This is a genomic window from Deltaproteobacteria bacterium, from assembly GCA_016180855.1.
Taxonomy (GTDB): Bacteria; UBA10199; UBA10199; order JACPAL01; family JACPAL01; genus JACPAL01.
The window spans coordinates 57,672-113,482 of record JACPAL010000002.1; the positions used below are offsets into that span (position 1 = coordinate 57,672).

The window sequence follows — 55,811 nt, forward strand, 5'->3', positions numbered from 1 at the left end:
CATCCTTCAGATCCTCGGCGCCTGCTTCAAGAACAAGTTCCATAAGCTGATCCTCCGAAAACTGGCTTTTATTAAAATGGAGAACCCCCAATATCTTGAAGATCCAGGAGACGCAGCCGGTTTCCCCCATGTTCCCGCCGTTTTTGTTCAGGATATTTCGGACCTCCGAGATGGTCCTGTTTCGATTGTCGGTCAGGATCTTGAGGATGAGTGCAGCACCACCGGGACCATACCCCTCATATAAATGTTCCTCGTAAGTGACTCCCTCCAGCTGTCCAGTACCTCGTTTGATCGCCCGATCGACATTTTCCTGCGGCATGTTGACGGCCTTCGCCTTGTCGATAACGGTGCGGAGACGGGGGTTTCCGTTCGGATCGCCTCCCCCCTGACGGGAAGCGGCAGAAAGCTCTCGGATGATTTTCGTAAAGAGCTTCCCCCGCTTGGCGTCTGCGGCCCCTTTTTTCCTCTTAATGGTAGCCCACTTGGAGTGCCCTGACATCTTGACTGAAACCTATCATAATGGTTTGAGAGCAATCAAGATGCATTTGGCGTGGGTGATATGCCGAGCTTTGTGTAAATGGGGGGGAGGAGAGAAAAGATGAGGTGTGTTTATTGCCGATCGAAGGCCGGTTTTCTCAAGAGGACCTGTCCGGATTGTGTTAAGTTCGTGGAGGCGGTCAATCAATTACCCGGCTCGTTCGGATTTAGAGAGCTTTTGGATGTTCTTTTCGCAACAGGCGCCTCGGATGAAAAAATCAGGCTCTTTATTGATACCGATGTTGATGGAACGGGCTCTCTCCGGGATCACCTGACTGCCCGAATGACGAACGAGGTCATGGCTGGTCTGGGACAGCCCTCTCATCTCAAGGCCGATGACATCAAAAAAGTGAAAAAGGAGATGACCGAAGGAACGGCTCCTTCGAAGGTCGATCAAGAGGTCGTGAGTTATAATCAGTTAAAGAATAAGGGCTGACTAGAATTTTCTCTTCTCAAATCTTTCAATCTGTTGGCGGAGTTTCTTGGAGAGAGGGATGCTTTCTTCCTTGCGGTAATTGAACATGACTTGAATGGTCGTGGCGGTTGCAACGAGCCGCCTGGTTTTCTTCTCCCGGATTTCGTACTCCATCCGAAAGCTCCGGTTTCGCATCTCAGCAATCCGTATCTGAACGATGAGCGTTTCATCCACATGGGCTGGCGATTTGAAGGTGCAACAGGCCTCGGCAACGATAAATCCGAAGGCGGTTTTAGGATTCATGACTCGAAGGTCAAGCGCCTTCAGTTTCTTATAGTACTCCACACGCGCTTGTTCCATGAATGTAAAAAAGCGGGCGTTGTTACAATGCCCCATCGGGTCACAGTCGGAGAAGTAGACGCTGATCTCTTTTTTAACGGGGAATTTCATCGGTATTACTGGATCAAATTGACCTTTTCGCGAAGTTCCTGGATGCATTCTTCAATCAGAGGGCGGTCGAACGCCTGAGGATCTCTCGACAGATAGTTGACAAAGTCGTTTAAGGCCGGCCGAAAACATTCGAGTTGAGCATAGAGCATCCCACGCTCTTTGAGAGACTGGGATGATTTTGGTTCAAAAAGGAGGAGCCGGTTTAAGATCGGGAGGACCTGATTAAAATCTTTTTTCAGGATATACATGATTTTTAGATTGGCAAGGATCCGCAGGAGAACTTGCCGATGGGAGGCGGGATCCAGAAACTCCTCCTGAAATATCAGTTCGGAGCCGTACGCTCTTTGCAGTTTTTCCCGGCAGTCGCCGGTCGTCAGGATCGTCCCCTTATCGAAGACATCAACAAAAAACGCCTCTGACTTGAAGTCATAACGAACCAGAAAATGCCCCGGGAAATTGACGCCGGAAAGGGGAAGACCCAGGCGGCGTCCTATGGCCATGTAAACGATAGACAGGGTAATCGGGATTCCAGAGCGATGGTCCAGGACGTCGTTCAGATAGCAGTTTGAAGGATTGTAATAATCGGCGCGATTTCCACAGAAACCTTCCACCTCAAAGAAATAATGATTGAATGCCTGGATCGCCTGCCGTCCTCCCTGGACATTATGGATGTAAGGGCGGGCCCGTTGGGCGAATTCTTCAATCCGGGCGAGATAATTTTGGGTGTTTAATTCCCTGTATTTCTCTTTGGCCACCAGAAGGGTAATCTCCTCGAGGGAGACGGACTGGAGGTCGGTGTGGATAAGGTCTTCCAGTTTTTCGATCGCCATAAGAAGGTTAATTATAGCCCAGATTGGATTAACTCTTCAATAACCGTTTGATCCGCCGGTGGGAACTCGTAGGAGGCGAATTCGCCGGGACTTATCCAACGGGCCTCACGACATTCGATCGGTCTTGGGAGTCCGGCAACCCAACGACAGAGGACAAAATAGAGATGGATATGACCGTGGGGATAGTCATACCAGAGATCTTTCAAGCGGCGAATCGGATCAATCGTGATGCCAACCTCTTCTCGACATTCCCGGATGGCGCATTGCTCAACCGATTCCCCGGGTTCAATCTTTCCGCCGGGGAATTCCCAGCAATGCCCCATGGGGGAGGTCTCAAGTCGTAGAGTGATCAAAAACTTCCCCTTGTCCTGAATAACGGCCGCAACGGCCTCGATTTTTTTCTTGTTGCCCTCTTTTTGTGCCATGGGATACCGTTTCTGACTGATGTCCTGTGAAATTGCAATCGGTGTTGGAAAATACTAATGAGGAAAACATGTCTTTCAAAAATCTGACCGTTATCAAGCATCCACTCGTTCAGCATAAACTGAGTCTCATGAGAGATAAGAGAACCCCGTCGGCCCTTTTCCGTGATTACCTGCGTGGGATCAGTCTCTTGTTGGCCTATGAAGTCCTTCGTGATCTTCCTGTCAAGTATCAGGAGATTGAAACACCACTGGCCCCGATGAAGGCCCCGATGGTTGATGGGAACAGGATCGCCCTGATCTCCATTCTGCGGGCGGGGAACGGTCTTCTTGATGGAATCCTCGAGATTATTCCTGATGCGCGTGTTGGCCATGTTGGCATTTACCGTGATCATAAAACACTGAAAGCCGTGGAGTATTATTTTAAAGTACCGACGCCTCTCGACGAGTGTGATTTGATCGTTGTTGATCCGATGCTTGCGACTGGTAATTCGGCGATTGCCGCCATGGCGCGTTTGAAACAGCTCAAACCGAAGTCGATCAAATTTGTCTGTCTCCTCGCGGCACCGGAGGGGATACAAGCGCTCCAGAAAGAGCATCCTGATGTTCCCATTTTTACAGCGGCTATTGATGAATGTCTCAATCAACAGGGCTATATTCTTCCCGGTCTTGGAGATGCGGGGGATCGCCTTTATGGGACCCGGTAAAAAACCTCTTTGACGTCTTCCTCGAAGGATAGTATCTCTAAGGGCCCTTATGGCCAAGACCGTTAAACCGGAGTGTCCTGTTTGCCCATCTCGGTTCTTAGGCGTCTTTTGTGACCTGGAGGCCGGGGCGCTTGAGGAATTTAACCAGCACAAAACCAATAATACCTACAAAAAAGGACAGATCATCTTTTACGAGGGGAACCGCGCCTTTGGTCTTTATTGCGTCTTTTCGGGGAAGGTGAAACTTTACAAGACCGGGATTGATGGTCGGCAGCAAATCATCCGGATTGCGAGCGCCGGTGATATCCTTGGCTACCGTTCTCTCTTTGTTGATGAACCTTATTCCGCGACGGCTGAGGCACTTGAAGATGCGACGATCTGTTGCATCGATAAAAACGCCTTTTTCCCGATGTTGGCAAAAAATTCCGATTTATCCCTCAACATCATCCAGAAATTGTCACGGGAGCTTCGTCATGCCGAGGATCTGGCAACCAGCATTGCCCATAAGTCGGTTCGTGAACGGATGGCGGAGTTGTTGCTTATGCTCAAAGAGGTTTATGGGAAACAGACGAAGAAAGGGATTGTGATAGGACTGGAGCTCTCTCGTGAAGAGATGGCGGAAATGATTGGAATTACTCAGGAAACAGCGATCCGCCTCCTCTCGGAATTTAAAAAAGATGGCCTCATTGAAATTCAGGAACGGGCCATTACAATTCTTGATTCAAAGTCCCTTGTCGAGACAGCCCGTCTCGAAATCTAAAACAGGCATGATTAAAATCATATTGGAATCTGCGGGACGTCATTAGTTCTGATCGATTCATGGGGTATTTCTCTTAAAGAAGGTAAGAGGTGATACTTTGTTGCCTGAGTCTCATCATTGGGAGGATCTGGTTAGAAAAGGGGAGGAGCTTGTCTTCAGGAAAGGGCAGGTCCTCTTTTATGAGGGGCATCAGCCTTACGGGGTCTATGTTGTAAAGTCCGGTGAATTCTCTTTTGCCAAGGAGGGAGTTCCTTGTCGTGGTAGCCATGTTGATAAAGTTGGTTCTCTTAAGGTTTTAGGATTGCACGACTTCTTTAATGGAAAACCGTTTTGTTGTACGTGCACCGCAACGGCCGATTGTCGGCTTATTTTTCTATCACGATCTCAATTAACCTCTCATTAATTGAGGTCGACGCTTTCGCCATAATCAGGGATATGACACTTCCAGTGAAGCTCCTCTTCAATTCTCTTCCGCAGGGTATCCGCTGCGAGCGGTTCTCCATGGACAATAAAGGTCTGACGGGGGGCCTTCGTAAAATGTCTAAGCCAGCTTAAGATTCCTTCCTGATCGGCATGGGCGGAGAGGCTGTCCAATATGCGAACCTCCGCGCGAACGGGTACCAGGAGCCCGTGAATTTTGATCTGCTTGGCGCCGCCCACTAATGCCTCCCCCCTTGTTCCTGCGGCTTGAAACCCTGCGAACAGGATTGTATTTCGGTGGTTGGGGGCAAGCGATTTCAGGTGGTGAAGAATCCGCCCGCCGGTTGCCATACCGGAGGCCGAAATAATGATGGAGGGGAAGAGAAGCGAGTTCAATTTTTTTGATTCTTCGACGGTTGTCACAAAACTGGCGGTTTGTGCGATCATCGCCGCCTCTTCCACGCTCAGACTCATCTCCTTTTGAAACAATTGGACGGTGCGTGTTGCCTCAACGGCCATCGGGCTATTCAGATAGATCGGGACATTGGGGATCGCCTTTTTTTTCCTCAGGCGTGCCAAGAGGAGAAGAACCTCCTGGACCCGGCCGACGGCAAAGGCTGGAATGATAAGAGTTCCACCCCTCTTGATCGTTTTATGGATAATCGTTTTAAGGGTCTCCTCAGGATTCTCCTTGGGGTGTGTGCGGTTTCCGTAGGTTGATTCGACAACCAGATAGTCGGTCTTTGGGATCGACTTCGGTGGACTCATCAGCAAGGAATTCGGTTTTCCCAGGTCACCCGAGAAGGTAACGAGGACTCCAGAGGCGGAGAGCTGGACCAGAGAGGCACCCAGAATATGGCCGGCCGGATGGAATACAAACGAAAGATCACGGCCAAGAGAAACCTTTTTCCCCCAAGGGACCGGCTTGAAATATTCCAGAGAACGGCGTGCATCCTCCTCGGTGTAGAGAGGGAGGGCGGGGTGGTGTTTTGAAAAACGATGTTTATTGGCAAAGAGGGCGTCTTCTTCCTGAATATGCCCCGCGTCCGGCAAAAGGATCTCACAGAGGGCTCGTGTGGCCGCCGTGGTGTAAACAGTTCCACGAAATCCGTTTTTGACAAGAAGAGGGAGATAACCGCTGTGATCAATATGCGCATGGGTCAGAAGGATTGTCTCAAGCTGGCGTGGGTTGACCGGAAAGGGAATCCAATTTTTCAGACGAAAGGCCTTGAGTCCCTGGAAGAGGCCGCAGTCGACCAGCAGGTGTTTGTTTCGCTGTGTGACGAGGAACTTAGAGCCGGTGACCGTCTGGGTGGCCCCCAGAAACTGGAGCTTCAGCATGCCGGTTCAAGTATGGCCGGGGATTCTCCGCTTGGCAAGATATAAGGTATTCTCATTAGGATGCCGCGGTCAATCATGGTTTCTCAAGCCGTATGAATAAGTATTGCCGACAAGATCTGAATTCAGGATAAGGAATAAATCTATGGCGTCTGTTCTTGAAATGGAGGGGATTGGAAAGCGATATGAGGGTCGTTGGATCCTCAGAGATCTTCGTTTGACCGTTTCCCGTGGGGAAACGGTTGCCCTGTTTGGAGGCAACGGCTCTGGCAAGACAACCCTTTTAAAGATGATCGCCCTCCTTCTTCCGCCAACAACCGGGCAATTCAATGTTTTCGGGAGCGAGCCGGCAACAAATTCCAGGGAAATCAGGACGAAAATCCGTTTTTTGGGACATGAGAAAAGGTTGTATGAGGCGCTGACGGTGCGTGAGAACGCACAGTTAGTGGCGGTTCTTCGCGGTCTCCAGGATCGCCGCCAGGTTATTTCAGTGATGGAGAGATTGGGGATCGAAAAATTTCAGAACTATCGGGTCAGTCAGCTTTCGGAAGGGATGCGGAAACGGCTCGTTCTGGCAACGCTTCTTTTGGGGAGCGCCGATTTGATTCTGCTGGATGAGCCCCATCCGACCCTCGATCAAGGGGGGAAAAAGATTTTAGATGATCTGATTCAACAATGGAAAACAGAGGGAAAGACCTTGATGATTGCAAGTCATGACCATGAACAGGTTTTAAAACATGCCGACCGCCTCGTGGTGTTGAAAGAAGGAAAGATTTTTGAGGAAGGAAAAGGATGTTGAAGAGAGGATTCTATCAGGTTCTGGCTTTGGTGAAGAAGGATCTTCTTCTGGAATTTCGGGAAGTTGATCACCTCGTTTCCCTCCTGCTTTTTGGGTTTCTCCTTCTTCTCCTTTTCAGCTTTGCTTTGAGCGTCGAGCCGGATTTCATGAGAAAAATAGCTCCCGGTCTCTTTTGGATGACGATTCTCTTCTCCTCACTGATGATGATGGAACGCTCCTTTCAGCGGGAGAATGAGGGGGGACAGTGGGAGGGGTTGCTCCTGACAGGAGCTGATCCCAAGGTTCTTTATATGAGCAAGATGCTGTCGAATCTGTTGTTCATCATTCTTATTCAGGTCATTATTTTTCCCCTGATGGTCTTTCTCTTCGATCTCTCTTTGACGCCTTCCCTATGGTCGATTTTTCTTCTGGGGAGCCTTGGAATCTCTTCCCTGGGGACAACTTACGGTGGGTTGACCGCGACACTCAAGGGGGGAGGGATCATGCTCCCGTTGCTTCTCTTTCCGATGCTGATTCCGGTCCTCCTCGCCTCTGTCAAAATAACGGAATTGACTCTGGCGCATGACATTTTTAGTCAGCGGGAGGTCTGGTTTAAATTGCTTATTCTATTTGACAGCGTTTTTCTTTTAGGATCGATTTTGTTGTCGGATGTGTTATTCGACCGGAGCTGATGATGCTGTTTAAACTATTTGGAGCGGTTGCGTTGCTGTTTTTTGCCTATGCCCAGTATTGGGCACTGGTGCGGGCGCCGGCGGATTACCAGATGGGAGATGTTTATCGAATCCTCTTTGTTCATGTTCCGGCCGCCTGGAACGCGCTTCTTCTTTTGACCTTCTCGTTCGTTGCCTCTCTAATGACCCTTCTCAAGAGGTCGGCAACCTGGGATCGTTTGGCCCATAGTTCTATTGAAGTGGGTGTCCTCCTGACAGGCCTTGCCCTTGCCTTGGGTTCGATTTGGGGACGGCCCACGTGGGGCGTTTGGTGGACCTGGGACCCGCGACTCACAACAACCGCCATCCTTTTCATCCTTTACCTGGGGGCCCTGATGCTTCGTCGCTTGATTGAAGACCGCGAGAGGCGGTCCCGTATTATGGCCAGCGTTAGCATCCTGATTTACTTAAATGTCCCGATTGTCTATTTTTCGGTCAAGTGGTGGCGGACACTTCACCAGGTCCAGTCGAATCCAAATACCATGGATCCGGCGATGGTAACCGGGCTTCGTCTTAATGCCTTGGCCCTTCTGGCCCTTTCTCTCTTCTTTCTGATTTTCAGATATCGCCTGGCCAAACGGGAGCAGATCAATCAGGAAAAGGAGGACTCAAAATGATTCAGGAGGGATGGGAATTTGTTTGGGGGGCTTACGGACTGACGTGGGGGGTCCTTTTTCTTTACGCACTTTCTCTGGTAATAAGAAGCCGGCGTCTGAAGGAAAGGGAGAGGCGGTTTTCATGAAGTTTTCAGGAAAGGGACTTTTCACCATTTTAGGGATACTCCTGATAGCGGCCGGGTTGGTTTACCTCCTTTGGGGAGGGCTTGAGGAGAATGTCGTTTACTTTGTGACGCCGACGGAACTCCTCGAAAAGGGGGAAGCGGCGGTAGGAAATCCGGTCCGTTTGGGGGGGGTCGTCCAGGGGGGGAGCCTTCAGGAGAAAGAGGGGATTGTTACCTTTAGTCTGACGGATGAGGTGAAGACGGTTCTTGTGGTCACAACAAAGACCCCTCCCCAGATGTTTCATGAAGGGATCGGTGCTGTGGTGGAGGGAGCATTAAGAAAAGATGGAATCTTCGAGGCGAATCGCCTCATGGTCAAGCATGGTAATGAGTATCGGCCTCCCAAAGAGGGAGAGATGCCGCAACAGATTTATAAGGCGATCCAGCAAGAGAAAAGGTCCTGATCTTTCTTTATGAGTCCTATTGTTATTATTGGCAACTTGTCGGTCGGTCTTGCGCTTGGGTTTTCCCTGTTTGGCATTTTTCTTTTTTATGCCGCACGTCGTCTGGAGTCGGAAAATGCCGGCTGGTGGGCCCGAGCTTCCGTTTACGCCAATTTTTTTCTGATGACTGTGGCGAATCTCGCCATGATTTATGCCCTTCTTCATGATGATTTCGGTGTCAGTTATGTGGCGCACGTCGGCAGTCGTGAGACGCCGCGTTGGGTCAGTGCGATCTCTCTCTGGAGTTCTTTGGAGGGTTCTCTTCTCCTCTGGGGATGGGTGCTTTCGGCCTTCTCAGCCGCCTGTCTTTATCGGAATCGGGAGACCCATTTGTCACTGATCTCCTGGGTCGGTTTGGTCTTGCTCATTGTCCAGATTTTTTTCTACCTACTTCTTGCACTGCCTGCCAATCCATTCTTGTCAGTTAATCCTCCCCCTCTAAACGGTCCGGGACCAAACCCGTTACTTCAGAATCACTGGCTTATGGCGGTTCATCCCCCCTGTCTTTACATCGGGTACATCGGATTTACGATTCCGTTTGCGTTTGCATTGGCATCGCTGATGGAGGCAAGACAGGACCTGCCCCAAAACTGGATTTCATTGTCACGTCGCTGGACCCTTCTTGCCTGGTCATTTCTATCGGTTGCAATCATGTTGGGTGGTTGGTGGTCCTATGCCGTTTTGGGGTGGGGCGGTTATTGGGCCTGGGATCCCGTAGAAAACGCGAGTTTCATGCCCTGGCTGACCGGCACCGCATTAGTCCACTCCGTCATGGTCCAGGAGAAACGGAAGATGCTTCCAGTCTGGAATCTTGCGCTTGCAATCCTCACCTTTCTGCTGACCTTGCTTGGGACATTCCTGACACGGAGTGGCATCCTGGACAGCGTTCATTCGTTTACGGAGTCGCATATTGGTCCCTATTTTTTGGTCTTTATCGGGATCGCTCTTGTCGGCTCTCTGGCCCTTCTTTTCTGGAGGGGAGAGAAGATTCAGGCAGAGGGTCGATTTGATAGCCTCCTGAGTCTCGAATTTCTGCTGTTGTTCAACAACCTTCTTTTCTTAAGTTTCTGTTTTATTGTTTTTCTGGGAACCTTTTACCCCCTCCTGTTAGAAGCGGTCACCGGCAAGAGAATCTCTATTGGTGAACCTTATTTTAATCAGATGTCGGCCCCGATCACCTCACTCCTCCTCCTCTTGATGGGAATCGGCCTGCTCGTCCCCTGGAAGCGAGGCGATCTGAAGACACTCTTCAGGCAGTCGGTTGTTCCTTTGATTCTTTCACTTGTTGTCGGGTTCGTCTCTTTTCTTTTTGGAGGGAGGGCGCCGTGGGTCCTGGCGATTGTTCTGCTTGCCTCGTACGCCTTTTTTGTCATGGGGGCGGAGGTTTTCCGGCTTGCCCCCAAAAGGAATTTTTTTCAGCTCCTGCTGGACAATCCTCGCCGTTACGGTGGTTTCATTGCCCACACAGGAGCCCTTTTGATCGTCGTCGCGGTATCTCTCTCCAGTACCTACGAGAAGGATCAGGAGGTCACATTGAAAAGGGGAGAGTCGGTCAAAGTCTCTTCCTATCGACTCTCCCTTGACCGTTTGACGGGTGAAGAGACGCCCCAGCGATTTGAGGTCAAAGCTCATTTGCAGATCAGTCGTGATGAGGTGATTATTGGGGAACTGACGCCGCAAATGAACTACTATCCGGGCTCTCGCGAACCGATTGGAAGTCCCGCAGTCCGCTCCAGCTGGAAGGAAGACCTTTATACCACTTTGATTCAGGTCGACCCGAAGGGAGAGAACGCCTCATTTCGTGTGATCCTTACTCCGGCCGTTATCTGGATCTGGGTTGGTGGGATCATGGTGATGTCGGGTGGGCTTCTTGCGATGCTGTTTCGTCGTCCCACGGAAAGGAGATTATGAAGAGAGGGTTGATCTTGATCATTATTGCGATCCCCTCGATCGCCGTTCTTTATTTCGGTCTGACGCGGGATCCTCGCACCTTGCCATCAGCATTGGTAAAAAAGCCGGCCCCCCTGTTTTCTCTTATCAATCTGGAAGGAAAATCTGTTTCGCTGACAGAGGCGAAGGGGCACCCCGTGGTTCTCAACTTTTGGTCGACCTGGTGCGGCCCTTGTCTTGCGGAACATCAGACGATTCGTCACGGTATTCACCTCTTCGAGCCGCAAGGAGTCATTTTTTATTCCATCCTTTACGAAGACAGTCCCGAAAACGCCCAGGCGTTCATCCGTGAATATGGCAAGGCGGCGGAGGTTCTTCTTGACCCTGGATTGAGGAGCGCCATCGATTATGGTGTCGCTGGCGTTCCGGAGACTTTCTTTATTGATCGGGAGGGGCGGATTGTGCACAAACAGACCGGTGTTTTGACGATGGAGGTGCTAGTGGGCACACTGGAAAAACTTATTCAATCGACGGTGGCGCCATGAAATGGTTTTTTCTGATTCTCCTCTTTTGGAGTTGTGCCACCTCGTTGTCAACTGATCCTGAATCGCGTGCCGACAGGCTTGGAAAGCAGATTCGATGTCCTGTTTGTCGAGGGGTTCCTATTGCCGATTCTCCCTCCTCACTCGCGGTTGAGATGATGGGGATTATTCGTGCTCAAATAGCAGAGGGGAAGACAGATCAAGAGATTTTAGGATATTTTGAGGCACGGTATGGAGAGTGGGCCCTTCTGGAACCTAAGAAGGAGGGATTCAATCTGTCTGTCTGGATTTTCCCGTTGATTTTTATCCTGGGAGGGGCGCTTTTTATCGTCTCTTATGCAAAGAGGAGGAGAGAATGATTCTATCAGGAACCGTGTTGGGCTTTATCGGTGCCGGTTTTCTTCTGTTGGCGGCCGTTGTAATTGCCTTTATTGAGAAGAAGGAAAGGGGGCAGGGAAATGCTGGCAAGTCGAAGGGGCTTTCGCATCTGGTCTTGGGGCTTGCCCTGTCGGCCTTTGTCCTGGGGACAGCGGTGACCCTTCTCTCGGGGATACGTCCCAGAGAGGAAAGTGGCCGTTTTGCGATGGGGAGCGGTGGGGAGGGTGAGTCTCCAGCAGGAAACTCCGGAACGGCGGCACTTCCTCCCGGCGTGGAGGAGACCGAAGTCAACCAGTTGAAAGAAAAAGCCTCAAAGGACTCGAATGACTTCGCCTCACGGGAGCGATTGGGGCATATTTACCTTCAGATGCAGGATTACGAGAAGGTGTTCCAGATGTCGCATGAAGCACTACAGATCCGTCCGGATAGTTTCGAGTCGAGGATTCATATGGGAATGGTCCTCTTTTCCATGGGAGAGATTGATCAATCGCTTGAGCAGCTTGAAATCGCGTTGAAGGGGGAGCCCAACAACCTGGAGGCGTTGGCCTTTAAGGGGCTTATTTTATTACAGGGGAAAAATGACCGTGAGGGGGCCAAAAAGGTTTGGGCCCGGTATCTTAAGCGGGCCAAGCCTGGGGATTTGGGGTGGGGCATGGTCCAAGCGCTTTCCCAGACCCCTTAAGGGGACTGTTGAAAAATGCCATCTGCTGCGTTCCCCTCGTCGCCGGCTCCTCGACGTACCATCAAGTACGCCTGCGTCGCGGCTTCTCGGGGTGCCTTGCAGCTGGGCATTTTTGAACAGTCCCCAAAAGCCATTTTTCAACACACCCTTAAGGGTATGACGGGGATCATGGTTCTATTTTTTTCAGTTTTGTAAAGATAGGGCTGGTTTAAGGGTAAATTAAAGAAAGGAGATTGTATGTCAAAGACCATAACGATAGCGCTCGCGGCGATTTTTGCCATGCTCCTTGCCAGTGATCTTGTGCTAGCAGGGACCTATGGGGAAAAATGTGCTGCATGCCACAAGGCGAAGGGTGTGACAGACGATGTAATCAAGGCAGTTGGTTACGACGCTTGTGTCAAGATAGCTACAGAGGGGAAGAAGGGCGAAAAAGGGATGATGCCCCCCTTGAAGGCGATGGCCGAGCCGGCCTGTAAGGATCTTTTTGGAAAATAAAAGACTTCTTTTCATTGCCTCTTGAGGAGGTTGTGAATTAAGAAGACTCACAATGAAGGGGCCAGGACTCTCCCAGTTTGTTTCGAAAAAACGGGTGGTCTTCTTTTTGGGTGGGCTTCTTCTTCTTGTCGCTTTAGCCGGTTCCAATCATGAACGGCTCACCCGATTGTTTCTTGAGATCGGGTGGGCCGTTTTTTTTGTTTTCCTGCTTCATCTGGTTTCCCATCTCTTCAAGGCGTTAGCTTGCCGGATACTTTTCAAGCCGGGGCGGATTTCGTTTCTAAAACTCGTGACCCTTTCCTTGGGACGTGACGCCTTTAACCGAATCTCCTCCTTTCTCCCGTTGAGGGGGGATATGATCTGGATTCAAAAAGTCGGTACCCCTCCTTCTTCACCTCCCTCTTCGGAGGTTCTCATTGTGTTGCGCGGACTGTCCTGGATCGTTTTGGGGCTGGCGGTTTTTATTGAACTGATCGTCGGTTTTTTCTTTTGGGACTGGGGTAAAATTGTCTCTCTGTTGCTGGCCATTTTTCTCTTTGTTTTCCTTTTTCAAATCTGTTTGAGGCGTGACGGTTTTTTTACGCCGTTTCTCTCCATCCTCCGTGTTGCCAAGGCCGGTTGTTTGTCACCGGCTGTTGCCGGGCGGTGGGAAGAGACAGATCGCTTTCTAAAGAAGTTTTATCAAAGCCGCAGGGGAGGGATCATTTTTTCCCTCTTTCCTCTGGTGATAGCTGAGCTTTGTCGATTGGGGGGGCTCTATTTGCTGGTGACCCCTCTTATTGATGAACGGGCCTTTCCTGTCGCACTCATCTTGTGCGGTTTGTCTCCCGTGATTAGATTTGTCTTCCCCCGAATCCCTGGTGCCATCGGTCCTCTGGAGGGCTTCTCGGGTCTTCTCATGAATTCGCTTGTCCCCTCAGGATTCCTGATTGGCCTGTCTGTCGTATTGGCAGAGAGAGTTGCCCCTTTTGTTGCAACCCTGGTTGGATTTGTCTTTATCGGGAATCCAATGAAGGTGAAAAAGGCCTAGCAGTTTGTTGACAAACCCCTTTTCACCAAAGGATGGTGAGAAAGGTCCAGATGCAAGGCGCCCGCGAAGCCGCAACCGGAGCGTACTTTCGTGGGGGAAGGGCCAGTAAAAAAGTAAGTGCAAAGAAATTCCCATAGCCGAGCCACTCGGCCCCGACGCCACTCCAGCCGCCAAAAAATCGGGTCACTCCGAAGAGGGCTGATAATAACGCATACTGTGTTGCCGCCTGATTTTTGTCACAGATTCGCATGAGGAAAGCCATGAAGGCAGCGGAGCCGAGTCCTCCCGAGAACGACTCAAAGAGGGAGGCCCCAAACAGGTACGGCTTGGCCAGGCTCAAATGGGCCACGGTGGCATAACCGAGATTGGAAAACGCCTGCGCGAGTCCCATCACCCAGAGACCAGGAAAGATTCCAAATCGGCTTGTAAAAATCCCGCCGAGCATCGCCCCCAGAATCGTCATTAGGGCGCCGCCGATCGTGGAGATCGCCCCGATCTCCTCCGGCGTCATTCCGCGATCAACCCAGAACGGTTTCACCATCGGCCCCATCAGGAGGTCCCCCATTTTGTAGGTCAGAATGAAAAGAAAGACGCCGAGTGAGCCATCACGGGTCAGGAAGCCGGTAAAGGTTTTTCTCCACTCCTGGGCTGTTTGACGTGTGATAGAAGCGTGTGGGGCCTTGAGACTTGCGAAGGCCAAGACGGCGAATGAGACAGAGATGAGGAGATAGATGAACTTCCACCCGAACGGCTTGACCAAAAACATCGTTCCGCCTCCACCGGCCAGCAAGGCGATTCGGTAGAGACTCGTCCTGAACCCGTTGACGATTCCCTCCTCTCCCCTGTCGACCAAGGCGATTGAATAGGCGTCAATGGCGATATCCTGAGTGGCCGAGGCGAGGGAGAAACCGAGGAGTGCTGTCCAAAAAAGAAAACCGGGATCCAACGGTTCAAAGAGTGGAATAGCAAAGGTGAGCGAAGCGAGGGCGATCAGACAGACGGTTATCCATTTTTGATAGGTTCCTGTCCGATCGACAAGTGGTGCCCAAAAAACCTTGATCGCCCAGGGGAGTGTCAGAAAAAACATAAAGCCGATTTCACGCAAGGAAACGCCATGCTGCCTGAAGTAGACGGGGAGTATGTCATAAACAACCCCCAAAGGGAGACCCTCGGCAAAGTAGAGGATTGAGATCCAGATCAGTTTCTTTTTGAGAGAGAGAGAGTGATTCATGGTTGATCGTTATCTAAAGAAGATCAGTGTTACGGCAAAGAAGATTGGGAGTAGGATGATGGCAGCATACCCCATATAGCCAAAAAAGGAGGGGGTTTTAAAACCAGCATGGTCGGCAATCGCCTTGACCATGAAGTTGGGACCGTTGCCAATATAGGAACTGGCCCCCATGAAAACGGCCCCCGTGCTGATGGCGGCAAGGATCTTTTCCGGAACTCCAACGACCTCACCAGCCAGGCCAAGCCCTTGGGCGAGTGAAAGCAAGGTGACGTAAGTGGGGGCATTATCCAAAAACGAGGAGAGGGAGCCGGTGAGCCAGAAAAACTGCCACGGCTTGGTAATGCCAAAGGAAGGGCCATGGGCCTTAAGAAGCATCAGGGCAGGGACCATCGTGACAAAAATTCCGGCAAATAAAACAGCAATCTCAATGATCGGTCCCCAGGAAAAATGGTTTTGATGCCGTGCGGTTTTCGAACCAAGAAAATAAGAAAAAAGGGTCATTAATAACATCATTACTTCGCGGTGAGGTGAGGAGAGGAAAACGCCGTAGATAACTCCTCCCAAAAAAAGGAGATTTTTCCAGCCGTGGATCTGGATCGCGACCACATGGGTTCGGTCTTTTTGTAAAGCCTTCTTTGTCTCCTTGGAATAGGCCTTTTGGTCCCACGCATAGAAGATCAGGATAATAAGGGCGTTTACAAGTGCCCAGGCTGGAAAGAGCTTCAGTGTCCAGGTGAACGGAACGCCACGCAGGTAGCCGAGGAACAAGGGGGGGTCCCCGAGCGGCGTGAGAAGTCCCCCGCAGTTACTCACAACAAAGATGAAAAAAACTGGCAGGTGGGATGTTTTTTCACGTTCCGAGTTGGTTCGCAAAAAGGGGCGAATCAAGACCATGCTGGCACCGGTTGTCCCGATCAGACTGGCCAGAATAGCTCCGACTGCCAGGAAGAGGCTGTTTACCCTGGGGGTTGCCTGGAGATCACCCGAAAGAAAGATGCCCCCCGAGATTGTGAAGAGGGCCCCGAGGAGGACGACAAACGAGAAATACTCATGGAGGGTATGGGCCAGTTCGTGAGGATTATGACCGATAAGCCACGCAATGATTGGAACGGAGAGACCCAATGCGACAATCCCTTTATTGCGATGGGATTCCCAAAAATGACCGACCGTCATCGGGAGGATCGCGATCGAGAGCAGTAGAAGAGTGAAAGGGAGCGCGGTCCAAAGAGGAATCATGGAAGGGGACTGAATTTCAGATGGGGAGCGATGTCAAGAAAAAGGTGGAGGATTAAGCAGGATAAACCGAAACCCGGCGTTTGAGGCCGGATGGTTCTAGAATAATTTGTAGATCCTATGAAGACTGAGAATCTCTTCGGGTGGAAGGTTTTCAACCTGTTTGAGGGGTGAGGTGTACGGAGAAACAAGATAAGGTTTGAATTCAGGATGTCTCTCGCAAAACAGAACAAGACTTTTAAGCTCGGTTTCGGATGCTTTTGCTGATTTGACTTCAACTGCCCATTTTTCACCCTGCGGGCCCAAAAGCACAAAATCGACCTCCGCCTCTCTCTCCTTCCAATAATAGGCATCCCATCCCGCTTCTATAAAGCGAACTCCGACCGCATTTTCAAGATAGCGTCCATATTCTTCGGGAGAGAGGTCCTGTGTGATTGGTCTCCGAAAGGCGCGTATCAGCCCGTTATCATGAATAAGGAGTTTGGGACTGCTCTTTCTCGATTTGAACGACTTTGCATAATACTTCTCAATTCCTGTTACCAGATAGGCATCGGCAAGTAATCTAAGGTAGTGTTGTATTGTCGGGAGGGTTCCTTTCCCCTGGAGTTGCCCCTGCAATTTTTGCAGACTCACAATTTGGGCCGGCAGAGCCGCGGCGACCCCGAATATCTGTCGCAGTAGCGCCGGTTGAGCGACGGGGTGGAGTTGCAGAAGGTCTCTTCCCAGAGCCGGTTCTACAATCGAGTCGCGGACGAACAGGCCCCACCGCTCTTTCTCTTCTAAAAACGGGATCGATCCCGGGTAACAACCGAACTCAACAAACTGTTTTAGGGGGAGGTCGAAGGTCTCTTTTGCTTCTTGATAATTCCAGTGTTCGGCACGGATCAGTTCAAAACGACCGGCCAGCGTCTCCTTTAATCCCTTCTCAACAAGAAGCGCCGACGAACCTGTCAAAACGACCTTCATTTTTTTTTCGGAAGTATCCCATAGTTTTTTGATGATTTCCGACCAGCCGGTGATTTTTTGAACCTCATCAATTGCTAAAATTTTCTCCGGCTTTTGGAGCGCCTCTTGCCACCATTCTTCGATCACCTCAAAGGAGAGGGGGTTGGGGTAGTCAGCGCTTGCATAGAAACCGGTGGAGCCCAATGCCGTTTTGAGGGCTGTTGTTTTGCCGACTTGTCGCGGGCCAACCACGACCTGGATGAGTGGTTGTTTTTCCTCTAATCGTGCCTTGATAGCCCAGGCGATGCGTCTGTTTTTATTTGTCATTTCAGTATGTTATCATTAAATTAAACAATTTATAAAGACCATTTTACAAGTTGTTTTATGAAAAATCCAGCAACTTCTTCTTCTCGATTCTCCTCTGAGAAAGGGGAAAACTGATATGCCGGAGACAAATAACGTCGCGATTGGACACGTCTGTTATGTTTTCACAACTGCCGAGTTGTCGAGGCACTATGATTTGGATGATGAACAAAAGGTGTGTGCAGAGAGCTTGGCAAAGTGGCAGATAGAGTATGCTCAGAAATACCTGAAGAAACCTCAGTGCCAACTAGTCATTGAAAGAGGTCCGCCGGCTTCGAAGGAAGGGTGGGTAGCCCTTGAGTACAAGGTGATTTGTTCGGGAAGACCAACGGACGAGTACCTGAAACACCTGGGTATTAAGAAGTAGGAGGATAAACCGAAACCTGCCGTTTTTCGTTCGTTACAGTGATTTGAACATTCGATTGTATTCCACAACTAATGTGGAATCGTCGAGCGCCTTTTCGAATTGGGTGAGCCAGTCAAGGAGGTACGGATGATCGAGCTTTTTCTTTTGACGTATGATAATGCCGCAAACATCTTCCCGGTCCCTGGGTCTGGTTGATATCATTTTGTAAATGATTAAATCTTCCGGAGAGCAAATGGTTAGAGAAGTCTCTTTATCAGCAAGGACCTTTTTCCCCCTTTCAATCGCCTGAATATCGAACGGGGTATCGGCCAACAAAAGATCAATTCTTGTGTTGGAGGTATCTTGAATAAAAATGAAGCCGACTTTTTTAATCGTTTCTATCGGGTTGTTGGCTAATAAACGGTAATGTGGTTTGAGTGAGAAAACTAGTTTGGAAGCGTCATCCCGGTTGAGCTGTATTTTCAAATCTATATCCGCGGTTAAGCGTGGTTCTCCCCAGACGGCGACGGCAAGCCCCCCAATGACAATCGATGGCATTCCGTCTTTATGAAGTTCTTTCTGTATCTTAGCGGTTTTTTGAAACAAATTGAGCACTTTGTTCCCTTTGCCATTGAGCTAGTTTTTGGAGGCGGTTTTGCATTTCTTTGATAGCTGTTTCATGTTGCGGCCGAAAGATTTCTCTGGTTTCTTCAATAGAAGATGCAAATGTTTCGTAGACTGATTGGAACTGTTCTAAACATTGATTCAGGTCAAGAGACAGAAGGCCCTCTCTTTTAGAGAGGCTCCATTCAGACCAATTCGGAGGCAATATTTTTTTCTGGTCCATAGGGGTCTATCCTATAGGAAGACTTAACCCAATTCCAGAAGTTCTTTAGGTTGGATAAACAGAGACCCGGCGTTTTTCGCCGTGCGGTTCAAACTTCACGACGCCGTTAATCTTGGAGAAGAGGGTCCAGTCTTTTCCAATACCAACATTGATCCCCGGGTAGATTTGGGTGCCACGCTGGCGCACGATAATAGAACCGGCCTTCACGACCTGGCCGCCGTATCGTTTGACGCCACGTCGCTGACCATTGCTGTCGCGACCATTGGAACTGCTTCCCCCTGCCTTCTTGTGTGCCATCGTTAAACCTTTATATCCGTAATCTCAACGGTCGTCAGATATTGACGATGCCCCGTCTTCTTGTCGTAACCTTTACGTCTCTTGTACTTGTAGACGACAATCTTCTCTCCCCGATCCTGTTCCAAGACCTTTCCGTTCACACTTGCCTGAGAGAGGTAGGGTCGACCGACCTCCGTTTTTTCATTGCCGCCAACGAGTAACACCTTATCAAAGCAGACTGGGGAGCCAACCTCCTGGGGGAGCTTCTCGACCCGAAGACGATCCCCTTTTGAGACCTTATACTGCTTTCCACCTGTGGCGATAATTGCGTACATAGTCGAAAAAACGGGTCTTTTAAGCACGTCCCGGGGGAGCTGTCAACCCCTGTCGGTGATATCGAATTGCTCCGTATGGTAATCCTCCCTGGCCCGGATGATCACCTTCTTGCCGGCCCTCTCCTCCCATTGTTCAAGGGTAGGGCGTTCTTCATCCAGCAGTATCTCGGCAACGGAAGGGTTGGCCAGCACAATCAGGGTGTCGCCCCGCAGATCGGCGAGTCCCCGTTGCAGTTCACGAAAAATCTCGTGGCAGATCGTTGCGCGGCTCTTGAGATACCCCCGACCCTCACAATAAAAACAGGGCTCGCAGAGGAGTCGGCCGAGGCTCTCGCGAGTTCTTTTACGTGTCATCTCGACGAGTCCCAAGTCGGTGATCTTGGTGATCGTGGTTTTGGCGCGATCGGATCGAAGATATTCGCGGAATGCCTGGAAAACCTTTTCGCGGTTGGAAGGGCGCTCCATGTCGATAAAATCAACAATAAGGATTCCGCCGATATCCCGGAGTCTGAGTTGGTAGGCGATCTCCTTGGCCGCCTCGAGGTTTGTTTTCAAGATAGTATCTTCGAGGTTGCTTCGGCCGACAAACTTGCCGGTGTTGACGTCGATTGCGGTGAGGGCCTCCGCCTGGTCGATGATGATATAGCCCCCCGATTTGAGCCAGACCTTCTTGCCCAACGCCCGGGAGATCTCCACCTCGATACCATAGGCGTCGAAGATCGGTTCGGAACCGTCGTAGAGGGTGACGATGTTATGCGAAAGCGGAGTAAAGGAGCTGATGAACTCCTCGATCTTCTTCTTCTCTTCGGCCGAGTCGATGACGATCCGGTCGATGTCCGGTGTGAAGAGATCCCGAATGGCACGGAGAACGGCAGACAATTCCTGGTGGACCAAGTTGGGGGCGGAAACCTTCTCCGCAGAGGAGAGGATATCTCCCCAGAGTTTGATCAGATAATCCATGTCCTGCTTGAGCTCTCTCTCACTCGCCCCCTCGCTCATTGTGCGCGCAATGAATCCACCCTGATCCCTTGGAACAATTCTCTCCAGAATACCCTTCAGTCGTGACCTGTCATTGTCGTCGGCAATTCTTCGGGAAACGCCGACATGTTTGACTGTTGGCATGTAGACCAAGAAACGACCCGGCAAACTGACATGGCTGGTGAGGCGTGCCCCCTTCGTCCCGATTGGATCACGCGCAATCTGGACAATAATCTCCTGCCCCTCCCGAACCAGCTCCTGGATTTGGGGAAGGGTCCTCGGGTGACGCCGATCGAAACGAGGCCTCTCGGGAGGTGGCTCCTCCTCCTCTGCCATTACCTCTTCAACAGCCAAATCAGGGGCGATGTCAGAGACGTAGAGAAAGGCGGTGCGCTTGAGACCGATCTCTGCAAAGGCGGCCTGCATGCCGGGGAGGACACGAACGATCTTTCCCTTGTAAACATTACCAACGAACCGGGCCTCTTGGGCCCGTTCTACAATGAGCTCGGTGATTGCCCCCCCCTCCAATCGCGCAATGCGGGTAAGGGTTGGGGAAATATTGATAATCAGCTCATTTTTCACGCCGTGAGGTCTAAATCTTTCTTCGGTTTCTTGGCAAGGGCATTCACCGCCTCAATGACGATTCCGTCAGGCAGGGTTTGGTTCAAGCGGGTCTTGATTTCCAACGGTTCCATCTCGGACCAAAGAGAGATTGTCATTATTTGATTGATTGTTTCCAATCCCACCGGGGCCGCATCCCCAAACGAGATCTTGGGGTAGGGATGAAATCCTTGTGAAAACTGAACGGGCAGCCCCGCACGGCTAACCGTTCGACGGATATGGTCCACAAATTCAAGGTGACTCAAAAAAGCCGCCGGGCCTCTCTTGGAGTAGGTGAGATGGTATAAAAATCCCCCCTCGCCCCCCTTTGACCTGTCCTGAACTTTGTCGCAGGAGAAAGCGGGATCAGAGAGATTTAGCGAGATAGGCGAATAATGCCGAATCTCCGTCGTCGTCTTTTTCTTAACCAACTTCCTATCGGGTTCGTACATCGGTAGTTCGTACGACCGATTCCTCACCTCTTTGTAATCACAAACCCCGCAAGTCGTGCATTTTCCGGTTGAGCAATCATCAACAAATGCCTCTCCAAGCGAGGCTTCATACTCCTCCCAGAGCCATTCCTTCTTCATCTCGATAAAGAGATGGTCCCACGGCAGGACCTCATCCCTTTCCCTCCTTCTCTCAACATAGAAAGTGGAATCGATACCGAGCTCTTTCCAGGCCTCCTGCCAAAGACCAAATTTGATCCCCTCATCCCACTCATCGAACCGGCATCCGTTCTCCCAGGCCTTGATAACCAGTTTTGAAAGCCGCCGATCCCCTCGGGAGAAAATCCCTTCCAGATAGGTTGTCTCTGGTCGATGGGGCTTGAGAGTGAGTCCTCGGCCCTTGATATTTGATCTTAAGAGTTTCAGTTTTCGATCGGTTTCAGAGAGGGAGTTTTGGGGCTCCCACTGAAAGGGTGTGAACGATTTTGGGACAAAGGCGGAGACGCCCAGATTGATTTCAGCCCTGCCACTGAAACGACGGGCCTCTTGGAGGCTCCTTCCCCCAAGACCGGCAATTTCTGTCACATCAAAATCGGTCTCTGTTGGAAGTCCGATCATGAAATAAAACTTCATGAGTCTCCAGCCGTTGGAGAAGACCGTCCGGACCGTTTGCATAAGGTTTTCCTCTGAATTTCCCTTGTTGATTATCTGTCGCATTCGGTCGGTTGCCGCTTCGGGGGCGATCGTAAAGCCGGTTTTTCGAACCCGCTTGATCTCTTCCATCATTGCCCCTGTCAGCTGTTCAACACGTGTAGCCGGGAGCGAGATGGCAACGTTGTTTTTGCCGTGTTCATTCATAAGCTCCTTGAGAAGGGGTGTGACACAATCATAATCGCCGATGGAGAGTGAGACGAGACTGACCTCCTCCTGGCCCGTTGCCTTGATCTGTTCCCGAACGATCTCTTTTATTGTCTCCGGCGAGCGTTGTCGTTCCGGCCGGTCGATGTAGCCAGCCTGACAAAAACGACAGCCACGAACACAACCACGCTGCACCTCAACGCCGACACGATCATGGATCACTTTTGTGTGTGGGAGGATCGGTTTTTTAGGGTAGTAGGCCTTGTTCAGATCAGAGACAACCCGTTTGCGGACTCCGGTGTAGCCTTCAAGAAGCGGTTTAATCTCCTGGAGGGTCCCATCCTTTTTGTAGATCGGTTCAAAAAAAGAGGGGATGTAGAGGCCCGGGATTTGAGATAAATCCTGCAATAGGGCCTTTTTTGTTGGTAGGGGTGCTGCTTGCTGCACCCTACTTGAGGGCGCCCCTACAGCTGATTGTTTCAACCGTCTCACCACATCGCAAATCTCCAGGATCGCCTCTTCGCCATCTCCGATCAGGATTGCGTCGAAAAAATCGGCAACCGGTTCGGGATTATAGGCGCCTGTGCCGCCTCCCAGGATGAGTGGAAACGATTCATCCCGATCTTTTGAGTAGAACGGGATCCCACCGAGGTTGAGGACGCTCAGGATATTGGTGTAGGTCAATTCAAACGGGATGGTGATCCCCAGAATATCGAGCTCGTTCAGCGGGATTTTTGATTCGAGCGTCGTGAGGGGTAGGCCTTTCTCTCTTAGCTGATTTTCCATATCAGGCCATGGGGCGTAGACCCTCTCACAGGCAATCTTGGACTGATCATTCAAGAGGTGGTAAAGGATCTGTGTGCCGATGTGGCTCATCCCAATCTCATACGCATCCGGATAGCAAAGCCCGACTTTTAATGTGACCTTTGAGAGATCTTTACGGACTGAATTGATCTCATCCCCCAAATAACGGGAAGGGCGACGAACCTGCGGCAGAATTTTAAAGAAGTCGTTCATGGGAACCTCTAATAACCCAAGTTTTTCGGGCACCTTGAAAAACAGCCCAGATGCAAGGCGCCCGCAAGACCGTGACCGGAGCGTACTTTCGTGGTACGTGAGGACGCGGACGAAGCGGGCAACACAGCAGATGGGTAGTTTTTAGAGGTGCCCTCATGACAATCCCCTTGTCGGGGAGGGGCAGATTAATATAGGCAGCTTAAGCGTGTCCAGAAGAGAACCCAAGATGATGAAGCTCCTTGAGAAATTTGGGGCTGTTCTGACAAACGGCCATTTTGTTTACACCTCGGGTAAACATGGGTCGGCTTACATCAATAAGGATGCCCTCTATCCCCATACCACTGTTATTTCCCGTTTATGTCGTGAGTTGGCCAAAAAATTTTCACGTTCACCAGTAGAAGTGGTTGTGGCACCGGTGGTTGGTGGGGTGATCCTCTCACAGTGGGTAGCTCATCACTTGAGCCGGATGAAAAAACGGGAGGTTCTGGGCGTTTATGCCGAAAAATCCGCGGACGGTTTCATTTTGAAAAGGGGATATGATCGTTTGGTTTCCGGCAAGAAGGTTCTGGTTGTGGAAGATATCCTCAATACGGGAGGGTCGGCAAAAAAAGTGGTAGAGACCGTTCGCTCTGCCGGTGGGGTTGTGATCGGAGTGGGGGCGCTCGTGAATCGAGGTGGTGTGATCGCCAAAGATCTTGGTGGTGTTCCAAAGGTCTTTTCGCTCGTTGAACTCCCTCTCGAAGCCTGGGAGGCAAACGAGTGTCCGTTGTGTGTCCGACAACTCCCCATCAATACCGAAGTGGGGAAGGGGAAGAGATAAGAGCTTTTAAACAAAAAATCGGATCTTGGGGTCCGGGTTCGGTCGGGTCACCTCAACGAAAGTCGATTTTTTGGATGTGAGGGTTTTCAGAAGCTTTCCTTGCCCCGCTTTTTCCATCTCGTAAATTTCAATTTTGAGATCGGATTGAGAGGAGCAATAATGAAAACAAGGGGCCTCTTGAGGTGTAAGTGAGCGGAAGGCGATTGTACCTCTTTCTTGTCCTGTTATATCTCCAACAATCCGAATCTTGCCCTTCGTTGCCTCAAAGGTCCAACGATTGACATCGAATCGGCTCTTGGCCCGCCACCAATTCCATGGAGCCGGGAGGGAATAATCTTTGTCGTCACAGCGGAGTTTAAAGAGCGTGAGAAGCCTCTTTTTCATTCCGATCCGTTGTTCAAAAGAACAGCCCTCAAAATAGCCGTTGGGATCCTCCTGAAAACCGGTACAGCCTGCCCAAAGGCTTGGGCACGACTCTATCTTACCCCAGGAGTGATATTGATTGGCCGGTAGTGAGTCGAGGTGAATGCTTCTCTCTCCCAAGGTTACCTCACCACTTACGTGGCACAAATGCTGTGGAATATTACGCTTCACGGAGATCCAGGGGAGATAGTTGGCGGCAAACGGGAAGGGATTGAGGGAGTCTTGGGCCTCGTGAATTTTGAGTTCCCAGGTCATCTTTTCTCCATGGGACTGGAGTTCGCCACGGGTTCCCGAATGAAAGAGGGCACAGGATCGCAGGGCAAGGTAAAAGATATTTCGCTCCAGATGCACCTCCTCGATCGGGATTGAAAGACGGTGAAAACGGTTCTGTTGGGGATTTTTGGAATCAAAAAACATCCCGATCAGCATCGCTTCAGCGGCTCTGATTTTCGGATTGATCAACTGAAAACGAAACCAGAACGATTGTTCATTCAATCGATCCAGGCACGTGATGTCATAGCTTTCAATAAACGGTTTTTGGTTTAAGTTCCAACGGGGAAGATTCTCACGTTCTGGTTTAAGAATTGGCATAAGGTGTGGCGGTTAGATCGTAGGGCCCTGCATTTTGGATCAAGACGTCACAAAATTGACCTGCCAGGGAGCGCCCCCCTTCCAGATAAATTCTTCCATCAATCTCAGGGGCTTCCCATTCACTTCGTCCCCAGCCGCGATTTTCGTCGGATGATTCTTCTACCAAGAGTCGTATTCTGGAGCCGATTCGCCCACGATTCTTTTTGAGACTAATCGATTGTTGGAGTTTCATTAAAATTTCACGGCGCTCCCTCATAATCTTTGGAGAGAGCTGATCTGGCAAGGTGGCGGCAGGTGTCCCTTCCTCCTCCGAAAAGGTGAAGACCCCGACTCTCTCCAGTTTCGTTTCCTTAAGGAAACGGTATAATTCGTCGAACTCGTCGTCAGTCTCGCCAGGGTAACCGACGATCAATGTCGAACGAATGGCGATGTTCGGTATCTTTTTACGAAGCCTTTCAACAAGACTCCGGATGTAGTCACCGTTAGAGCCGCGTCGCATCGATTTTAGGATCCGGTTATTGATGTGCTGAAACGGGATGTCGACGTAGCGGCAGAAATTTTCAGAAGAGGCGATTATGTTGATCAACTCATCTGAAAATCTCAAAGGGTAGGCATATAGGAGGCGGAGCCAGTGGTTGCCGGCGATTTTGGCAAGTTCTTCAAACAATTTTTCAATGGTGGTTCCGTCATGGAGGTCGCACCCATAGTCGGTGGTATCTTGTGCGATCAGATTAAACTCTTTAACTCCGATCAGTTTTAAATTTTTTATCTCAGTGACAATATCTGCGATAGAACGACTCCTCTGTTTGCCCCGCAGCTTTGGGATGATGCAAAAACTGCAGGTGTGGTTGCAGCCCTCAGCAATCTTGACATACGCTGTATGCGCGGCTGTGGCCAAAAGACGAGGAGTATCGGCTTGATGAACGTAAAGCGGTTTGTGGATGTATTCTCGATTGGGGAGATCCGACAAAATCTCTGCAATTTTGGGGTAGTCGTTCGTTCCAATAAACAGATCAACCTCGGGGAGTTCCTTTGGGAGTTCGCCTTGATACCTTTGCGAAAGGCATCCGGCAACGACTAGTTTTTTACAGTGCCCGCTCTCTTTTTCTTGGGCAAGGTTAAGAATCGCATCGATCGACTCCTTTGCGGACGCCTGCAGAAATCCGCAGGTGTTGACAACAATAACCTCTGCCTCAGAGCGATCGGTCGTAATCTGATACCCCTGCGAGGCGAGTGTCCCCAACATGATCTCTGAATCAACCAGATTCTTGGGGCAACCCAGACTTTGAAGATAAACCTTCTTAGGTGTAGCTATAGACGCCGCGTCCTGTCTTCTTGCCATACCATCCGCTCTCTACATATTTCCGAAGCAGCGGGCAAGGGCGGTATTTGCTGTCACCAAAGTCGCGATGGAGAACTTCGAGGGCCGCGAGTGTCACATCCAGCCCGACAAAATCAGCCAAGGTGAGTGGTCCCATCGGGTGGTTGGCGCCGAGTTTCATGACTTCATCAATCGTCTTGGCGTCAGCGACTCCCTCCTGAAGGAGGTAGAACGCCTCGTTGATCATCGGAAGTAGGAGCCGATTCACCGCGAAACCGGGGGCGTCTTTAACAGCGGCGGGACTCTTTCCCATTGCCTTGGCGGTTTCAAAGGCGGCCGCATAGGTTTCATCCGATGTTTGTAGCCCTCGGATAATTTCAACGAGCGCCATGAGTGGAACCGGGTTGAAGAAGTGCATTCCGACAAAACGGTCCGGTCGACCACTGGCTGTGGCGAGCTGCGTAACAGAAATGGAAGAGGTGTTTGTAGCAAAAAAGGCCTCTTTTTTCACGAGTCCGTTCATCTCTCGGAAGAGGGATCTCTTCTGATCGGTGTTTTCTGTGATCGCCTCGATCAGGAGATCGACCGTGGCAAGATCCTGATACCCTCGACAGGATTTAAGATTTTGACGGGCCGATTTCTTCTGATCTGTTGTGAGCTTCCCCTTTTCAATCAGCCTCTCCCAATTCTTCTCAATTTTTCCGATCGCGGCATTGGTTTTGGGGTCATCAATGTCACGGATCCAGACCTCGAATCCGGATTGAGCCGCCACTTGTGCAATACCATGTCCCATCGTCCCGACACCGATGATCCCGATCTTTTTGATTGTCATATAATAAACCTCCTTCATTAATCTCCTCCTCTTATGTTAAGAGGGGGAGGTCTCACCGTATGGTGAGACGGGGGGAGTTATGATGCATCCCCGAAGTTTTTTGTTCCTTTTCTTTTTGCATTAACCAACACAGCCATATTTCCCGGCGGGTGTCTGTTTTCGCTCATCAGTTGATGGGCCAAGCCGGTCTCTTCAAATGAAAAGGTTTCGGAAAGGCATGGATCGACTTTCTTTTCGATGATGAGATTGTTAATCCCCCGCGCCTGCTCATCGTTTGCGAAGTGAGACCCCTGAAGCCTTTTCTGACGCATCCAATGGTAACGAAGGTCGAGGGTGGCATTGAAGCCTGAAGTGCCGGCGCAGATGGCAACCATTCCCCCGGTATCGCAGACGAACATGGAGGTTGGTATCGTTCCCTCACCCGGGTGCTCGAAAACAATCGCCGGATTTTTCTTCTCCCCAACAATCTCCCAGATCGCCTTGCCAAATGAACGAACCCCCTCAAACCATTTTGAATAGCCTTCCTTGTCCTTCCAATGGGGCATCATTCCCCAATGATCAAAATTCTTCCGGTTGATTGCCCCCTTGGCCCCCAGTTTCACGCAATAGGCTATTTTTTCGTCGTCAGAGACGACCGCTATGGGTATCCCGCCGGCCGCCTTGACAACCTGAATCGCCATAGAGCCAAGACCACCTGAACCTCCCCAAATGAGAACGACGTCTCCCTTTTGAACCGTATTTCCGGACCATCCGTGGAGCATGCGATAGGCGGTCGCTCCTACAAGCATGTAGCAGGCGGCTGCCTCCCAGGAGAGATGTTTCGGTTTAGGAAGACATTGGTGATCCTGAACACGAGTGAATTGGGCAAAACTTCCCCAATTGGTTTCATAACCCCAGATCAATTGAGATGGGGCAAGCATCGGATCTTTTCCTGCTACGATCCAGGGGTCGTTTCTGTCCCACCACCCGCAATGGACCACGACCTCATCTCCCACTTTGACACTGTGGACATTTTTTCCAACAGCCCATACGATGCCGGAGGCATCACTGCCTCCAATATGAAAGTCCTCCTCTGCCTCTTTTTTGGAGTGGAGTCGTACGACATCAACTGGCAGACCACGAGCCGCCCAGACATTGTTGTAGTTGATTCCGGCGGCCATAACGTAAACAAGGACTTCATCTGGACCGATCGATGGCACTGGCATTGTCTCAAGCTTGAAGGCATCCTTTGGCTCTCCAAACCGACTCTGGCGGATCACCTGGGCATACATTTTTTGTGGAACAACTCCTGGCGGTGGTGTCTCTCCTAAGGCGTAGATCTCTTTGACCATTGTCCCCCCTCTAAGCCTGTCAACCTAGTCGTTTTTTTCTGATTCCGTCAAGGGGACTTAAATCGGTAGTCGTTTAATGCGTCATCATAAAGGTATGCAGCTAAGATCGCTCCAGACACAACCAAGGCCGCAGACAAAAGGGCGAAACCAAGCTTCAAGTTCTTTATGCGAGTGCCCACGTCGGTAATCCAGTCCAGGTACTCACCGTTTCTCAGAATATGTCTTGTGGCAGCATCGGGCTGCCACCGTGATCGGAAACTAGGTAAGAAACACAAGGCCTCTATCCCTCCAATCGCCCCTCCTGCAAATACCGCCAGCCTCATGCGCCGATTGTGTGCCTCCCTCTCTCTCCGAAGTCCTTGATAGACATTTGAGTGAAACACCTGAGGGGTGGTCGGTGTAGAGCAGAGTGCCCGTGCGAGTTTGTCTGGATCAGTCGGTATCTCTGCCATTTCCGGGATACCATCCCGGTCCCCCAAATTATCAATGGCTCGGCAGGCGGTCATCATCTTGGCGCAGCCAGGTATTCTTAATTGTCCCATAAATCCTCCTTGTTTGGTGACCCCTCTTAATCCAAGGGGCACTGTATGCTTTTTCGGTCCTCCTGACTTACAGTTGTGAAATCCGATGCAAAAGGCTCAAGAAATCGGTCTCTGGGGAGACCACTTTTTTAGGTTTTTCAACGCAACCACTTGCTGTGGCATGCGATAGCCTCTTTAAGAAATAAGGAGGGGGGTATGATGTCTAAATTTCAATTAGTAGGACGTCTGGTCGGATGCGTGGTGGCACCTCTGGCTCTTATTGCCTGTGCCTCCACTGGGGACAGGAGAGACGATCCGCCTCTTCCCCCGGGCGATTCCTATGTCAAGACCGCAATCCGTCGGTTTCAGTATCAGTGTCTCAACCCGGTCGGTGTTCTTCCGGGCACCTTGAGTTGCAGCGACCAGATGGAGGTTATGAGGCGAACAGTTCAGGAATCGGGGCCCGGTCGCTTTCAATGTGAAACAGGAGAAGACCAGCTTGTCTGTGAGTCTTCATGGTTAGCGTTTTATCCCGGTCTCACGGCGCATGATGTCGCCTCGCGGATGATTCGTAAGGTGGGTGGTGATTTTGGGGCGGCGGGGAACTATCTCGATTCCTCTAATAACCCTCTTAGCGGCGAGGCGGATCGATTGCTGAACAACCAGTTTCAGAAGATCCGGGAGGCGAATGAGAGAGGTGAGATTAGGACCTTTGGTATCGTCGGCCTTGTTATGGAGCAGCGTGGGGGTGTTATCGGTTATTCTCTCCAGGTCTACAGCCAGCCTTTATAACAGGGCAACACTCTCCGCGAGAATCTGGTTTAGTTCGTAATCCTTCGGGGTGAATATCTTCTTGACCCCCATTCGCTTCAGCTTCCTCTTGTCTGATTCCGGGATGATGCCTCCGACAATGACAGGAAGACGGCTCATTTTTTCTTTTTTAAGGCGCAACATGATATCAGAAACAAGCTTAAGATGAGAACCGGAGAGAATGGAGAGTCCGAGGAGATGAACTCCTTCATCTCTTGCGGCGGCGACAATCTGCTCCGGAGTGAGACGGATCCCCTGGTAGATCACCTCAAACCCCGCATCACGTGCACGAAGGGCGATCTGTTCAGCGCCGTTAGAATGACCGTCTAAGCCCGGTTTGGCAATCAAGAGACGAATTCGTCCTTTAATCTTTCGACTTTTTGCCTCGACTTGCAAACGGAGTTGGTGGAAAGCCTCTGAATCAGAGGAGTCGGATCGTTGACCACCAATCCCTGTTGGGGCGCGGTACTCGCCAAAAACCTCTCTCAAGGCAAAGGTCCATTCCCCTGTCGTAACGCCAGCACGGGCGCACTCAATTGAGGCTGGCATGATATTGTCGGTCCCCTGTGCCGACTCCATCAGGCGATTTAAGGCAGATCGGACCTTCTTTTCATCCCGGGAGGCGCGGTGCCGCTCCAGTTGTCTGATCTGTTCTCGTTCCGCCTGTATATTGACCTTTAAAAATTCTTCCCTTCGTTGTCCCATTAATGGTGATTTTTCTGATTCAGTAAAACAGTTGACACCGACGACCTTTTGTTCCCCCGTTTCAATCCTTTTTAAACGGTTGCGATTTGAAGAGACGAGGGACTGTTTCATGTAGTCGAGTCCCTTCAGGGCACCGCCCATCGCCAGTATCTTGTCCAATTCGGCGCTGGCCTCTGTCACGAACCGGGCTGTTCGCTCCTCAACGATCTGGGATCCATTGAAAAGATCGGTGTACTCCAGCAGATCGGTTTCATAGGCGAGAATCTGCTGGATCCGGAGACTCCATTGCTGGTCCCATGGGCGCGGAAGGCCTAGCGCCTCATTCCAGGCGGGGAGCTGGATCGCCCGGGCCCTTGCCTCTCTTGAGAGGGTGACCCCCAACGTTTCCAGGATGATCCGGATGATGTTGTTCTCCGGCTGTTTTTCAGTCAGTCCCAGTGAGTTTACCTGGACGCCGTAACGAAGGCGACGGTATTTCGGATCTTCGACACCATAACGTGTTCGTGTGAGTTCATCCCATAATCGGACAAAGGCTCGCATCTTGAAGATCTCTTCAATGAAACGGATGCCGGAATTCACAAAGAACGAGATGCGGCCAACCACCTCAGGGAACAAGGCCGTCGGCACTTTTTGAGACTCCCTGACCGCATCAAGAACGGCGATTGCATTGGCCAACGAGAAGGCGATCTCTTGGATCGGTGTCGCGCCAGCCTCCTGCAGATGATAGGAGCAGATGTTGATTGGATTCCACTTGGGGACTTCACGGACCGTAAAGGCAATGATATCGGTCATAAGGCGCATCGAGTGTTCTGGTGGAAAAATATGGGTCCCGCGTGAGAGATACTCCTTGATGATGTCATTTTGGGTTGTTCCCTGGAGTTCCTTTCGGTCAGTTCCCTGTTCTTCAGCCACTGCGATGGTGAGGGCCAGAAGCCAAGCGGCCGTGGCGTTGATTGTCATCGAGGTATTCATTTTTCCGAGTGGAATGTCATTAAAGAGCGTTTGCATGTCATGGATATGTCCGATCGGCACACCGACCTTCCCAACCTCTCCTTTGGCAAGGGGGTGATCGGCATCATAACCGGTCTGGGTGGGGAGATCGAAGGCAACGGATAACCCCGTTTGACCTTTCGCCAAATTCGTCTTGTAAAGCTGGTTGGAGGCCTTGGCCGAGGTGTGGCCTGAATAGGTCCTTATCAGCCAAGGAGATTCTTTGTGGGCCGGCATTTTTTTGACCTTAGTACTTCGACTCGTAATGACTATGACGTATATACAAAGCCAAAAAAATCAACAAAATTACTCGCTCAGCACTAGTCCTGAGTAAATAAATTCGTGGTGGTGTTGGTGGCGAGGATTGACATACCATCCACGGTATGAGATAAAGGCCCGGAGAGTAATTGACCGTATGAGGAGTGTCCAGAAGCATAGTGCTCGTGACCTCTTTATCGGTGCCCAACCATAAGGAGGTATCATGGGCAAGAGACTGTACGTAGGCAATCTGCCTTTCACTGTAACCAGTGACCAACTCAGGGAGCATTTCTCCCAGCACGGGACGGTCGAGACAGCGGAAGTTGTTATGGACCGTTTTTCGGGCCGTAGCAAGGGCTTCGGCTTTGTCGAAATGTCGACAGACGAAGAGGCTCAGGCAGTGATTGGCAAGCTGAATGGGCAGGACTTTAGCGGTCGGCAGTTGACCGTTAATGAGGCCCGTCCGAAGACCGAGGGTGGTGGCGGTGGTGGTGGTCGAGACCGCTTTCCCCGAGAGGGTCGTGGCGGTGGTGGTGGTCGTCCCTCACGCGATCGAAGATGGTAATTGGATCTTGTCTAAAGAAGATCTCATCAAATTCGAAGGTCGCATAACCGATGCAACAGGTGGTGGTCAGTACATCGTGGCCCTGGATAACGGGGCCACGGTGACCACCAAGCTTTGTGGCAAGATGAAGCGTTTTAAAATCAGGGTTATTGCTGGTGACCAGGTAACCGTTGGTGTCTCACCCTACGATCCGACACATGGATTGATTCTTCACAGGGCCAAGTAGAGTTCATTTCAAATCATAAGCAAGAATGACGATAATCATCTTGATCTTCCTCTCTCGCTCGTCTTAAATAAAATGTTTATGATAAACATACAAACCTTTGGTGTTATCGGAGCGGGGCAGATGGGGGCCGGGATTGCCCAGTCCGCTGCCCAGTCAGGTCTTAATGTTGTCCTTGTCGACCTGAAGGAAGAGTTTTTCAAAAGAGAATCCGGGTGAGTACCCAGATGAACAATTTTGCAGAATGTGACTTTGTTGTTGAGGCGGTGACCGAGAACGAACCGATCAAGTTCCAGATTTTTTCGGATCTTGATAAGATCTGCCGACCGGATGTGGTTCTGGCAACAAACACCTCGTCAATTTCTATTACTCGTCTTGCCGGCAAGACACGGCGCCCTTCTCAGGTAATCGGTATGCACTTCATGAATCCGGTTCCGATGATGGAGCTCGTTGAAATTATCCGTGGGCTCCAGACGTCTGATGCAACCTATCAGCAAACAAGGGGACTTGCCGAAAAAATGGGAAAGACGACTGTTCTTTCCAAAGACTCCGCTGGCTTTATTGTCAATCGGATCCTTGTTCCGATGATCAACGAAGCAATCTACGCCCTTCATCAGGGGATTGGAACCGTGGAGGATATTGACAACGCCATGAAACTCGGTACCCACCAGCCGATGGGGCCGTTAGCCTTGGCGGATCTGGTGGGTCTCGATACCGTCCTCTCCATTCTGGAGGTCTTTCACGGATCGTTTGGTGATAAGTTTAAACCTTGCCCCCTTCTCAAGCAGTACGTCGATGCCGGTTGGCTTGGGAGAAAGACGGGACGGGGATTCTACAATTATTTGTAACGGTTGCCAGCGCCTTTCTCTTACACTAAGAGGGGGTGTGAGCTATGGCTTGTACCCTTTTTGAAAAAATTTGGAATTCACATATCGTCTCTGAGGTCGACGGCACCACACTTCTTTATATTGATAGGCACCTGGTCCACGAAGTAACAAGCCCACAGGCGTTTGAGGGGTTACGCCTTTCCCATCGTAAGGTGAGAAGAGCCGATCTCACGTTTGCCACGATGGACCACAACATTCCCACAGTTGATCGTTTCAACATTCGGGATGAAATTTCCCGTGCCCAGATAGAGGCACTCACAAAAAACTGTCGGGAATTCGGTATTACCCTTTACGATTTAAAGAGTAACCTTCAGGGGATTGTTCATATTATCGGTCCGGAGCTTGGCTTGACACTTCCCGGCAGAACGATTGTTTGCGGTGACAGTCACACTTCCACTCATGGAGCCTTTGGTGCGCTTGCCTTCGGTATTGGCACGAGTGAGGTGGAGCATGTTCTGGCCACTCAATGTCTCCGCCAGAAACGCCCCAGGACGTTCTGTATTGAGTTTAGTGGTCAGCTTCCAAGAGGTGTTACGGCCAAGGACATGATTCTCAAATTGATTGGATTGATCGGAACGGCGGGGGCGACGGGGCATGTTTTGGAATATACAGGGTCTGCCATTCGGTCTCTTTCTATGGAAGGGCGCATGACCGTTTGCAATATGAGCATCGAGGCGGGTGCCAAGGCGGGAATGATTGCGCCGGATGAGATAACCTTTGAATATATTGCGAGGGGAGATCGGCCCTTCGCCCCGAGAGGCCAAGAGATGGAGGAGGCGATCCGGCTCTGGAAAGCGCTTCCGTCGGATCCTGATGCCGTCTTTGATCGTAACATCACTCTTGATGCAAAAAACATTGCTCCGCAGGTGACTTGGGGAACAAATCCGGGAATGGTTGTTGATGTCGATGGTGTCATCCCATCACCAGACAATATCCCTGGGGTTTTAAAGAGGGATGCCGAGCATGCCCTTGAATACATGGGGCTTCGACCTGGAACTAAACTGACAGAGATTCCTGTCGACATTGTCTTTATCGGCAGTTGTACGAACGGTCGAATCGAAGACCTCCGGGCTGCTGCCAATATTTTTAAAGAGCGGCATATTTCAAAAAAGGTTCGAACGTTGATTGTCCCTGGCTCTCAACAGGTCAAGAGACAGGCAGAGGCGGAAGGTTTGCACAAGATATTTTTGGAGGCCGGGGCCGAGTGGCGGGAGTCGGGCTGTAGTATGTGTCTCGGGATGAATCCTGATCAGCTCAAAGAGGGGGAGAGATCGGCTTCCACCTCAAACAGAAACTTTGAGGGGCGACAAGGAAAAGGTGGGCGAACCCATCTCGTGAGTCCCGAGATGGCCGCCGCGGCGGCGATTGAGGGACGGTTTGTGGATGTGAGGAAGTGGAAATGACCCCCCTCACCCCGTAGAAATACTTATGGTTGGTCATTTTAAATTGTACTAATTGAAAGTTAATAAACCATATCACGAAGATAGAGGCGGGTGAGGGATGCAATCATTCAAATCACATCGCGGTAAAATAGCGACGCTTGACCGCGCTAACATTGACACCGATCAGATCATCCCAAAACAGTTTTTGAAGTCGATTCGACGAACGGGTTACGGGGAAAACATTTTTTTTGACTGGCGGTATCTTGCCGACGGAAATCCAAACTCCGATTTTGAATTGAACGCCCCTCATTTTCAGGGCGCTTCCATTCTGGTTACAAGAAACAATTTCGGCTGCGGCTCTTCCCGAGAACACGCGGTCTGGGCGGTTCAGCAGTACGGCTTCAAGGTTGTCATCGCTCCGCGTAAGGGTGAGATTCCGGCTTTTGCCGATATCTTTCATAATAACAGTGTCAAGAATGGTCTCCTCAATGTAGAGCTCAAGGAGGCGGAGGTGGATGAGATTTTTCAGATGGTTGACCGCTATGAACGGCTTGAGGCGACGGCCAATCTGGAAGAGCAGCGCGTGACCCTGCATCTGCCCGAAGAGATCTCCTTTCATTTTGAAATCGATCCCGTTGTCAAACGGCACCTGATCCGTGGTTTGGATGAAATTGGCCTCTCTCTGCAGCATGAAAAGGAGATTGCTGCCTTTGAAAAAAGGCATGATCCACACCGACGAAGGTAATCTTGGAAACACCGGTACCTTTTAACCCCCAATCTCCACGTTATACGGATCGTCGATTTCCCGCTTACCGTTTTATTCAGGGGATTACACCCCATCCCCGCCGTGATCCCAAGGGGTACTCTTACGGTCAGCCAGAATCTCAAATCTCATTTTTACCTCCAGAACAATGGAGACAGAATGAAGAGTATCTCTACGGTATCGATCTCTACAATTTTAACTACTGGTGGGAGGCGCATGAGGCGTGGGAGTTGGTCTGGAAAACAACCGGCAAAACTGATGATCAAGGTCGATTGTTACAAGGATTGATTCAGATTTCGGCCGGGATGATTAAATGGTGGGCCGGCTATTCTGACGGGATGAGGAAATTATTTCGAGAAGGGGTAGAGAAGATTCAGTCCTTACCCGAGCCTCATTTCATGGGGCTCGATCTTCTTACCTTTATTAATGCCATAAGGCAGTTTCAGAAACAGTTGCGTCCGCAGAACTACCCGTTTATTCATCTCTTTTTCAATAAAATAGACAAGTGGAGTTGTAAGAAACTTTAGGGAATCATTGCCGAAAAGCGGCCCGTGCCTCCCTTTGACGCAAATCTGGAGCGGTCGTCCCATGCCGCCCGTGGCTATTCGGGCTTCCCTTCCGCCTACCCACAATCCGGGGAAGAATTTTTGGGAAGCCTGAAAACCGAATACGGCTCTTTGCAAAGCTGGTGGGGGCTTACGAAATCGGCCTTTACCTATCTTGCTCCGGTTGTTGCGATCGGTTCGGGTGGGATGTTGGCCGGGGGAAGATTATTCGAGTGGATTGCCCGGACAAGGCCCAATCTTCTTCAGAGAGGTGGAGGGGTCCTCAATCGCGGAAATTTTCAACTCACCTTTGACGAACTCACCTCCGCCTGGCTCTGGACCGGGATCTTTCGTGCCAGGAATGGGGATGAGTCTTACGGAGAGGCATCCGCCAAGGACTGCGGGGAGGGGATCATGGCCCGAACCTTCTTGAACAAGAGTTTGCAAAGGGTGACGGGTGGTCCGGTCAACCAACATTTCGTCCGTTTTGTCATGATGCCTGGTTTCATGGCGCTCGGTGGCTGGCTTGCCGAGGCAACGATTGAAAGCAAAAAGAGTTATCGGGAATTCATGACCGCCAGTTGGGGATGGGAACTCGGTTACCGGTTTGTTGGTGCCTTTTCGATGATGCATGTTCAATCGAATCTCTTGCGATTACCGAAACTGGCTGGGCTGCCTTCATTGCATGCGGATGATTGGAGTTTTGTCCGGCGTGAGACGTTAAGGCAGCAATGGCCATTGGCCCTCGGAAGCCCCCTTTTAGAAAGGGGGGGCGAGAGGGGATTCTCCCAGCAATTTGCCTATGCACCTGCCCTTACTATCCTCCCGACCCTTGAGATAATTTTTCACGGGATCAAAGAGGCCGTGCAACGACCGGCGCCTGAGGTCGATCCAAGAATGCGGGAGAGAGGATGGCAAGAGGCGTTTGTTGGTGCGACCAGGATCGAGAACGAAGGAGAGGCGGCGGAGGTTATCCATTATCTTCTCAGAGATTCCGGCCTCCCACGTGACGATCAAATGGGCAATTTCGTCCGGGGAATTTTGAGGCGGTTCCCCTGGAATAATAGTCTCAAGGGCTTGGTCGATCGCCAGTATCATTCACTCATTCAACAGTGGATTGGTGGGAGGAGAAAGATTGTCAGGGCGACGCCCGATGTTGAGGAATCGGTCACAGATCCTCGTGAGAGGGAGGCGATTCAGCGTCGGATGGACGAGTTGATGCCTAGAAGAACACCGGAACAGGCACTGGATGAGATCCTGCGGAATCCGGGTGATTACAACAAGGATGACGTCCAGATTTTTTTGGGGTGTCTGTTAAGCGCTGACTGGCAGACACTCCACAGGATTGGTTGGGGTCTCCATGGCTCCCCCTTTGATGATCTTGATCCGACACGTCGCCCTTTATTGATCGAAGAGGATCCCGATGTTCAGATGATGCGATTGGCGCTCCACCCGGTTCGTCTGAAAAGGATTATTGAATTGGTGACGCCTGAGATCGCCTTTATCTGCCTTCTACAAAGAAGCTCTTGCGAGGTCCCAGAAGAGGATCCGAGGACCCCACTGCCACAGTTGAACTTCCTCCTCACCCATCATCCCGATGCCGTGAAGAAGATCGTTACGGATCTCTACAGTTATGTCGGTCTTGACCTAGATATTGCCTATGAGGGGAAAAACTTTCGTGATTTCATGCTCCCCTCTCCCGATGATCCGCCCGACCTGATTTTAAGGAAACTGGAATTGGCGCCACTCTTCGTCGCCTCACTCGCGGAGGATTTTCATGATGCCCAGGCAGAACTATTTCTACGCGCGTTTAATGCCAGGATTGACCGCCTTGCGGTCCAACTGACATTAGCCTTCACTGATGTTGATCCGGCCCTGGATGGGGTACGTGCCGCGGTTGGGTCGGCCCTGCTCCGGTTTTCTGAAAATCTGGTCCAGGCGAGGAGGACACTCTGGAACTCCTGCGACTATGCGCGGGAGAAATTTGATCGGGAGTATGGTTCCTATTTCAAGGCGCTCGATAACCTCTCTCTTCGTCTTGCGGAACACGCTGTCCCGGCCGTTTTTCATCTGGCTGTAGTTCATCAAAATGTTTCTCATCTCATTCCAACGCTCCGATGGATTATGCAAACCAAGCCGCTGCTTTGTCGTGAAGGGGTTGCAAAGTTTTGGAAGATGTTTTCGATCTTCCCTTCGGCGACCCGCCTTGAGATTGAATCGAGGCTTGCCGAGTTTCAGACCCAAGATTCCTTTCGGGCCCTTTATATCACCTTGGCCCTCGCCTCTGTGAATGAGAAGGCGTTGGTCTTTGCCGGGGAACTCCTCCCAAGGCTCTCTCTACAGGATGACAGGGCTCTTTTTTCGCGGTGGGAAAAACTCATGATCGAGTTTGGCGCTGCCTTTGGGATCGCACGACACACGCTTGACTCCGTTGATTTAACCGATCGGTCGGCGGAGGTTCATATCCAAAGGCTCGAGGTAGAATTTAGAAACAATCTCCTGGGTCCGCTGGTCGATGTCGTTGGTCTGAACGCTGACGAGGCGGCGGCCTTCAGGGCCAGTTATGAACGTCATCCTGAGGTATGGTGGCGTGAAGATCTCATCAAACATATCGCCTTGGTCTCTCAATTTTCAGAACCACTGGGGCGTGAGGCGTTAAAGCGTCTTGTTCTGCAGTTGTCACGCGCCGAGATACGGGAGGGTCGTTTTGTGACGGATCGCTATGACTATCTGCGAAAGATTTATGGGGATGTCTTTGTAGACCAGTTTGCAGAAAATCGGAGATACGAGCTGGACGAAGTGGCTGCCTCCCGGGAGAGAAAAAGTGAGGAGGAGAGGCAAAGCAGCCTCTATCGTGAGACCCTTGCTGAATTGGAACAACTTTGGATTACGGTTGGACCGACGGTTGCGGAGACGGAGAGAGAGATCGACCATGTTTTTGAGGTAGAGACGATTGATCTTCGCCTTCCCGCCCCTCAGCAACGCGAGAAACAGAGCCAGATTCGTAATAAACTGGCACGGTTGGTTCATGACCTTCGCGACGGAAATCCGGTTGAGCAGAAGGATCTTCAGGCGATCCTCTCATTTTTTCAAAGAGATCTGGGACCATTCCACACAGAGATCGATACCACGCTCGTTGAATCGATCGGCGTTTTCAAGAGGCTCCTTCGCTATACGGAAGAGATCAATCGCTTTCCAGTCTCTGAGTCGGCCCCTGACGGTTATATAGAGGTTACAGACGATCCGGGTCTCATGTTTACACGCGGGAATTACCCCTCCAAGACCTGCCATCGGACAACTGAAAGAAAGAATTTTAATTTCAACGGTGAGATCCCCAACCCTGTCTTTCTGGGACAGTTTAAATTGCTTCGACTCATCCTGACTGAAAATGGGGAGAGGGTAGAGGGGAGGATGCTTGTTGAAATTTCTGGCCCTCCAGAGGCGCCGGTTTTGCGTGGGACGAATCTTTACTCCAACGGTTTCAGGCTGGCCGAATTGATGCAAGCGGCCGTCAGGCTTTATGGGGGGCAATTGGGTATTTCAAAAGAAAGGATTTTTCTCCCCGATGAGCAGGAGACGAAAGGGACAAAGCCGCCAATACCGATCGATCCGAGGGATCATTTTCCGGGGATGTTTGCACTATTGAGGGAGTAACCTGCAGGAGCCTGCAAAGCTCGTCAAGGTTCTGCGCCTTCATCGCCATCGATCTTAAGGTTGCGGCCCCTGAGATGTTTCGCAGGTAGCCTGAGAGATGTTTTTTGACCCCCTCGAAGTGATTCCCCTGACGGATCTCTTGGTAGTAGCGTGCATGCTCCAAGGCGACCCCGAGACGCTCTTCACGGCTCGCCTCCCTGTTCTTAAAAATCCAGGGGTTGCCAATGGCTGAGCGGCCGATCAAGACCCCATCGACCCCGGTCTGTTCGATGCGGCGAATCGCCTCCTCAAGAGAGCCTAAATCACCATTCCCCAGAATAAGGGTTCCACTCCTTTTTGCGATAGGGACCGCCTGTCTGATCGCCTCCCAGGAGGCAGAGCCCCGGTACATCTGTTTTAAGGTCCTTCCATGGATCGAGATCGCCGCCGGATGTTCAGACAAAAGGGTTTCAATCCATTGTTCAATAACGATCGTATCAAAACCGATCCGCGTCTTGACCGAATAGGGAATCAGACGACGCATCGTCTTTTCTCGGGAACCTCTTTTTTCATTCATTCGGTTGACGAGGGTGATGAGCTCTTCAGAAATTTTAAGTTCCTCGAGTGTCTGACCATGTGACCAGTCCTGAATTGCGGCCCGTGTGGCACGTATAATTTGCAGGGCCAGGGTGGGAAGAGTGATCAGTTTGGCCCCGCAATTCTGATTGGTGATCTTTTTGGCAGGGCAGCCCATATTGATGTCGATCCCGTCGAATCCGAGTTCGCAAACGACATGGGTTGCCCGATAGAAGTCATCCGGGTTCTGGCCAAAGATTTGAGCGACAACGGGCCGTTCGATCTCCGTATATTCAAGACCTCCGATGATTTTATCGGGGGCATAAAAAAGTCCCGTAGCGGTCGTAAATTCAGTGAAGGTGACATCAGGGGCACCGTAACGTGCGGTAATTGCCCGGCAGGCGGCATCGGTGACTCCATCCATCGGAGAGAGCCCGATAATCGGTTTCAACAGACGACTCCAAAATCCCAAAAAAGGCTGGTTCATCCGCCGCTTATAGGGCACTGTTATCGGAATGACAATCCGCTTTGTTCTCGCCTCAACCTCGCCTCGCCGCTCTGAACTTTTGCGCACCCTCGGGATCCCTTTTGAGACGATCTCTCCCTTGTTTAAGGAGGTACCGACAGATCATTCTGTCTCGGACGAGGCTCTTTATTTTGCGGAGGCAAAGGCCCGGTCGGTCGCCAAACTCTATCCCAAGGCATTGATCCTTGGGAGTGACACCCTCATCGAACTGGAAGGGGAAAAGATTGGAAAACCGGAGAATGACGACATGGCCAGAGAGATTCTCAAAAAACTCTCCGGTAAAACACACCGGTTGTACACAGCGGTTGTTTTATTGAACACGAACGATGATTCGATCCGTCGTCATGTGGAAGAGGTTTTGATCACGTTTCGGGAAATTTCTCTTCAGGAGATTGAGGCATATGTTGCAACGGGAGAGCCGATCGGGAAGGCGGGGGCTTATGCGATCCAGGGGGGAGGGAAAAAGTTTGCAATCGACATCAAGGGGGATTTGCAGGCGGTGGTTGGCCTTCCGTTGAGGGTGATTCAGCAGTGGTTAAAGGAATTTATGGGGCACGACACTAACGAGAAAAGGTAATGGAACTTCCGTTTTCAAAAGAGATCGGACCGTCGGTGAGGTCATCAATCGTGACGGTTGTTTCTGCCAAGAAATCATCATGCGCCCTTGTGGCCGGGGCGGGGCACTGGGAAATATCCCGCTCAACAATCACAACGGTCACTTCAGTTGCTCGATCTTCCGGCAAATGACCTCTTAAAGCGGCCGATAAATTTACAAACTCAAGTCCACCCACTTCAACCCCTTCCAGTCCCTCTTCTTCCCCTGCACAGGCGAAGGTTCCACCCGTAGAGGGATCAATGAGATGGACCTCGATTTCTGAGAGAGAGTGTTCATTGTTGGATCCCAGGACCTTTATGCGATCAACTTTTAGTCCTCCCTCCTCAATCGGTGCTAGTGTTGCGAAGAGCGGCTCGTAGGTTTCCAGGCTCCCAATCTCGAGTTGTGCCACGTTGGTATCAAGGGGCAGGCTCTCTCCCCGTTGAAGATCGGCAAGGGTCATGACCTGTGAAGTTGCCAGTACCCGGTCTTTCCAGATATCAAAGGGGCCCGGACAGGCGCCTTCATCGCGATCGACCAACAGGAGACGCAGCCAGGTCGCCTCGGTTGTTTCAGGCATCGATCTGATTTTTACAAAGGGGTAGAGGAGGTTGTCATAATCGACCTCGGGCTCATCGACCGATTCAAGTCCCTCATTCGGACCGATACAGGCGAGTGTCCTGTTGGTCCAGACATCGACGAGGTGGATCTCAATCTCTGGCCTTGAACCCTCCCCATATTCAGTGGACATGAATCGAAGCGATTTAAGTCGCAGATTTAAAATCTCAGAGAGGGTGATGGGTGTTGTTTCTATTGTTCTCTCTTGGAGTGCGAGGTAGCCCGTCTTCTGGTCTTTTAGCGAGAACGAACCGGAAGTGAATTGATCGTAGGTCAATTCCTTGGTTTCACCGAGGAGTTTACTGTTTGTCGCATTTATTTGATTTGGGCAGTGTCGCGAATCCCTTTCATAAATAGCGAATTTGAATCTGGAGACCTCCGTCAGGCGGGAGCCTTCTATCGGGATAAGGGTAGCGTCAAGTTCCGTGTAGTCAGTTCCAGGTTGCTGGACAACCTGCATACCATGTTCCTGTCCGGCACAGAGGACGGCGTGGCCGGTTGTGGAATCAATGACATAGACTTCTATTTCGGCATTCCGATACTCCACAAAGTCTTTTTCAAATCGGAGACCCTTGACGTGAAAAAGCCTAAGCTCATCCAGGGAGACGGGGATTGGTGGAACGGAACTTCCCCCTCCACAGGCAAGAAGGGCGGCAGCTAGTAGCAGAACAGGAAGGATACGCCTCATTTGGGGTTATTATCGGTTCGTCGTTGAACCCAGTTTCCATTGTTTTTCTTATGTGATATGGAGGGGTTATGCCACCTCTCCTCATTTTTCTCCTGGTTTTGTTTGGGCTTTCGATCGGCAGCTTTTTAAATGTCGTCATTGCCCGCCTCCCAAAACAGCACTCAATTGTCGTTCCCCGATCCCACTGCCCTGATTGCGGGCTCTCCCTCCATTGGTACGATAATATTCCCCTCTTAAGTTATCTCCTGCTCGGAGGGCATTGTCGCTTCTGTAAGAAGCCGATCTCCTTTCGGTATCCTCTTGTGGAGTTGATATCCGGTTTTCTTATTTTTCTTCTTTATCTGCAATTCGGAGATGTCAAAATTGTCCTTCTTTATTTTCTTTTTTTGGCCTCCCCCCTCATCGCCATCACCTTTATTGATTTGAGCCACAAGGTGATCCCGAATGTTATCTCACTCCCGGGTATTCCCGCAGGTCTTCTCGTCTCCCTTCTCATTTACGGTTTCCAGGTTGAGATTCTTTGGCGCTCTCTCATCGGGATGGCCGCGGGTGGCGGGCTCCTGTTTCTCATCGCGTGGCTTTATGAAAAGTTAAGAAGGCGTGAGGGGATCGGGATGGGGGATGTCAAATTGATTGCGATGCTTGGTGCCTTTTTGGGCTGGAAGGGTGTTTTTTTCGTCCTCATGATCAGTTCACTCTTGGGTTCATTAACAGGGCTTGTGATGATGGTCATCTCCAGGAAAAATCTTCAGTACGAAATTCCATATGGGCCTTTTCTTGCTGCCGCCGCGCTCCTCTATCTTTTTATCGGGCAGGAGATGATTCATTTCTATTTTGAGGTCACCGCGCACCTTTATAATTAGACTTAATTATATTATAATTTTATATAATTATGGTCTTATTTATTTTATCTATACTATTTTGTTTAAACGGGACTTTTCTTGTGATATAGGAATGTCTTGTTGAACGAATGACATCCCATAAAAAAAACAACGTAAGGAAGATTCGCGAAGAGCTCTTGATCAGCAAGGCTGAACTGGCCAGAAAGGCGGGAGTCTCTGCCCTGACGATCAATCGGATAGAGGCAGGCCTGGAGTGCCGCATGGATACCATGAGAAAGATCATTTTGGCCTTAGGACTCAAGTTGTCTGATAAAGACAAGGTCTTTTCTGTTTAGACGAGAACCCTCGGATTTTTTCTATGCTTCGATACCTCACGGCTGGTGAATCGCACGGCAAGGCCCTCGTTGTCATTTTGGAGGGGATTCCTGCCGGTGTGCCGGTCAAGGAAGAAGAGATTAATCGGCAGCTTGCACGGCGCCAGAGGGGATATGGTCGCGGAGTCCGGATGAAAATTGAGCAGGATCGTGTCGAGGTTCTCTCCGGCATCCGGGCTGGAAAAACGCTCGGTTCACCGATTGCCATGAAAATTGACAATAAAGATTGGGCCCATTGGTCAAAGATCATGGATGTCGCCCAGGATGATGAGGGGCAAACCAAGGTGGTTCACCATCCCCGTCCCGGTCACGCCGATTTGGCGGGTGGGATGAAATATGACCACCACGATCTTCGGAATATACTGGAGAGGGCGAGTGCGCGGGAAACAGCGGCCCGAGTGGCAGCGGGGGGCGTGGCTCGCATTTTTCTGGAAGAGTTCGGTATCAAGGTGGTCGGTCATGTGATCAATATCGGTGGTGCTGTGACGGGTGTGCAAAGGCCATCCTGGAAGGAGATTGTCAAAAAATCTGAAGAGAGTCCGGTTCGTTGTATCGATCCGGAGGCTGAAAAGAAGATGATTGCCAGAATTGACGAGGCTAAAAAAAATGGGGACTCCCTCGGAGGGGTTTTTGAGATCATTGTGGAAGGGGTGCCGGTTGGGCTTGGCAGTCACGTTCAGTGGGACCGCAGATTGGACGGACGACTGGCCCAGGCCGTTATGAGTATCCAGGCAATCAAGGGGGTAGAGATCGGGAACGGTTTTACGTCGGCCAACCTTTTTGGATCGGAGGTTCACGACGAGATTTTTTACAAAAAAGGGCAAGGGTATTATCGGAAGACAAACAATGCCGGCGGGCTCGAAGGGGGGATTTCCAACGGGATGCCGCTTGTGCTTCGTGCCGCTATGAAGCCGCTCTCCACGTTGATCCGTCCGCTCCAGTCGGTCCATATTATCACCAAGGAGATTCATCTGGCCACGGTGGAAAGGACGGATGTCACGGCGGTTCCGGCGGCGGCCGTGATCGGTGAGAACGTTGTCGCCCTGACACTCGCCGAGATTTTTTTGGAAAAATTTGGTGGAGACTCCCTCAAAGAGGTTCGGCGAAACTACGAAGGCTATCTGGAGCAGACGGAAAAATTCTAGTCTTTATGTTGGGTAAAAAGAACAGGATTATTTTAACAGGCTTCATGGGGACCGGGAAAACAGTTGTTGGCAAGATGTTGGCCGAGAAACTTTCCTATCAATTTCTGGATACCGATCAGATGGTGGAGCAGGAGGCCAAAAAGACCGTCATGGAGATTTTTGAAAGGGAAGGGGAGACCTCCTTTCGCCGGAGGGAGAAGGAGATGGTCAAGAAGGCACTTCAAAAAGAGAAGGTGGTTATTTCCACCGGTGGGGGTGCCGTGATGGATCCGGAGAATCTGGCGTTGTTCAAGGAAAATGGCCTTCTGATTGCCCTTTCGGCGACACCGGAGGTGATCTATGAAAGGGTCCGCTCCATGAAGACAAGGCCTCTCTTGAAAGATCGGGATGAACTCCAGACGATCAAGAACCTGCTTTCCAGTCGGTCTCCCTTCTACCAGAAAGCCGATCTTATCCTGGATAGTAGTGGCAATCATCTTGAGTCCGTTGTGAGCGAGATAATGAAGGCGCTTCATGAAAATTCTAAAAGCTGATTTGCGGTCGCGTCGTTATGAGGTTCATGTCGGTCGTGAAGAGGTTTTCAAAAAACTTGTTTTTCTCTTAAGGGGAACCTCTCCGGTTCTTATCACAACAGCCCCCATCGCCGCTCGCTGTCTCCGGTCACTCGAGAGAAGATTGGGATCGGGCATACCATTTAGGAAAATACTGATTTCAGACGGGGAGCGGTTCAAAAATTCAAAAACGGTTGAGTCCGTTTATCGACGACTACTTCAGATAGGGGCTGATCGAAAGACGCCCTTGTTGCTATTGGGTGGCGGTGTTGTCGGTGATCTGGGCGGATTTGTCGCCTCCACTTATTTGCGGGGGCTCCCTTATTTCCATCTCCCTACCACCCTGCTTGCCCAGGTTGATTCGAGTATTGGAGGAAAGGTCGGGATTGACCGGCCGGAGGGGAAAAATCTTATCGGTTCCTTCTACCAGCCATCGGCTGTTTTCTGTAATGTGGCCTCTCTCCTCTCCCTGCCGCGTCGTGATTTTCTCTCTGGCATGGCAGAGGTGATCAAATATGCCTTGATCCGTGACGAAAATTTTTTCAGATTCCTCATGGCCCACCGGGATGGGATTCTTGAGAGAGATTTGTCCCTCATGGAAGAGATCGTTGCTCGGTCGATTCAACACAAAATTTGGGTAACGACTCGGGATGAGAGAGAAGAAAAAGGACTCCGGGAAATCCTCAATTTTGGCCATACCTTTGGACATGCCCTGGAAAAGGAGACGGCGTACCGCTCTTTTCGTCATGGAGAGGCAATCTCTATCGGAATGGTGATCGCCACGAAGATATCGGTCCGTCTTAAGCTTTGCCATCCTGGTCTGGTCGAGGAAGTCAAAGGGGTCTTGCGATCATTCCGATTACCAACGGAGTCCCCCTCTTTCGCCCCTTCGCGATGGCTGCGGGCAATTCGGGTTGACAAAAAGAGCACAAGGGGGATGATTCATTTTGTCTTTTTGAAGGGGATCGGTCGTGTCATTGTTGAAACAATAGCACCGGAACGTCTGGTTCGGTTTGTCGGGGAGGGCTCGACATGAAGGCTTCAAAGAAAATACTGGTTATTCACGGTCCCAACCTCAATCTTTTGGGAAAGAGGGAACAGAAGATTTATGGAAAGGTGACGCTCTCCTCGATCAATGAGGCGTTGGCCCGCGAAGCGAAAAAGGAAGGCGTCGGGATTGAGTTTTTTCAGTCAAATCACGAGGGGGAGATTGTGAGCAGGATTCAGAGGGCTGATCAGGATTGTGATGCGATCGTTATCAACCCGGCTGCCTTTACCCATACCAGCGTGGCGATCCGCGATGCGATTGCGGCAATCTCGGCGCCTGTCATCGAGGTTCACCTGTCCAACATTCATGCCCGTGAGGCATTCCGAAAGGAATCGTATATTTCACCTGTCGCACGGGGCGTTGTGTTTGGTTTTGGAAAGGGGAGTTACCTGCTCGGATTGAAGGGAGCGATCTCTCTTTTAAAAAAGGGTACTTAAAACGTTATGTTGAAAGAGAAGATATTAGAAGAGGTCGAAAAGCTGTCTCAGGCCGGCAAGTACGACAAGGCGATCAAGGAGCTGCAAAAACTTGTTGAGGCCGACAAGGCGGATATCCGGCTTAAACTCAAGATGGGTGATCTTTATGTCAGGAAGAAGGAGATCCCCAAGGCGATCCAGTCTTATCAGGAGGTGGCCGATTACTACATAGGAGAGAAGTTTTATCTCAAGGCGATCGCGGTCTACAAAACGCTTCTGAAGATTTCTCCCGGTTCGCTACCGGCGAATGAGAAGCTCGGAGATCTTTATCGGGAAGTTGGCATGATCAATGAAGCGGTTCATCAATATTATATTGTAGCCGGTTCTTACGACAGTGTGGGGAAGATTAAGGAGTCTGTTGAGATCCGGAAAAAAATACTTGAAACAGACCCCTCCAATACGACCAGCCGGATCCGCCTGGCGGAATTGATGCAGGCGGGCGGTGAGATGGAAAAATCACTGGCCGAATATGAACAGGCGGCACGGCTTCTTCGTGAGCGGAAGGAACAGGAGGGGCTGATCGAGGTGTATGAAAAAATCCTTTATTTCAAGCCGGAGAACACCGCTCTTTTAATTGAGCTCTGTCGCATTTATTTTGGAAAGAGGGATTTCAAGAAGGCGTTGGCCCGCATTGATGCAGCTCCGGCCGCCTCCAAAGAGGAACGGGGTGTGGTAGAGCTCTGGTGTGAGGCACTTCTGGAGGATCGACAGATTGACAAGGCGCGGCGCAAGTTTCAGGAACTTTACCGGAAACAGCTTGAGGCGAAAGATGCTGATGGTTCTGCACGGGTCTACAGCCGGATTCTTCAGGAGTTCGGGGATGACCAGGATTATCTGAATGAATTGGCCGAAATCCAAAAAACGGTCGGGACAACGCACCAGGAAGTGAAGGCAAAATTTCGTGAAGACTACGAGAAAACGCAGCAGGTGAGCCTGGAAGATCTGAAAAATTTTCTAAAAAAGAAATAGATTCGAAGGACTAAGGAATATCAGTGACCGCCGGTTCGGTATCACTCCGTTCCCGGACAAAGACAAAGGAGGGGCGTGGGTCGCGGGAGGTGATCGAGGCGATATCTTTTAAGAGGAGTACCTGAACGGGTGCCAGTTCAGGGAATTGTTCATCCGAGGCCCCGCAATCTTTCGGCAGTGTTAAGACCCCCGTTTCCAGCGCCTCTAACAGCAGTACCTGTTGCTCCACGGTCGGTGTGTAGAAGGCAAAGGCGCCTTCCGTTGGGTCTTTTGTGGCATCGTTAAAGATATCAGCCGCCGTGAGAACCGCCTGGTCGTAGGCGGTCAGGTCGTCATCATCACGGATTGCGGTTCGATCGGCCGCCTCCTGATACTTTTTATTATTGATATTTTCCGGGTCGACAGAGGCAAACTGCCCCTCGGCCTCAATGACTGCCTCATAATAGGAGAAGGGGGGATCCGCTTGATAGCGAGTGGTGTCCGCCTTGAAAAGGGCCGGGTTCTCCGACTCGTTGATCAGTTCGATCCGGTTTCGGATGACCGCGCCCAAGGCGTCTCCCGTTCGGCTGACACTTTCAGGTTTTACCGCTTCATTCTCATCCAGTGTTGCCTCCCGCTTGATTTGTCCGCGCGCCTCACCGACGAGGATTTGGATGAGTTTTTGAGGGGGGATGGTGACCAGGACCGGCTGACGCTCCCGCGAATCGACAATGGGTGTGATGTAGCCGATGCCAGGAGAATTTGGGGTAATCCGGACGGAACGGGATTCTGTATAAGAGGAATATCCTTCGGGCAGGGCTAGAGTAAAGAGGTCGGTATCAGTCGTTGTGAAGTTGAGGAGGCGGGGGGATTCTCCCATCTGATAAATATCCCTTCCCTCACCATTGCCGCCAACGGCGAGTGCGATTTTCCCCGAGACATCCTTTGTCTGTTGGGTAACGCTCCCGGACGGAGAGGTCCCGTCCTGATCGACAGAGCAGGCGGTCGTGAGCGTCACTAGAAAAAGTAATCCTAAGATTTTCCGAAACACCCTAGCTCCCAAGGCGATATGTTATCCGAATTTTGATGTTTGTCCAATCAAGTTTATTGTAAAGGAGGCTCCTCATGTCGATTCGAACGTTGCGCGGAATGCGAGATATCCTGCCGGACGAGATCCCCCTTTGGCAGGAGGTAGAGGCGAAGGCGCGGGAGCTTTTCTCTCTCTACGGGTATGAGGAGATCCGGACCCCCCTCCTTGAGGAGTTGTCCCTTTTTTCAAGGAGTCTGGGGGACACCACCAATGTTGTCGAGAAGGAGATGTACAGCTTTCAGGATAAGGGAGAAAAAATGATTGCCCTTAGGCCCGAAGGAACGGCCTCTGTGGTGAGGGCCTATATTGAGGGCGGTCAGGTCGTCCGGGAACCGGTTGTGCGATATTACTATATCGGTCCGATGTACCGGCGTGAACGCCCCCAGCAGGGGCGGTTCCGGGAGTTTCATCAGATCGGGGTTGAGGCGTTTGGTATCGCAAGTCCGTTATTGGATGCCGAGGTGATCCATATGCTCGACCTCTATCTGAAGAGCCTCGGACTGTTAGATCTCGAAACGGAGATCAACTCGCTCGGCTGTCCGATCTGCCGTCCCAAGTATCACAAGGCATTCCACGATTTTCTGCTTCAGAACCAGGCGGTCCTTTGTGAGGATTGCAAACGAAGGATGGATAAAAATCCGCTTCGCGTGCTTGATTGTAAGGAAGAGGATTGTCGAAAGCTGACGGAGGAGGCCCCCTCGATTCAGGATCATCTTTGTGAGGTGTGCGAAAAAGATTTTGATCTTGTCCTTGAGACGCTGGGGCATCTGGGGAGTGCCTATAAGGTTAATCCCCGAATTGTGCGGGGTCTCGATTACTACATCAAAACAACCTTTGAGATGACCTCAACACAATTGGGATCCCAGTGCGCCGTGGCAGGTGGAGGGCGCTACGATGGGTTGGTCAGGCTCATGGGAGGGCCCAATATCCCCGGATTTGGTTTTGCGATCGGGCAGGAGCGCCTCATTGAACTCATGAAGACCGGGTGTACTGTGCAGGCGTCCAAAAAATCGGTCTTTATTGCCGCGCTAGGTGAGAGGGCGGTTCGCGAGGGGATCCAGCTGGCGGAAAAATTGAGGAAGGAGGGGCTTCGGGCCGATATCGATTATGAAGGAAAGAGCCTCAAGGCCCAGATGCGGTTTGCCGACAGGAGCAAGGCGCATTATGTTGTGATCCTCGGGGATGACGAATTGAAGAAGAAGGCGGTAGTAATTCGGGATATGACCTCGCAGAATCAGGAAGAGGTCGCATTGAACAAGGTGATCGATTATTTGAAAGAGCGAAAGGTCTGAAGCTTGATCAGACCGTATCACCAATCGACCAGACAGAATAACCAATCAGCAGGGCAAGACCAAGGGTTGCCAAGGGATAATGGGCAAACCTCAGTTCGGACCCTTCGTTGACGAGCTGAAGATAGTTCCTCGTCACTTGCCAAATTTGTTTCTGAGGAACGGTTTGTCCTTCGACGGTCCCGCGGGCAATCTTGGCGGCTGCCGAATGAAAGTTGATCCGATGGAGGGAGGCGGTCAGTTCATCAATCGTTCTTCTCTGAAGGTCGGCTGAGGTTTTATACCCAAAGGGGAGTGGTTTTTCATGAACGAAATGGGCATCAAAGTCGGACAAGGTTTGGTTGGCATCAGAGAGCGATTGAATGAGCTCTCCGATTCGTCTCTGTTCCCCTCCGATGCCGCCTGAGGCAGGGACCCGGTCGACCCCCCAATAGACGAGACCTTCCCCCATTCGATAAAGGCGGTTCCGTAAGGAATCGAGGTGTTGACGCCACAGATGAACAAACTGTGCCGAATTTGCCTCAAGCGTTCGTGAGAGCCTTGAACGGATCCCCCCCTCGAGTACCCTCAAATCATATGCATGGCGATGAAGATAATGATCTCTTCCAAGGGAGGGGGTCTCTCTTGATAAAAGATCGAGGTAGCCCGGCTGACTGCCAAGGGGGTCCTCAAACGAGGCGAGTCTCTCTACATGTTGAAGAAGAGCTCCTTCGATGATCGAACGTGCCGAGAGGCTTGATGTTGTCACTCTGGTGTAAAAATCGTCTGCCTTCAGAATTCGTTGTCCAAAAAATATTCTGGTACGCAACAATAAGTAAGGCCTTACGAATAACCGATTGAAGATGACATCCCCCGTTACCTATGCCGGAAGGTTTCAGGCGATTTTGGGGCGTCCCCCTAAGGACGACTACGAGGAGGGGGCTGCCCAATGCATGGCGATGATCGACCAGGCGAGGGCAGGGACGATCAAATGGGGGGATATTGAAAAGAAGGCGGTGGGTGTCGAAGAGGAGAGACTGCTTAAGGATAAACCGGAACAGTACCGGTGGGGATTTGCAAAGGGTTGTCGCTGGGCAGGGCCTTACCTCAACAATTCCAAGGCACCGGTTCCCGATACCGAGATCGAGTCAGCCTTGCGGAGGATCTCGGCGGGATATTTTCCGTATCAGTTTTTGCTCAGGAAATTTGGCATTGATCCCGTAGAGGCAGACAAATCGACCCTGGATGATCCAAAGACCTTTCTCATCAAGACCCCAAGGCCTGGGGGTCGGCGCAAGACCGGACATCTGTTCATGGTGGTTCCTGCCTCGATTGATGAGGCAGGCAGAATTCTGGTCCTTCAACCCGAAAAGATGAAGGAGAGGACCCCCCTTTGTATCCAATCCGATGTGATAGATAAGGCGATCTCACCACCCAATCTGGATGGGAGTCCCTTTTGGATCCGTCAAGGTTTTGACCTGCCGTGGCCCTTTGATGACCGCTACTTTACGGTCAAGGTGAAGGCGCTGAAATGGGGTCGCCATGGTGAGCCGTATGAGGGGATGCGGGTTGATATGAGTTATGTGAATGGTTCCGGGAATATCAATGCGTTTGAGGCAACTGCACGTGTCTGGAGGATCGATCCGGAGCGGTTTGTCCTCTACTTCCGGTCGTATGCCGACTTTGATGTTAATCTGCCCCTCGATTTTCTCCAGGATGCGCAGACGAAAAAACTGGCCGAATTTGTCGAGAAGCTCATGGCGGAGCTCAAAAAGTAGTTTTCAATGGCCCCCCCAACTTCCTATATCCAAGAGCTCAGGTCGGTTTTAAAAGGTCTGCCTGATACCGCTTTTGAGGAGGGAATGGCCGAGTGTGCGCGAAGGATCGACGAGGCACGCGCCAACCGTTTGAAGTGGGAGGAGGTAGGTGACGTCAAGAGGGCGACTTCCCTTTCATCCGCCGACCAGCGTTCGGGATTTACCCAAACCTGTTATTGGACAGGAAAGTTTCTACGAGATCCAAAAAGCGAACCAACCCCCGATCAGGTTCGTCACGCCTTTGGACAGGTGCTGGGCGGTTATGTCCCGTATGACTTCCTCTTAAGAAAATTCGGGATCGATCCGAATGAGGCAGAGCAATCGACGCTTAAGGATCCCAAAATCTACATCAGGGAGATTCTAAGGCCGGGGAGTACGCTGAATGCGGTGCATGTGATCTCAATCGTTCCGACCTCGGTTGATGAGGCGGCGCGACTCCTGGGTCTTGAGGCGGAAAAGATGAAGGATCGTTCCGACCTCATCCTGCAGTCGTCGCTTGTTGGCCATGTGAGGCCGAATGTTAACGGACAGACCTTCCAGCTCCACGTGGGGATCAAGCTCCCCCCCTGTTTTTTCGACAGGGAGTTTACGGCGAATGCAACGGCAACGAAGAGGGGAAAGAGTGGAGAGCCCGGAGAATCGTTTGAACTTCTCTTGAGGGATGTTCCCGGTAGCGGTGAGTGGCCACGCGGGATCAAGCGGTTCGAGGGACGGGTCAAGGTCTGGCGGATCGATGAGAAACGATTCCTCCTCTACATGGAGCTCTTTGCGGATCTGGATGTCTTTCTCCCCTCCTGGTTTGTGAGAGAGGCCCACCATGACAAGATGATCGGGTTTGCAAAAAATTTGATTTCAGAAATAAAACAGGCCCCCTAGGGGAAGAGGCATTTCTTCTCACGGACGTGATATTCAAACTCGTGTCGGAATTTGGCGATATAACTGGCAATCGGCATTGCCAAGGCGTCAGCCAGCACACAGATGGTCGCTCCAGACATCTTGCGACCGATATCCAGGAGAAGGTCGATATCTCTCTCTTCACCCCTCCCGGCCTCCATCCTCTTGAGTATCTGATAGGACCAACCGGTCCCCTCACGGCAGGGGGAGCATTGACCACACGACTCGTGCGAGTAAAAGTGGGCGAGATTGGTGAGTGCCCTGACCATGCAGTAGCCCTCATCAATCACAATAAAACCTCCGGATCCCAGGAGGGAGCCGGCCGCTTGCAGTGACTCATAGTCGAGGTTGACCTGTTCCACCTCCTGTGCCGTCAAAACCGGCACTGAGGAGCCGCCCGGGACAACCGCCTTCAACACCTTTCCATCCTGGAGGCCGCCGGCCTGTTCTCGGAGGAGTGTTCGTAGGGGAAGACCGAGAGGAACCTCATAGACCCCAGGTTTCTTGACCGGTCCGCAGACTGAAAACAGCTTTGTGCCGGGGCTTTTTTCCGTCCCTATTTTTTTGTAGGCCTCGGCCCCTCTTTCAATAATGTAGGGGAGGGCAGAGAGCGTCTCCACATTATTGATCACCGTTGGGCAGCCGAAAAGCCCCTGTACGGCAGGGAAGGGCGGTTTGATCCTTGGGTAGCCCCTCTTCCCTTCGAGAGATTCAAGCAGTGCGGTCTCTTCACCGCAGATATAGGCGCCGGCCCCACGGTGGAGGTAAAGATCGAGGTTGTATCCTGCCCCCAAAATATTCTTGCCGAGGTATCCCTTCTGATAGGCCTCCTGGATCGCCTCTTCAAGGCGGCGTCGGGGGAGGTCAAACTCACCACGGATGTAGAGATAAGCGGTATGGCAGCCAATGGCGTAGGAGCAGAGGATGGAGCCTTCGATCAACCGGTGTGGATCTTTTTCGAGGATGGCACGATCCTTGAAGGTGCCTGGCTCGCTCTCGTCGGCATTGATGCAGAGGTAGATCGGTTTACCGGTATTTTGAGGCACGAATCCCCACTTCATACCAGCCGGGAAACCGGCCCCCCCACGGCCACGCAGCCCCGACTTTTTTACCTCTTCGATCACCTCCGTCGGCTTCATTCCAAACGCCTTGCGGAGCGATTGATAGCCTCCTGTTTTTTCATACACCTCAACTTGGTAGGCGTTGGGGGTGGTAAAGTTTTTGGTGAGGACGAGATCCATCATGCCCTCACCCTTATCGAAGATATCGATCGTATTTTCCCTCTCCCGTTGAAGGGAGAGGGCCCTTTCCACCCGCGGGAGAGGGGAGCGCTCCCTTGAAAATAGTTACGGGTGAGGGGGTCGATCATTATTTTAGCTCCTTTAAAATTTCCTCTGCCCTCTCACACGTTAAATTCTCATAATACTTTTCGTTCACCATCATCGCCGGGCCAGTTCCGCAGGAGGCGAGACATTCAACCGTGGTCAGGGTGAATTTTTTATCATCCGTCGTCTCCCCCTCCTCAATGCCAAGCCTTTCTTTGAGGTATCCGATGAGGCTGTCGCACCCCATCAGGGCACAGGGAAGGGTTCGGCAGACCTGGAGGTGGTATTTCCCGGCCGGCTTCTTGAGGAGCATCGTGTAGAAGGTGGCGACGCCATAAATATGGGCTGGGGAGAGATCAAGCCGGCGTGCAATCAGTTCGATTGTTTCCTGAGAGATCCATCCAAACTGTTCCTGGGCAATCCAGAAGACCGGGAGCAACGCCGCCTGTTTGGTTGGATAACGTTTGAGGGTCTCCTCGATTCTTTGTTCACTGGTTTCTGAAAATTGAAGTGACATAATCCCTTTTTCACCCTCCCCAAAAAACCATTTTTCAACGATCAAGTTCGCCCACGATCAGATTCAGACTCCCCAACACCGCTACTGCATCGGCGATCATCCCTCCCTCAATCATCTTTCCAAAGGCGGAGGCCATCAAAAAGCAGGGGGGACGGACCCGGATACGGTAGGGGTGGTGACCTCCATCGCTCACAATATAAAATCCGAGTTCTCCATTCGGCGCCTCGGTGGCGGAGTAAATTTCGCCCTTGGGCACCGTGATCCCATCCATCATGAGCATGAAGTGATTCATGAGCCCCTCAATGGAGCCGTAGACCTGCTGCTTCGGTGGAAGGGCCACGCGACGATCATCGGTCATCACCGGTCCGTCGGGGATTTTTTTCAAGGCCTGTTCAACAATCTTTGCGCTTTGTCGTATCTCCTCGAAACGAACCATGAGGCGGTCATACGTGTCGCCCCGTGTGCCGATCGGGATCTCGAAGTCAAATTCATCGTAATGGTAGTACGGTTCGGCACGGCGAAGATCGAGAGGGACGCCGGAGGCCCGGAGGCAGGGTCCGGTGAATCCCCAATTGATCGCCTCCTCTTTTGAGATGATACCGATTCCTTGAGTTCGATCCATGAAGATCCGGTTACGCTCCAGGAGGCGTCCGGCCTCCCGGAGCGCCTTGTCCAGTTTTTTCAAAACCTGCCGGATTCCATCGAGAAAATCAGGGGTCACATCCCGCATAAGGCCGCCAATCCGGGTATAGTTGGTCGTCAACCGGGCTCCACAGAGCTTCTCTGTAAAATCGTAAATTTGCTCA

The 55,811-nt window shown here is 51.1% G+C and carries 60 protein-coding genes and 1 pseudogene (2 of these 61 cut by a window edge); 34 read left to right on the forward strand and 27 right to left on the reverse strand.

Annotated elements, in window-relative coordinates:
- Positions 1 to 499: the 5' portion of a YebC/PmpR family DNA-binding transcriptional regulator gene (locus tag HYT77_00345; protein ID MBI2066448.1), read on the reverse strand. Its footprint begins 260 nt before the window's first position; the window shows 499 of its 759 coding nt (coding positions 1–499); the start codon lies at positions 497 to 499; its stop codon lies off the left edge, out of view.
- Positions 500 to 598: 99 nt separating this feature from the next.
- Between HYT77_00345 and HYT77_00350 the strand changes: the two genes are divergently transcribed.
- Positions 599 to 973, forward strand: a complete 375-nt coding sequence (locus tag HYT77_00350; protein ID MBI2066449.1) for a hypothetical protein — start codon at positions 599 to 601, stop codon at positions 971 to 973.
- On the opposite strand, the gene HYT77_00355 is transcribed toward HYT77_00350, so the two are convergent.
- Genes HYT77_00355 through mutT form a run of 3 tightly spaced genes read right to left on the reverse strand, consistent with a single transcriptional unit; the run spans position 974 to position 2,657 of the window.
- A complete protein-coding gene (locus tag HYT77_00355; protein ID MBI2066450.1) occupies positions 974 to 1,402 on the reverse strand; it encodes an acyl-CoA thioesterase in 429 nt (142 codons plus the stop codon). It abuts the gene before it with no gap.
- 5 nt (positions 1,403 to 1,407) lie between these two features.
- Positions 1,408 to 2,232, reverse strand: a complete 825-nt coding sequence (locus tag HYT77_00360) for a transglutaminase family protein (GenBank protein ID MBI2066451.1) — start codon at positions 2,230 to 2,232, stop codon at positions 1,408 to 1,410.
- Positions 2,233 to 2,243: 11 nt separating this feature from the next.
- Positions 2,244 to 2,657 carry an 8-oxo-dGTP diphosphatase MutT gene (gene mutT / locus HYT77_00365; protein ID MBI2066452.1) on the reverse strand — a complete coding sequence of 138 codons (414 nt, stop codon included), beginning with the start codon at positions 2,655 to 2,657 and terminating at the stop codon, positions 2,244 to 2,246.
- A gap of 68 nt (positions 2,658 to 2,725) precedes the next feature.
- Between mutT and upp the strand changes: the two genes are divergently transcribed.
- The 3 genes from upp to HYT77_00380 all read left to right on the forward strand — a co-directional run bounded on the left by upp (position 2,726) and on the right by HYT77_00380 (position 4,524).
- Positions 2,726 to 3,361, forward strand: coding sequence for a uracil phosphoribosyltransferase (gene upp, locus HYT77_00370; GenBank protein MBI2066453.1), 636 nt, complete (start codon positions 2,726 to 2,728; stop codon positions 3,359 to 3,361).
- Between the two features lie 49 nt (positions 3,362 to 3,410).
- On the forward strand, positions 3,411 to 4,121 hold the full coding sequence (locus tag HYT77_00375) for a Crp/Fnr family transcriptional regulator (GenBank protein MBI2066454.1): 711 nt from the start codon (positions 3,411 to 3,413) through the stop codon (positions 4,119 to 4,121).
- Positions 4,122 to 4,218: 97 nt separating this feature from the next.
- Positions 4,219 to 4,524 (forward strand): cyclic nucleotide-binding domain-containing protein, encoded by a 306-nt coding sequence (locus HYT77_00380; protein ID MBI2066455.1) that lies wholly within the window; start codon positions 4,219 to 4,221, stop codon positions 4,522 to 4,524.
- Here the strand turns inward: HYT77_00380 and HYT77_00385 are convergent.
- Complete coding sequence (locus tag HYT77_00385; protein MBI2066456.1) at positions 4,521 to 5,879, reverse strand: MBL fold metallo-hydrolase; 1,359 nt, start codon at positions 5,877 to 5,879, stop codon at positions 4,521 to 4,523. The genes HYT77_00380 and HYT77_00385 overlap by 4 nt on opposite strands.
- A gap of 145 nt (positions 5,880 to 6,024) precedes the next feature.
- Here HYT77_00385 and HYT77_00390 point away from each other — a divergent pair, with 145 nt between their 5' ends.
- From HYT77_00390 to HYT77_00435, 10 genes are all read left to right on the forward strand, one after another.
- On the forward strand, positions 6,025 to 6,678 hold the full coding sequence (locus HYT77_00390) for an ABC transporter ATP-binding protein (GenBank protein ID MBI2066457.1): 654 nt from the start codon (positions 6,025 to 6,027) through the stop codon (positions 6,676 to 6,678).
- Entirely contained in the window at positions 6,672 to 7,349 is a 678-nt protein-coding gene (locus HYT77_00395) for a heme exporter protein CcmB (protein ID MBI2066458.1), read from the forward strand. Before HYT77_00390 ends, HYT77_00395 begins: the two co-directional genes overlap by 7 nt.
- A gap of 2 nt (positions 7,350 to 7,351) precedes the next feature.
- A complete protein-coding gene (gene ccsA / locus HYT77_00400; protein MBI2066459.1) occupies positions 7,352 to 8,005 on the forward strand; it encodes a cytochrome c biogenesis protein CcsA in 654 nt (217 codons plus the stop codon).
- 121 nt (positions 8,006 to 8,126) lie between these two features.
- A complete protein-coding gene (locus HYT77_00405) occupies positions 8,127 to 8,573 on the forward strand; it encodes a cytochrome c maturation protein CcmE (GenBank protein ID MBI2066460.1) in 447 nt (148 codons plus the stop codon).
- A 9-nt stretch (positions 8,574 to 8,582) separates the two neighbouring features.
- Positions 8,583 to 10,523, forward strand: a complete 1,941-nt coding sequence (locus HYT77_00410) for a heme lyase CcmF/NrfE family subunit (GenBank protein MBI2066461.1) — start codon at positions 8,583 to 8,585, stop codon at positions 10,521 to 10,523.
- The gene (locus HYT77_00415) at positions 10,520 to 11,047 is read left to right on the forward strand and encodes a redoxin domain-containing protein (protein ID MBI2066462.1); all 528 of its coding nucleotides are present in this window, start codon (positions 10,520 to 10,522) and stop codon (positions 11,045 to 11,047) included. Before HYT77_00410 ends, HYT77_00415 begins: the two co-directional genes overlap by 4 nt.
- Positions 11,044 to 11,403 carry a cytochrome c-type biogenesis protein CcmH gene (locus HYT77_00420; protein ID MBI2066463.1) on the forward strand — a complete coding sequence of 120 codons (360 nt, stop codon included), beginning with the start codon at positions 11,044 to 11,046 and terminating at the stop codon, positions 11,401 to 11,403. Before HYT77_00415 ends, HYT77_00420 begins: the two co-directional genes overlap by 4 nt.
- On the forward strand, positions 11,400 to 12,104 hold the full coding sequence (locus HYT77_00425) for a tetratricopeptide repeat protein (GenBank protein ID MBI2066464.1): 705 nt from the start codon (positions 11,400 to 11,402) through the stop codon (positions 12,102 to 12,104). The genes HYT77_00420 and HYT77_00425 overlap by 4 nt, the downstream gene beginning before the upstream one ends.
- A 237-nt stretch (positions 12,105 to 12,341) precedes the next feature.
- On the forward strand, positions 12,342 to 12,599 hold the full coding sequence (locus HYT77_00430; protein MBI2066465.1) for a hypothetical protein: 258 nt from the start codon (positions 12,342 to 12,344) through the stop codon (positions 12,597 to 12,599).
- Positions 12,600 to 12,651: 52 nt separating this feature from the next.
- Positions 12,652 to 13,629: a hypothetical protein gene (locus tag HYT77_00435; GenBank protein ID MBI2066466.1), complete on the forward strand. Its 978-nt coding sequence runs from the start codon at positions 12,652 to 12,654 to the stop codon at positions 13,627 to 13,629.
- A 22-nt stretch (positions 13,630 to 13,651) separates the two neighbouring features.
- On the opposite strand, the gene HYT77_00440 is transcribed toward HYT77_00435, so the two are convergent.
- From HYT77_00440 to HYT77_00450, 3 genes are all read right to left on the reverse strand, one after another.
- Entirely contained in the window at positions 13,652 to 14,860 is a 1,209-nt protein-coding gene (locus HYT77_00440; protein ID MBI2066467.1) for an MFS transporter, read from the reverse strand.
- A gap of 9 nt (positions 14,861 to 14,869) precedes the next feature.
- Positions 14,870 to 16,096, reverse strand: a complete 1,227-nt coding sequence (locus tag HYT77_00445; GenBank protein ID MBI2066468.1) for a sodium:proton antiporter — start codon at positions 16,094 to 16,096, stop codon at positions 14,870 to 14,872.
- Between the two features lie 96 nt (positions 16,097 to 16,192).
- Positions 16,193 to 17,365, reverse strand: coding sequence for an ATP-binding protein (locus HYT77_00450; protein MBI2066469.1), 1,173 nt, complete (start codon positions 17,363 to 17,365; stop codon positions 16,193 to 16,195).
- 115 nt (positions 17,366 to 17,480) lie between these two features.
- On the opposite strand from HYT77_00450, the gene HYT77_00455 reads away from it, so the two are divergent.
- On the forward strand, positions 17,481 to 17,768 hold the full coding sequence (locus HYT77_00455) for a hypothetical protein (protein ID MBI2066470.1): 288 nt from the start codon (positions 17,481 to 17,483) through the stop codon (positions 17,766 to 17,768).
- A gap of 33 nt (positions 17,769 to 17,801) precedes the next feature.
- Here HYT77_00455 and HYT77_00460 read toward each other — a convergent pair whose 3' ends face one another.
- From HYT77_00460 to HYT77_00485, 6 genes are read right to left on the reverse strand one after another with little or no spacing between them, the layout of a single operon-like run.
- Positions 17,802 to 18,353 (reverse strand): nucleotidyltransferase, encoded by a 552-nt coding sequence (locus HYT77_00460; protein ID MBI2066471.1) that lies wholly within the window; start codon positions 18,351 to 18,353, stop codon positions 17,802 to 17,804.
- Positions 18,334 to 18,594 carry a hypothetical protein gene (locus HYT77_00465; protein ID MBI2066472.1) on the reverse strand — a complete coding sequence of 87 codons (261 nt, stop codon included), beginning with the start codon at positions 18,592 to 18,594 and terminating at the stop codon, positions 18,334 to 18,336. The genes HYT77_00460 and HYT77_00465 overlap by 20 nt, the downstream gene beginning before the upstream one ends.
- A gap of 45 nt (positions 18,595 to 18,639) precedes the next feature.
- Positions 18,640 to 18,891, reverse strand: coding sequence for a 50S ribosomal protein L27 (gene rpmA, locus HYT77_00470; GenBank protein MBI2066473.1), 252 nt, complete (start codon positions 18,889 to 18,891; stop codon positions 18,640 to 18,642).
- 2 nt (positions 18,892 to 18,893) lie between these two features.
- Positions 18,894 to 19,205 (reverse strand): 50S ribosomal protein L21, encoded by a 312-nt coding sequence (gene rplU / locus HYT77_00475; GenBank protein ID MBI2066474.1) that lies wholly within the window; start codon positions 19,203 to 19,205, stop codon positions 18,894 to 18,896.
- A 42-nt stretch (positions 19,206 to 19,247) separates the two neighbouring features.
- The gene (locus HYT77_00480; GenBank protein ID MBI2066475.1) at positions 19,248 to 20,765 is read right to left on the reverse strand and encodes an Rne/Rng family ribonuclease; all 1,518 of its coding nucleotides are present in this window, start codon (positions 20,763 to 20,765) and stop codon (positions 19,248 to 19,250) included.
- On the reverse strand, positions 20,762 to 23,107 hold the full coding sequence (locus HYT77_00485; GenBank protein MBI2066476.1) for a TIGR03960 family B12-binding radical SAM protein: 2,346 nt from the start codon (positions 23,105 to 23,107) through the stop codon (positions 20,762 to 20,764). The genes HYT77_00480 and HYT77_00485 overlap by 4 nt, the downstream gene beginning before the upstream one ends.
- Positions 23,108 to 23,333: 226 nt before the next feature.
- Between HYT77_00485 and HYT77_00490 the strand changes: the two genes are divergently transcribed.
- On the forward strand, positions 23,334 to 23,927 hold the full coding sequence (locus tag HYT77_00490; GenBank protein ID MBI2066477.1) for an orotate phosphoribosyltransferase: 594 nt from the start codon (positions 23,334 to 23,336) through the stop codon (positions 23,925 to 23,927).
- A 6-nt stretch (positions 23,928 to 23,933) separates the two neighbouring features.
- Here the strand turns inward: HYT77_00490 and HYT77_00495 are convergent, their stop codons facing one another.
- The 5 genes from HYT77_00495 to HYT77_00515 form a co-directional block, all read right to left on the reverse strand.
- Positions 23,934 to 24,941 carry a hypothetical protein gene (locus HYT77_00495; protein ID MBI2066478.1) on the reverse strand — a complete coding sequence of 336 codons (1,008 nt, stop codon included), beginning with the start codon at positions 24,939 to 24,941 and terminating at the stop codon, positions 23,934 to 23,936.
- Positions 24,928 to 26,283, reverse strand: coding sequence for a 30S ribosomal protein S12 methylthiotransferase RimO (gene rimO, locus HYT77_00500; protein ID MBI2066479.1), 1,356 nt, complete (start codon positions 26,281 to 26,283; stop codon positions 24,928 to 24,930). The genes HYT77_00495 and rimO overlap by 14 nt, the downstream gene beginning before the upstream one ends.
- Positions 26,243 to 27,094: a 3-hydroxybutyryl-CoA dehydrogenase gene (locus HYT77_00505; protein ID MBI2066480.1), complete on the reverse strand. Its 852-nt coding sequence runs from the start codon at positions 27,092 to 27,094 to the stop codon at positions 26,243 to 26,245. The genes rimO and HYT77_00505 overlap by 41 nt, the downstream gene beginning before the upstream one ends.
- Before the next feature lie 77 nt (positions 27,095 to 27,171).
- Positions 27,172 to 28,425: a crotonyl-CoA carboxylase/reductase gene (gene ccrA / locus HYT77_00510; GenBank protein ID MBI2066481.1), complete on the reverse strand. Its 1,254-nt coding sequence runs from the start codon at positions 28,423 to 28,425 to the stop codon at positions 27,172 to 27,174.
- A 47-nt stretch (positions 28,426 to 28,472) separates the two neighbouring features.
- On the reverse strand, positions 28,473 to 28,967 hold the full coding sequence (locus tag HYT77_00515) for a hypothetical protein (GenBank protein ID MBI2066482.1): 495 nt from the start codon (positions 28,965 to 28,967) through the stop codon (positions 28,473 to 28,475).
- 195 nt (positions 28,968 to 29,162) lie between these two features.
- Here HYT77_00515 and HYT77_00520 point away from each other — a divergent pair, with 195 nt between their 5' ends.
- On the forward strand, positions 29,163 to 29,738 hold the full coding sequence (locus HYT77_00520) for a hypothetical protein (protein MBI2066483.1): 576 nt from the start codon (positions 29,163 to 29,165) through the stop codon (positions 29,736 to 29,738).
- Here the strand turns inward: HYT77_00520 and HYT77_00525 are convergent.
- Positions 29,733 to 31,688, reverse strand: coding sequence for a protein meaA (locus HYT77_00525; protein MBI2066484.1), 1,956 nt, complete (start codon positions 31,686 to 31,688; stop codon positions 29,733 to 29,735). The two genes, HYT77_00520 and HYT77_00525, sit on opposite strands and share 6 nt — an antisense overlap.
- 244 nt (positions 31,689 to 31,932) lie before the next feature.
- Between HYT77_00525 and HYT77_00530 the strand changes: the two genes are divergently transcribed.
- The 6 genes and pseudogenes from HYT77_00530 (at position 31,933) to HYT77_00555 (ending at position 36,056) form a co-directional block, all read left to right on the forward strand.
- Positions 31,933 to 32,274 (forward strand): RNA-binding protein, encoded by a 342-nt coding sequence (locus HYT77_00530; protein ID MBI2066485.1) that lies wholly within the window; start codon positions 31,933 to 31,935, stop codon positions 32,272 to 32,274.
- A gap of 7 nt (positions 32,275 to 32,281) precedes the next feature.
- Positions 32,282 to 32,500, forward strand: a complete 219-nt coding sequence (infA, locus tag HYT77_00535; protein MBI2066486.1) for a translation initiation factor IF-1 — start codon at positions 32,282 to 32,284, stop codon at positions 32,498 to 32,500.
- Between the two features lie 120 nt (positions 32,501 to 32,620).
- Positions 32,621 to 33,345: pseudogene (locus tag HYT77_00540) on the forward strand (3-hydroxybutyryl-CoA dehydrogenase).
- A gap of 44 nt (positions 33,346 to 33,389) precedes the next feature.
- The gene (gene leuC / locus HYT77_00545; protein ID MBI2066487.1) at positions 33,390 to 34,787 is read left to right on the forward strand and encodes a 3-isopropylmalate dehydratase large subunit; all 1,398 of its coding nucleotides are present in this window, start codon (positions 33,390 to 33,392) and stop codon (positions 34,785 to 34,787) included.
- Between the two features lie 97 nt (positions 34,788 to 34,884).
- A complete protein-coding gene (gene leuD / locus HYT77_00550) occupies positions 34,885 to 35,511 on the forward strand; it encodes a 3-isopropylmalate dehydratase small subunit (protein MBI2066488.1) in 627 nt (208 codons plus the stop codon).
- A complete protein-coding gene (locus HYT77_00555; protein MBI2066489.1) occupies positions 35,511 to 36,056 on the forward strand; it encodes a DUF309 domain-containing protein in 546 nt (181 codons plus the stop codon). The genes leuD and HYT77_00555 overlap by 1 nt, the downstream gene beginning before the upstream one ends.
- A 3,529-nt stretch (positions 36,057 to 39,585) precedes the next feature.
- On the opposite strand, the gene HYT77_00560 is transcribed toward HYT77_00555, so the two are convergent.
- Complete coding sequence (locus HYT77_00560; protein ID MBI2066490.1) at positions 39,586 to 40,770, reverse strand: tRNA-dihydrouridine synthase; 1,185 nt, start codon at positions 40,768 to 40,770, stop codon at positions 39,586 to 39,588.
- Between the two features lie 28 nt (positions 40,771 to 40,798).
- On the opposite strand from HYT77_00560, the gene maf reads away from it, so the two are divergent.
- On the forward strand, positions 40,799 to 41,386 hold the full coding sequence (gene maf, locus HYT77_00565) for a septum formation protein Maf (GenBank protein ID MBI2066491.1): 588 nt from the start codon (positions 40,799 to 40,801) through the stop codon (positions 41,384 to 41,386).
- On the opposite strand, the gene HYT77_00570 is transcribed toward maf, so the two are convergent.
- Positions 41,370 to 42,710, reverse strand: a complete 1,341-nt coding sequence (locus tag HYT77_00570; GenBank protein ID MBI2066492.1) for a hypothetical protein — start codon at positions 42,708 to 42,710, stop codon at positions 41,370 to 41,372. The two genes, maf and HYT77_00570, sit on opposite strands and share 17 nt — an antisense overlap.
- A gap of 68 nt (positions 42,711 to 42,778) precedes the next feature.
- Here HYT77_00570 and HYT77_00575 point away from each other — a divergent pair, with 68 nt between their 5' ends.
- The 7 genes from HYT77_00575 to HYT77_00605 all read left to right on the forward strand — a co-directional run bounded on the left by HYT77_00575 (position 42,779) and on the right by HYT77_00605 (position 48,115).
- On the forward strand, positions 42,779 to 43,573 hold the full coding sequence (locus tag HYT77_00575) for a prepilin peptidase (GenBank protein MBI2066493.1): 795 nt from the start codon (positions 42,779 to 42,781) through the stop codon (positions 43,571 to 43,573).
- A gap of 107 nt (positions 43,574 to 43,680) precedes the next feature.
- Entirely contained in the window at positions 43,681 to 43,887 is a 207-nt protein-coding gene (locus HYT77_00580; GenBank protein MBI2066494.1) for a helix-turn-helix domain-containing protein, read from the forward strand.
- A gap of 23 nt (positions 43,888 to 43,910) precedes the next feature.
- Complete coding sequence (aroC, locus tag HYT77_00585) at positions 43,911 to 45,071, forward strand: chorismate synthase (GenBank protein ID MBI2066495.1); 1,161 nt, start codon at positions 43,911 to 43,913, stop codon at positions 45,069 to 45,071.
- A 44-nt stretch (positions 45,072 to 45,115) separates the two neighbouring features.
- Positions 45,116 to 45,604 carry a shikimate kinase gene (locus tag HYT77_00590; protein ID MBI2066496.1) on the forward strand — a complete coding sequence of 163 codons (489 nt, stop codon included), beginning with the start codon at positions 45,116 to 45,118 and terminating at the stop codon, positions 45,602 to 45,604.
- Positions 45,585 to 46,658, forward strand: a complete 1,074-nt coding sequence (gene aroB, locus HYT77_00595) for a 3-dehydroquinate synthase (GenBank protein ID MBI2066497.1) — start codon at positions 45,585 to 45,587, stop codon at positions 46,656 to 46,658. The genes HYT77_00590 and aroB overlap by 20 nt, the downstream gene beginning before the upstream one ends.
- On the forward strand, positions 46,655 to 47,107 hold the full coding sequence (aroQ, locus tag HYT77_00600) for a type II 3-dehydroquinate dehydratase (GenBank protein ID MBI2066498.1): 453 nt from the start codon (positions 46,655 to 46,657) through the stop codon (positions 47,105 to 47,107). The genes aroB and aroQ overlap by 4 nt, the downstream gene beginning before the upstream one ends.
- Before the next feature lie 6 nt (positions 47,108 to 47,113).
- Positions 47,114 to 48,115 (forward strand): hypothetical protein, encoded by a 1,002-nt coding sequence (locus HYT77_00605; GenBank protein ID MBI2066499.1) that lies wholly within the window; start codon positions 47,114 to 47,116, stop codon positions 48,113 to 48,115.
- 10 nt (positions 48,116 to 48,125) lie between these two features.
- Here HYT77_00605 and HYT77_00610 read toward each other — a convergent pair whose 3' ends face one another.
- Positions 48,126 to 49,145, reverse strand: a complete 1,020-nt coding sequence (locus HYT77_00610; GenBank protein MBI2066500.1) for a hypothetical protein — start codon at positions 49,143 to 49,145, stop codon at positions 48,126 to 48,128.
- Positions 49,146 to 49,219: 74 nt separating this feature from the next.
- Here HYT77_00610 and HYT77_00615 point away from each other — a divergent pair, with 74 nt between their 5' ends.
- The gene (locus HYT77_00615) at positions 49,220 to 50,476 is read left to right on the forward strand and encodes a histidine--tRNA ligase (GenBank protein ID MBI2066501.1); all 1,257 of its coding nucleotides are present in this window, start codon (positions 49,220 to 49,222) and stop codon (positions 50,474 to 50,476) included.
- A 7-nt stretch (positions 50,477 to 50,483) separates the two neighbouring features.
- On the opposite strand, the gene HYT77_00620 is transcribed toward HYT77_00615, so the two are convergent.
- Complete coding sequence (locus HYT77_00620; GenBank protein MBI2066502.1) at positions 50,484 to 51,221, reverse strand: hypothetical protein; 738 nt, start codon at positions 51,219 to 51,221, stop codon at positions 50,484 to 50,486.
- Between the two features lie 94 nt (positions 51,222 to 51,315).
- Here HYT77_00620 and HYT77_00625 point away from each other — a divergent pair, with 94 nt between their 5' ends.
- Positions 51,316 to 52,230 (forward strand): hypothetical protein, encoded by a 915-nt coding sequence (locus tag HYT77_00625; protein MBI2066503.1) that lies wholly within the window; start codon positions 51,316 to 51,318, stop codon positions 52,228 to 52,230.
- Between the two features lie 6 nt (positions 52,231 to 52,236).
- Positions 52,237 to 53,145, forward strand: a complete 909-nt coding sequence (locus HYT77_00630) for a hypothetical protein (protein MBI2066504.1) — start codon at positions 52,237 to 52,239, stop codon at positions 53,143 to 53,145.
- Here HYT77_00630 and nuoF read toward each other — a convergent pair.
- The 3 genes from nuoF to HYT77_00645 all read right to left on the reverse strand — a co-directional run.
- Positions 53,142 to 54,407, reverse strand: a complete 1,266-nt coding sequence (gene nuoF / locus HYT77_00635; protein ID MBI2066505.1) for an NADH-quinone oxidoreductase subunit NuoF — start codon at positions 54,405 to 54,407, stop codon at positions 53,142 to 53,144. The genes HYT77_00630 and nuoF overlap by 4 nt on opposite strands.
- 124 nt (positions 54,408 to 54,531) lie before the next feature.
- On the reverse strand, positions 54,532 to 55,005 hold the full coding sequence (gene nuoE, locus HYT77_00640) for an NADH-quinone oxidoreductase subunit NuoE (protein MBI2066506.1): 474 nt from the start codon (positions 55,003 to 55,005) through the stop codon (positions 54,532 to 54,534).
- A 34-nt stretch (positions 55,006 to 55,039) separates the two neighbouring features.
- On the reverse strand, positions 55,040 to 55,811 hold the 3' portion of the coding sequence (locus HYT77_00645) for an NADH-quinone oxidoreductase subunit D (protein MBI2066507.1). The gene runs 434 nt beyond the window's last position; only the last 772 of its 1,206 coding nucleotides appear in the window; its start codon lies off the right edge, out of view; its stop codon occupies positions 55,040 to 55,042.

Coding starts and splice junctions, on each gene's coding strand:
- HYT77_00350 (MBI2066449.1), top strand. CDS start 599: ATGAGGTGTGTTTATTGCCGATCGAAGGCCGGTTTTCTCAAGAGGACC.
- HYT77_00355 (MBI2066450.1), bottom strand. CDS start 1,402: ATGAAATTCCCCGTTAAAAAAGAGATCAGCGTCTACTTCTCCGACTGT.
- HYT77_00360 (MBI2066451.1), bottom strand. CDS start 2,232: ATGGCGATCGAAAAACTGGAAGACCTTATCCACACCGACCTCCAGTCC.
- mutT (MBI2066452.1), bottom strand. CDS start 2,657: ATGGCACAAAAAGAGGGCAACAAGAAAAAAATCGAGGCCGTTGCGGCC.
- upp (MBI2066453.1), top strand. CDS start 2,726: ATGTCTTTCAAAAATCTGACCGTTATCAAGCATCCACTCGTTCAGCAT.
- HYT77_00375 (MBI2066454.1), top strand. CDS start 3,411: ATGGCCAAGACCGTTAAACCGGAGTGTCCTGTTTGCCCATCTCGGTTC.
- HYT77_00390 (MBI2066457.1), top strand. CDS start 6,025: ATGGCGTCTGTTCTTGAAATGGAGGGGATTGGAAAGCGATATGAGGGT.
- HYT77_00395 (MBI2066458.1), top strand. CDS start 6,672: ATGTTGAAGAGAGGATTCTATCAGGTTCTGGCTTTGGTGAAGAAGGAT.
- ccsA (MBI2066459.1), top strand. CDS start 7,352: ATGCTGTTTAAACTATTTGGAGCGGTTGCGTTGCTGTTTTTTGCCTAT.
- HYT77_00405 (MBI2066460.1), top strand. CDS start 8,127: ATGAAGTTTTCAGGAAAGGGACTTTTCACCATTTTAGGGATACTCCTG.
- HYT77_00410 (MBI2066461.1), top strand. CDS start 8,583: ATGAGTCCTATTGTTATTATTGGCAACTTGTCGGTCGGTCTTGCGCTT.
- HYT77_00415 (MBI2066462.1), top strand. CDS start 10,520: ATGAAGAGAGGGTTGATCTTGATCATTATTGCGATCCCCTCGATCGCC.
- HYT77_00420 (MBI2066463.1), top strand. CDS start 11,044: ATGAAATGGTTTTTTCTGATTCTCCTCTTTTGGAGTTGTGCCACCTCG.
- HYT77_00425 (MBI2066464.1), top strand. CDS start 11,400: ATGATTCTATCAGGAACCGTGTTGGGCTTTATCGGTGCCGGTTTTCTT.
- HYT77_00430 (MBI2066465.1), top strand. CDS start 12,342: ATGTCAAAGACCATAACGATAGCGCTCGCGGCGATTTTTGCCATGCTC.
- HYT77_00435 (MBI2066466.1), top strand. CDS start 12,652: ATGAAGGGGCCAGGACTCTCCCAGTTTGTTTCGAAAAAACGGGTGGTC.
- HYT77_00440 (MBI2066467.1), bottom strand. CDS start 14,860: ATGAATCACTCTCTCTCTCTCAAAAAGAAACTGATCTGGATCTCAATC.
- HYT77_00445 (MBI2066468.1), bottom strand. CDS start 16,096: ATGATTCCTCTTTGGACCGCGCTCCCTTTCACTCTTCTACTGCTCTCG.
- HYT77_00450 (MBI2066469.1), bottom strand. CDS start 17,365: ATGACAAATAAAAACAGACGCATCGCCTGGGCTATCAAGGCACGATTA.
- HYT77_00455 (MBI2066470.1), top strand. CDS start 17,481: ATGCCGGAGACAAATAACGTCGCGATTGGACACGTCTGTTATGTTTTC.
- HYT77_00465 (MBI2066472.1), bottom strand. CDS start 18,594: ATGGACCAGAAAAAAATATTGCCTCCGAATTGGTCTGAATGGAGCCTC.
- rpmA (MBI2066473.1), bottom strand. CDS start 18,891: ATGGCACACAAGAAGGCAGGGGGAAGCAGTTCCAATGGTCGCGACAGC.
- rplU (MBI2066474.1), bottom strand. CDS start 19,205: ATGTACGCAATTATCGCCACAGGTGGAAAGCAGTATAAGGTCTCAAAA.
- HYT77_00485 (MBI2066476.1), bottom strand. CDS start 23,107: ATGAACGACTTCTTTAAAATTCTGCCGCAGGTTCGTCGCCCTTCCCGT.
- HYT77_00490 (MBI2066477.1), top strand. CDS start 23,334: ATGATGAAGCTCCTTGAGAAATTTGGGGCTGTTCTGACAAACGGCCAT.
- HYT77_00495 (MBI2066478.1), bottom strand. CDS start 24,941: ATGCCAATTCTTAAACCAGAACGTGAGAATCTTCCCCGTTGGAACTTA.
- rimO (MBI2066479.1), bottom strand. CDS start 26,283: ATGGCAAGAAGACAGGACGCGGCGTCTATAGCTACACCTAAGAAGGTT.
- HYT77_00505 (MBI2066480.1), bottom strand. CDS start 27,094: ATGACAATCAAAAAGATCGGGATCATCGGTGTCGGGACGATGGGACAT.
- ccrA (MBI2066481.1), bottom strand. CDS start 28,425: ATGGTCAAAGAGATCTACGCCTTAGGAGAGACACCACCGCCAGGAGTT.
- HYT77_00515 (MBI2066482.1), bottom strand. CDS start 28,967: ATGGGACAATTAAGAATACCTGGCTGCGCCAAGATGATGACCGCCTGC.
- HYT77_00520 (MBI2066483.1), top strand. CDS start 29,163: ATGATGTCTAAATTTCAATTAGTAGGACGTCTGGTCGGATGCGTGGTG.
- HYT77_00525 (MBI2066484.1), bottom strand. CDS start 31,688: ATGCCGGCCCACAAAGAATCTCCTTGGCTGATAAGGACCTATTCAGGC.
- HYT77_00530 (MBI2066485.1), top strand. CDS start 31,933: ATGGGCAAGAGACTGTACGTAGGCAATCTGCCTTTCACTGTAACCAGT.
- leuC (MBI2066487.1), top strand. CDS start 33,390: ATGGCTTGTACCCTTTTTGAAAAAATTTGGAATTCACATATCGTCTCT.
- leuD (MBI2066488.1), top strand. CDS start 34,885: ATGCAATCATTCAAATCACATCGCGGTAAAATAGCGACGCTTGACCGC.
- HYT77_00560 (MBI2066490.1), bottom strand. CDS start 40,770: ATGAACCAGCCTTTTTTGGGATTTTGGAGTCGTCTGTTGAAACCGATT.
- maf (MBI2066491.1), top strand. CDS start 40,799: ATGACAATCCGCTTTGTTCTCGCCTCAACCTCGCCTCGCCGCTCTGAA.
- HYT77_00570 (MBI2066492.1), bottom strand. CDS start 42,710: ATGAGGCGTATCCTTCCTGTTCTGCTACTAGCTGCCGCCCTTCTTGCC.
- HYT77_00575 (MBI2066493.1), top strand. CDS start 42,779: ATGCCACCTCTCCTCATTTTTCTCCTGGTTTTGTTTGGGCTTTCGATC.
- HYT77_00580 (MBI2066494.1), top strand. CDS start 43,681: ATGACATCCCATAAAAAAAACAACGTAAGGAAGATTCGCGAAGAGCTC.
- aroC (MBI2066495.1), top strand. CDS start 43,911: ATGCTTCGATACCTCACGGCTGGTGAATCGCACGGCAAGGCCCTCGTT.
- HYT77_00590 (MBI2066496.1), top strand. CDS start 45,116: ATGGGGACCGGGAAAACAGTTGTTGGCAAGATGTTGGCCGAGAAACTT.
- aroB (MBI2066497.1), top strand. CDS start 45,585: ATGAAAATTCTAAAAGCTGATTTGCGGTCGCGTCGTTATGAGGTTCAT.
- aroQ (MBI2066498.1), top strand. CDS start 46,655: ATGAAGGCTTCAAAGAAAATACTGGTTATTCACGGTCCCAACCTCAAT.
- HYT77_00605 (MBI2066499.1), top strand. CDS start 47,114: ATGTTGAAAGAGAAGATATTAGAAGAGGTCGAAAAGCTGTCTCAGGCC.
- HYT77_00615 (MBI2066501.1), top strand. CDS start 49,220: ATGTCGATTCGAACGTTGCGCGGAATGCGAGATATCCTGCCGGACGAG.
- HYT77_00625 (MBI2066503.1), top strand. CDS start 51,316: ATGACATCCCCCGTTACCTATGCCGGAAGGTTTCAGGCGATTTTGGGG.
- HYT77_00630 (MBI2066504.1), top strand. CDS start 52,237: ATGGCCCCCCCAACTTCCTATATCCAAGAGCTCAGGTCGGTTTTAAAA.
- nuoF (MBI2066505.1), bottom strand. CDS start 54,407: ATGATGGATCTCGTCCTCACCAAAAACTTTACCACCCCCAACGCCTAC.
- nuoE (MBI2066506.1), bottom strand. CDS start 55,005: ATGTCACTTCAATTTTCAGAAACCAGTGAACAAAGAATCGAGGAGACC.